Source organism: Gemmatimonadota bacterium, from assembly GCA_040388535.1.
In the GTDB taxonomy this organism is placed as follows: Bacteria; Gemmatimonadota; Gemmatimonadetes; order Gemmatimonadales; family GWC2-71-9; genus Palsa-1233.
The window spans coordinates 1-54,852 of record JAZKBR010000007.1; the positions used below are offsets into that span (position 1 = coordinate 1).

Genomic DNA, 54,852 nt, shown 5'->3' on the forward strand with positions numbered 1-54,852 from the left:
CCCGACGGCGGTTCGAGCTGGCGACAGTAGAGCTGGTGCGCGGCGCCTCCAAGGCTGCTTCGAGGCACCCACGACGCGAGGCCCGCGAAGATCAGCGCCCCACAATCACGAACCGACCCGTCTCCACCCACTCCGACGGTTTGTCGGCGTTCTCGAGGCGGAGCCGAATCTGATCGGATGAGGCGGGGCCGAAGCCGGTCACGAATCCGATCGGCACAGTCCAAAGCAACGAATCGAGGCCGGCCGGAGCGTTGGTGAGCAGGAAGCCCTTGTCCTTGCCACCCATCACGGCACCGAGGTTGATGCGTCGTGCCGGAACAGCGACCCAGCGAATGAGGTAGCTCCGCCCTTCGACGAGGGTATCGCCGGGTGCAGGGGTACGGAACGAGAAGGTGTCGCGAGGCAGTGTCGCAGCGAGGGAGTCGAGCGCGGCGTGCTGTTGCGGTGTTGCGCTGCACGCGAGAGTCAGGAGCAGGATCGGGATACCACAGCGAGAGCGCATCGAGGTTCACTCCTTGTACTGCAGCAGCTTTTCCGCTTCGACCTGTTCGAGTCGTTGATGCTGCTCGGCCTTGCGCGCAACCAGGAGGGTCGCAGCCGCCGAGAGTGCACTGAGCACGCCCGTGAAGAGCAGGACGCCGAGCGGCAGTCCGATCAACACCGCGAGCGCCCCGAAGATTGCGCCACCCAGTGCGCCCCATCCGGTGAATGTCGGCAGTGACAATTCATCGAAGCGCCGATGCCGCCCAGCGATCGAGAGCACGGTCGAGAAGAAGATCCCGGCGAAGAAACCGGGAATGGCGAGCGCGGGAAGCGGCGCGTCAAAGGTGCGGAAGAAGGCGTCCCACGGCAGGAAAGTCAGGATGTTGCTCGACGCGCCGATGAGCACGCCTGCGACGGCCCAGCCGATTGCCCAGGCGAGACCCATACCCATCGCGCCGCGAAGCCGCCTCAGTATGCTGCTCATTGCGGGGGAGTGCTCCTAGGGTTGTGAGAGATCACTCGCGGAACCGTGAATGTGCACCACCTCCCATCCGTGTCGGACCCGGTGGAACACCAGCGTCCGGCGGGCGAGCTGACCCTGTCGCTGCAGCTCGAAGGAGATGATGGCGATGTCGCGGTAGGTCTGCACCACAACGCCCTGCGGACGGAGCGCTGGCGGCAGCGGCGCAGCTGGCGCGCCGGCTTTCGGGAAGATGTTCTGGAACACCGCCTCGACCGCGGCGCGACCCTGTTGCACCTGCGCCGGGCCCGGCCGCTCGAAGATGGCCGTGATCCCGGGCGCAAAGGTGCCCCGGAACGCGTCCCAGTCGCGGCGGTTCAGTGCGGAGATGAACGAGTCGAAGAAGCCACATACATCCTTCGGGCCGGCGCAGGCCGCGGTAGACTGCGCGCGGAGTGGCAACGCGAGCAGAACGACGAGAGCCAGTGTCAACCGGGGCAACCGGCGATGCACGAAGTGAGGCCGGCGGTGAGCGTTCACGTCGACGGGAGCGCGCGAGGCGCAACCGGGGCGTCAAGTTTCGCGCGCTTGGCGGCCGAGAGCGTCAGGCCGGCGATCGATCCACTCGCGACGGCGGTGAGTACGCCAGTCAGCAGGATGCCCTGCAGGTTTGCGGCCGGAAGCGAAAAACCGAGCCCGTAGGCACCGAGCACGATGAGTGGCAGCATCCCGCCGAGGATGCCCCACGCGACGGCACGACTCGCCGACACGGCGCTGAGGTCACGCCCCCGTTCCGTCCACGAGAGCACGAGCCCTGCGCTCAACCCCGACATCACGCCAAGGGCGGTGATCTCGGGGACATACATCGAGAGATAGATCGACAGCGGCAGGGGCTGGATCGGCGGTTGCGGCGTTCCTCGACGCAGCCACGCCAGAATGCCGAGCACGGCCCCGGTCATCGCCCACGGGATGGCCCAGAGAAAGGCGAGGCGCAGGAGCGCCCGGAATTGCCGCGAGAAGGTCACCTGGTTCTCCTTCGAGACTGGTGCATGCCGCATTCAGAACGGTCGATCGATCGATACGGGTAGCTCGGAGAAGCCGTATGCCCGCTCAGGATAGGAGTGGCCATCGAAGGCATGCTCTCCTTCCAGGACCAGGTCACCACCCAGCCGCTCGTAGAACCGGCAGGCGGGATTCGCCGACAGTACTCGGACGATCATCGAGTGGTAGCCCACCTCGTGAAGCCTTGCAGTCAGCCGTTTCACCAACGCCCTACCAATACCCGACCGCTGGGCTGACTGCAACAGGTAGATCGCGTACAACTCCGCATCGAACTCCGATATCGGTGCGCGAATCGCTCCGCCGCTCACGAACCCGACAATTTCTTCATCCAGAAGAGCGACGAACGCCTCGGGGACGAACTGCGTCTCCCCGCGCAGGGCGCGCCCGAGAGCCGCTTCGCGATCGGCCACCGTGACGCGCTCGATGGACTCCTGCGCGATGATACCAGTGTATGTCGTGTGCCACGTCGCCACCTGGACCCGAGCGATTTTCGTCACGTCGCTCGACTCGGCGGCGCGGATGCGGAACTCTCGCATTACAAACCGTCACTCCTCGAACGGAAAGTAGAGTTCATTCCCATCCGGATCATCCACCTGGATCACGTCATACCCCCACCGCGTCGTCTTGTGCGGTACCACTCGTTCTGCCAGCTCTTGCCGGAACTGGGCGATTCCGTCTGACGTCAGCTCAACGAACAACCGCCCCTTGTCGCGCCGGGTCGAGTCCTGACAGAGGATGATCTCGCATTCACTGCGGTCGACTTCGCAGACAGTGCCGGCGCCTTCGCCCTCGTGCCAGGCAAGCTCGAAGCCGAGTTGCTCGATATAGAATCGCAGCGCACGATCGAGATCCGCGACAAAGAAGACCGGCCGAGCGTACCAACGGTGACTATGGAGCATATGGTCGCCTCACCCCTCACCCAGCAGCAACCGCGCCGTCGCCAGCCAGGGGCCCGTATCGCTCAGGAACAGTTCCGCGCAGTGGATCGCGAACATTGCACTGCCTGCCCAGAGATACGCCGGATGCACTTTGCGTGTCGTCCGCAGATCGTGACCAATGGCAACAAGCAGGGCCGCATCAGCAATGAGCGAGAAGGTCACGAACGGATTGCCGACCCACGGAAGGAAATGCCGAAACCGAAGCCAGGCGGGTCCGAGCACCGAAATCGTTGCGAGCAATATCAGCCGCTTGTGCCACCCCGGCTTCCGGCGGCAGAGCACCGCTGCAACGACGAGCCCGAGGAAGATGACCATCTCGATCAGGATGTTGAGGAACTGCCCTCGGGCGAGATCGCCCTGCCCAGCGGCGAGGTCCCGATGTGTCACCAGGATGTCGACGGCCACGCCCGAGGCCGCCATTGCAACGGCGAGCCCCGCGCCAACCCAGCCGAGCCGGCGATGCGTCGGCAGCCGGCGGGTGCGGACGAGCTGGGCCTGACAGACGAGCAACAGCAGCCACGAGAAGAAGAGCGCGCCGTGGATCTCGACGATCGGCGGGGCGTGGAAAGTGCCGCGCGCGAGTGGAATGAAGAGGGTGGTCGAGAAGCCGATGAGCCCGACGCAGAGGCCGGCAACAGCCATGCGAAAGTAGAACGCGCTGCGCACTGGCCGCTATTCCACTCGGCCGAGGTACTTGTCCAGCCATGCCAGCACCTCACGCACCAGAATACCGCGCTCTGATGTGACATCGTGGGCGGCCTCGAGCAGCACGTGTTTCTTGTCGGCGGCGGGCGTCCCGAGCATCGCAAACATTGGTGCCTGCGATGCGTCCAGGGAGAACGTCATGTCATAGCGCCCGTTCACCATCAGCACCGGCCGCTTCAGTCGCGGTACGAAGTCCGCCTGATCACCGCCCGGTGTCGGCGGATCGAGGAAATAGCCACCGTCGAGGAAGACAACCGTCTTGAGACGATCCTGAGCCAACGTCGCATAGATCGCGCCTTCTGCTGCTCCCATGCTGACGCCAAGGTAGGCGAGATTGTCACCCCGGATATCGGGCCGTGTCTGGAGATAGTCGAGGGTGCGGGCCACATCCTTTGATCGCTGCGCCGTCAGCGCGAGCTCCTGCGAGGCGCCGGGCAGGGCCCCCTTCAGGCGTCGCTCATAGGTGTCCTGGTAGACAGGATAGATGACGGCCCGGCCGCTCTGCACGATATAGTCGAAGAACTCGGTGTCGCCCAGGTCCCGCGAATCGCCGATGCCCAACACGCGCGCGCTCGGAAAGAAGACCACGGCCTGATACGGCGGCTTCACGTGAGTCGGCAGATAGAGATACGCGGACAGCCGCTGCTGGCCATAGGCCGCATCGTAGGAGACCTTGACCAGCCGGTAGTCGGCGGTCGTCGCGACGACGGCGTCCTGCCGCGCATTCAGGGGTGTGGGGTCATACCGGTAGAGCACCGAGTACGCCTTGAACACGGCATCGTTCGCCGGTGTGTAGTGGGCAAAATCCCGACGCAGGAAGGTGATCGGTTGCCGGGCGGCGGCGGGCACCTCGCCAAGAGTGCGCACGCCGCGTATTCCGTTTTTTGCCGAGCGATCGAAGGGCGGCAGCGCTTCGGCCTCAGCATACAGATACGACGCCGAGCTCCAGGCGCCGCCGAGAATCAGGCGCTGGCGGGAGGCGGTCGCATTCATCACCCATTCCCGCACGTTGCCCGCCATATCGTTTGTCCCGTACGGCCCCACCCCGGCGAACTTGCCAACTGGCGCGACCCCAGAGCCCGACATATTGCTGGTGCGTCCCACGAAGGCGGAGAGGTCTGACGGGCCCGCGAGGCTCCACTGCGCCATCACTGGAAGGGACTTGCCCTGGAACGCGAGATACGCTGCCGCTTCGTACCAGCTGATGCCGGAGACGGGCAAGGAATCCTGGCCAGCCGGAAAGTGCCCTCCAGCCCAACCGGCCGGTCCCGGTCGACCCGTCTGATCACGGAAGCGCGCGGAGGCCTCGTCCCAGCTTAGCGTGCGACCATTGTCCTCGAAGGGCTCGGTCCAGTACTTCCGGTCGCGATAACCGCCGCGGTCAACGAATTGCTGGAACTCCGCGTTGGTCACCTCATTCCGATCGATGTCGAATGGGGGAAGCCGATAGGGACCGACCCATCCGATGAAGGCGATGTAGTCGCCATACTCGCGGGCCCCGACACGGACCATTCCGGGCGAGGCCATCGCCATCGTGTCAAGCGCGAACCGCATCGAATCGTGGAGCGGCGGAGCCACGACGATCGCCTTCCCCGCGCTCGGCGTGAGGCGCCACCGGAAATAACCCTTGGGGACGACCACGCCTTGCATCGGTGTCCTGCCCAGCTTTCGCCACTCACTCTCCGGGGCGAGATAGTCCTGAATTGCGATATCGACACCGGAGGGCGTCGAACTGACGGCAATAGTTCGGCTCTGCTGCGCCGCCAGTTCCAGAAGTGTCGAATCCCGTGGCAGATACGAGAGTGCGCGTTGCAGCACGGAAGCCGCCGACAACGCCAGGTCGTTCTCCACCAGGCGAGTGACCATCGCCGGTGCCTCCTGGCGTGCCCACCGCCGATGCGCCGCCCGCCGCAGGACGCCGCCGGTCACCGCGGCCAGCGCGATCACCACTGCTGCACCGGCGAAGACAGCGCGCCGCGGGGTGGTGCGCGCGACCGCTTCGTCGCGGTGAGGAAGAGGGCTCCCTGAGATTTTCGCGAGAGACGCCTGCAATGCGTCACGCATCGCCAGCGCATTCGGAAATCGCAACGCGAGGTCCCGCGTCATCGCGCGTGCGATCAACGACTCGACATCCGCGGTCAGTTCTGGCCGTAACAGGCTGAGCGATGGGGGGGTCGATTGGCTCACGGCGCGCAATAGCGCCCAGTCAGTGGCGCCCTCGAACGGCACCCGGCCAGCGATCAGCTCATAGAGGACCACGCCGAGGCTCCAGAGGTCGGTGCGGCCGTCGACGACCTCACCGAATGCCTGCTCGGGAGACATATAGCTGGGCGTGCCGGCCGGGGCCCCGACTTCGGTGCGGGAGAGGGTGGCGCTTGCGCTGTCGGCCGGCGAAAGCAACTTCGCGAGGCCGAAGTCGAGCACCTTCACCTGCCCGCGTGGCGTAACCATCACATTCGCCGGCTTGAGGTCGCGATGCACCACGCCGTGCTCGTGCGCTTCGACCAGTGCATCCGCGATCTGGAGACCGTAGCCGAGGACTTCGCTTACTGGGAGGGTACCGCGTCGCAGCATGCTCGAGAGTGGCTCTCCTGGAACACACTCCATCACCAGAAAGGCAGTATCCCCTTCTTCACCAGCATCGAAGACCGCGGCAATGTTCGGATGACTGAGCTTGGCAAGCGCCAGCGCCTCTTTCCGGAAACGGCGGCGGGCCGATACGTCGAGCAGGATGCTCGGCGGTAACACCTTGAGGGCGACATCGCGCTGAAGCCGCTCGTCGTGGGCGCGGTAGACCACACCCATCCCGCCGGCCCCGAGCATCGAGACGATCTGGTACCTTCCGAGGCGGGAACCGGGGACCAAGGTCATGGCAGAAGCATTCGCCGGTACCGGCTACCCCGCAAGGGGCGGGATCACTGCCCGGTTCGCAATCGGTACAGCCCCAGGTGGTACGACTCATCCTCATCCTGCCACGTCCCGAGAACTGCGTCATCGCTGATGTATTTCGGTTCGACTCCCACCGGAATCGTGAGATCGCATCGCCAGACGCCATTGCGATCAAAGACGCTCCAGAGCGAGGGCTTCTTCCGGAGATATGGTCCGACATAGGCGCGAACCCAGAGTTCGCCGTTGCCGCGGGTGAGGATCAGGTCATATGGTGGCTGGACCTTCGGGAACCGCATCTCACGTAGCTCGCGGTAGAATTCTGTCCTGCCGGCTGGCTCCAGCGGAAAGGCTTCATCGCGCTCGCGAACGTACGTGCGATAATCATCCCCGCTCACAGGGACCGGTTGATGCTTCCACCTGAGCTGACGAACAACGCGACCATCCCGGGCGTAAAAGCTGATCTCATATCTGTCGCCCACTCCCACGGCGAGCAGGGTATCCCAGATGCTCTGGCGGGTTACGCGACCGTAGGGGGTACGGGCTGTGCGCACGACCTCGCCTGGATCGACAAACACGACACCATCCGGACCGGGGAAGGCCCCAACGGTCGATCGCAGCGTGCCATCCGCTCGCAGGGTCACCATGGGCATGGTGTCACGATGCGGCCCGGGTCGTGGTTGCCAGCCGGCCGGAAAGAAGGTCGTGGCGAGCAGAACGCCGTCGCGGAACGTGCCGTTGACGGCGAAAGGCGCACCTGGTCCAGCCTCGGGGAGTAGCGCCGTGCGCCGCACGGTACCGCCGGCATCCAGCACAGTGAGCCGATGCAGCGCGGGATCTGACACGATGATCGAGTCGCCCGGGAGTGTGCCGACGAAGTTGATCGCGCGAAATTCGCCCGGCCCGGTTCCCTCCCCGCCCACGACCCGAATCAGCCGACCTTCTCCGCCATAGAAGTAGATCTGCCTGCTGCTGAGATCTGCCGCAACGATCCAACCGATCTGCGACCGCGTGGCGAGGAGAGCTCCAGCAAATCCCTGACGACCACCTTCCTTACCGTCGAGATTCAGGAACGGCACCGAGTCAACGCGATAGGCCAGACTATCGGCGAGTTCGGGTGCATTGCTGGTAATGATCGCGACGCCGACGCTGTCGATGATGAAATGCCTGGACGGATTTGTCGCGGTCTCTGACGAGCAAGCCGCGGCGAGGCCAAGCACGAGGATGACCGGGAGTCCACCTACCGCGTAGCGACGCGCAAGGCGATCAGGGTTCACGGCACGGCCCGTCGCCGCTTTTCTTGGACGCGCAGCGGAACATCTTCAACAACGCGACATCGCGCTTGTAGCCGTCGGAAGAGCGGTCCGGATCGCCAGCAAAGTCATACCGCCAGTACAACTGTGGCGATCTGACCTCCACTATCTCGTTAAAGCCGTCAAATCGAACGCAGATGAAGTGCTCCTCCGGCTCGACCCGCGTCCCCTTCGGCGGCTTGCAGGGGGTTCCACCGACTCGCTTGAGCGGGACCTCCGCGAGGTGTGCTTTGTCCAATCGCTGAAGCAGCGCCCGCCAATCCTGCTCCTGCGCAAAGCGACCAATGCAGAGGCCGCCAGCCTTGTTCGACCAGCGTTCACCGCAGAGGGTGGTCGCAAACGGCCAGGTGATGGTCTCCCCGATCCATACCAGCAACAGTTGGGCGCTCACCGTGTCGCCGTGCTGCCGCAGCACCAGAACACGGTCGGGCATCATATTACCGCTCGTGTTCCAGTAGCGGATCTCGCGCTCGCCGGCGCCAAGTTTCACATCGCGAAGCTCAGGGATCCTTGCGGCGATGAGGGCGCACTGGAGGTAGTAGCCGGGGGTCGAGCAATCGGGTCCCGACGCTTCCTGTGCTTGGATGGAAGACACACAGGCAAGCATCATCACAGCGAACAGGAACGAACCTGCGAGGGTGCACTGCTTCATTCAGGGGGCGCCTCGCGATCCCACGTCCCGAAGCTTTCTCGCCAACCTCCCCCACGGTACTCGGTGCCGACCAGCTTGGCGCGTCCGGGGATATCGAGGTTTACCGTAACGATGGAATCCGTCACGCCAGAATAGCGCCCATCTGCGTTGAACACCTTCCATGCGGCGATCATCAGGATCACCTGTCTTACTCTGGCAGTATCGCTTCGCGCATACACGGGTTCAGAATCACGCCGAGCGGCCAAGCGCCGGAGCGCAGCCGTAACGAATCCGCAGATCTCGGCCTCGCTCACTGGGTTTTCCGAATCCTGAAAGACCCGGATCGGGGGAAGATCCCCACGCGGGCACCCACCCAACCGCGCCAGCGAATCGGCGAGGCCGAGCATCCCGGCAACCGGAGTCTGCGGTCCCTCGACATCAGCAACCGGGCGCCCGCAGCCGAGCAGGACAAATGTCATCGCGCAGGCGAGCAGGGCACGCCTCACCAGAAATTCTCATCCTTCCGTGCCCTTAACGCCTTCACCTGGAACTCGGCCAGCTTCCGCACCAGCTTCTCCGGCACCGGCTCATCATACGGCAGCTTCAGGAAGTTGTCGGTGGTCTGATACTTCTCCAGCTCCTTCGCGAACGCCTTCAGCGCCTTGGCCGATGGCGCCAGCGAGACGTGCGCCTTGTGCGCCGAAAAGGCGAAGAGGAAGCGCGGCTCGATGAAGAAGGGGTTGCCCCATTTGATCGCCTCCTCGGCGTCGGGGGCCACACTCTTGAGGATCTTGTAGATCTGCTTCAGGTGCGGCCGCCGCACCGTCGGCGCCGCGGCGATGTATTCCGCGATGGTCTTCGCGCGCTTGGTTGCCACGACCAACCCCTCCTCAGGAAGTACACCCCGCTTGGCAGATGAGTGTAGCGCCTTTCGGGCACTGCCGCACTCGTCCCTCGAGAATTCACCCGCACCAATGAGTCGCCAGGCTCATCCTCTGGGCGAATCACCCCCTCCGTCACGCTGCCACCCCCGCGCGTCACGCCGCCACCCTCGTCCGTCACGCGAACCGGCTCCTTCGTTCTGAACACAGGGCGTCCGTCACGCCGACCGACCGCTTCGTCACGGTGACCACCCCGTCCGTCACGCTGACCGACCGTTCCGTCACGGCGGCCACCCCGCGCGCTAACACGACCGGGCTCTCCGTTTTACAAACCAGCCCCTCCGTCACGCCGACCGACCGCTCCGTCACGTCGACCACCCCGCGCGCTAACATGACCTGGCTCTCCGTTTTACAAACCGGCCCCTCCGTCACGCCGACCGACCGTTCCGTCACGGCGACCACCCCGCGCGCTAAGAATTCCACCCCGCGCGTCACGCCGACTACCCTGTCCGTCACGGCGACCACCCCGCGCGCTAACATGACCGGGCCGTCCGTTTTACAAACCACTCCGTCCGTCACCCTTCCCTCTTCCCCCTTCCCTCTTCCCGCTTCCCCCTCCTTGACATTCCATAAGCCCAGACTTATCTATCTCCCATGCGCTCCGCCCCTGCCCTCGAAGGAAAAGTCTTCCTCGCCCTCGCTGACCCCTCTCGGCGGGCGATTTTCGAATCGCTCACCCGCGGCGAGGCGGCCGTGAAGGATCTCACTGCCCGCTTCGACATCTCGCAGCCTGCGGTCTCGCAACATCTCGCCGCCCTGAAGGACGCCGGTCTGGTGCACGGTCGCCGCGAGGGCCGCAACGTCTTCTATCGCGTCGAACCGAAAGGGATGAAGCCACTCATCGACTGGATCGCCCACTACCGCGCCTTCTGGACCGAACACGTCGACCGCCTCGAACAATTGCTGGAGACCATGGACCCATGAACTTCGCCGACACCACCGCCGCCGCGCAGACCGATGCCATCTCGTTCGAGTTCGATCTCGCACACCCGCCCGAGAAGGTCTGGCGTGCCCTGACCGACCCCGCCCTGCTCGAGCAATGGCTGCTGCCGGTGTTCGACATGCAGCTTGCACCGGGCACCGCGTTCTCGTTCAAGACGCAGCCCTATCCGGGATGGGACGGCACCGTGGCGTGCCGCATGCTGGAAGTCGATCCGCCCCGCAAGCTGAGCTACGCCTGGGTCGTCGGCGAAATGCTCGACACCGTGGTGACCTTCACGCTCACCTCCACACCGTCGGGCTCGCACCTCACCCTGGTCCAGTCCGGCTTCAAGCCCGACCAGAAGCAGAACTTCGGTGGCGCGCGCTATGGCTGGAAGATGATGGGTGGCAAACTCGTTGACCTGCTCGGGAGGATCTGATGCCGAAGAGTGCAGCCACACCAGCGGACTGGCGCGTCGACGCGCTCGACCGGATGCGCGCGCTCATCGTCGAGGCCGACGCCCAGATGATCGAGGAACGGAAATGGAAGAAGGCGTCGAACAAGATGGCGGGCGTGCCGGTCTGGTCGCACGACGGCATCGTCTGCACCGGCGAGACCTACAAGACGTACATCAAGCTGACCTTCGCGAAGGGCGCGGCACTCCCCGACCCCTCGGGGCTCTTCAACGCCTCGCTCGATGGCGGCACCCGCCGCGCCATCGACATCCACGAAGGCAACGAGGTCAACGCGCGCGCGTTCAAGGCGCTGATCAAGGCGGCGGTGGCGCTCAACCGCAAGCCCGCGAAGTAGCCCGCTAGACCGGCGTGAGGTGCCGCGGCTCGATCCGCGGCGGCGCATCTCGCTCCGACGCGAGTCGCCGCTCCGCGAAGTCGACCCGATCGTCGAGTTCGGCCAGATGTGCCCGCAGCTCAGCGAGTTCATCCTGCAGCCCCGTCTCGCGGGCGATCTGTGCCTCCTCGACTAGCGCGACCAGCTCCCTCTCCCGCGCCTCGAGTCGCTGCTCGCGCGCGCCAAGGGAGAGACGCCAGGCCCGCAGTGCGGTCCCCGCGACCAGCACGAAAACCGTCACGCCCTTCAGAAATGCGATCGTCTCCGGATCCATACTGCCCTCCTGGCTGCCTGGTCTCTAGCCTCTAGTCTTTCCTGCCATCTTGCTTCTTCCCCTCACCGGCCGTCTCGCCGGTTTCGTCGGGCGTACCACCAGCTCAACCTCGCGCCCGAGGAGATGCAGGAGCGCGAGCAACTGCCCGATCGATTTGCCTGAGTGACCCGGATCCAGCAACCGATAGAGCTGACTCGCGGAGGTCCCGAGACGGCGCACGACTTCGCGCTTGGCGAGGTCGCTCTCCTCCATCGCCTTGCCAGCTTCCACCGTCAGGCGGTGCAGCAGCACCTCGTTCAAATAATCCGGGTCCTGATGGTATTCCCGAACAGCATCAAGATGGACCGTGTCTTCCGCACCGGATTCCAGCCGATAGGTGAACGCCTCCCGGCCAGCCTCGGCATCGGGGAAGGCATCAACCACCCGATCGTCGCTCGTCGGCGGAGTGGCCAGCTTGGCATAGGGATAGACGAAGGTCTCCCGCAGGGTCCGAACCTCAAATGCCTTCTTCCTGTTGTTCGCCGCTACGGCCTGGATCTTCACAGCTCGCCCTCCCGCTCTAGTTCCGCAATAAGACGGAGAATCCGATCCGTGACCCGGCCCTTCATCGCCACCCGATTGTCGAGATCCCACTTCACGACAAGCGTCCCATCCCGGTATACGTGAACGTGCCGCGGCGGGTCATCGCCCTTCCACGTGACGAAGATGAAGCCGCCCCGTCGAAGCTTGCCCATTTATTAACGTTACCGTCACCGGTAACACCTAGCAAGATGGGCCGCTACGAGCTGGCCAAAGAAATGCACTCAAACCCGCGACTCCCTAAAGCCGTACCCGCATCCATCGTCGTCCGGCATAGACGATCCCCGCCGTCAGCAGTGCCTCCTCAGGCCAGCAGCCGCTTCTCCAGCAGAATGCTGCGATGACCCACCGGATGGTCCTCGAGGACCCCTTGGTTCGAATACCCCAGCCGCGCGTAGAATTCCGGGCCCTGAAAGGAGTGCGTGGCGAGGAAGATCACTCGGCATTCGCGTGTTCTCGCGTGCGACTCTGCCGCTGCGAGTAGCGCCGACCCGATACCCTGCCCTCGCATCGACTGGGCCACCCAGAGATGCGAGACATAGGCGCAACCGCCCCAGGTGTAGCCATAGACGCCCGCGAGCACAGCACCATGCGAGTCCTGATGCGCCGCAGAGAACGATTCCGCATCGTGGTAACCGGTCGCGGCCGCATTGAATTCATTGATGCGCTGGTCGAGTAATGCATGGAGTGCCGGCGCATCACCCCCGTGCACATGAATCGGCACGTTGCTCACGACGCCCTCCGGCCCAGTGAGGACTGCAACCGGCGAGCCGCCCGCCAGGCGTCGACCGAGGCGTTTCCAGGTCCAACCGAAGCAACCGCCAGCAAGGCCGCCAGATAGAGCAGGTCGAGTTCGTAACCGACCGGGCCGAACGTCGCACCCGAATCGCTGACCGACAGCAGTCGCACCGAGGAAAAGCCATACTGCAGATGCACCGTCAGCATCGCCGTCACCAGGACGATGGTGAGCGGGATGGCGAGCAGCGAGACGAAGGCCCCCGCCATCACCCCGATGCCACCCACCAACTCCACCACCGTCGTCAGCCACGCCATCAGGTGCGGTGCAGGCACGTGCAGCGACACGAGGATCTCCGCAAAGTGCTCCGGACCTCGGGCGAGCTTGGCATACCCGTGGGCCGCAAATCCGAAGCCGACCACGAGACGAAGCAGGATGAGCATCAAGTCGCGCCGTGCGTTGAACGTTGCCATCGTGCCTCAGGGTGTGATGGGGTAGTTGCGCCACCGCATCGCCACGCGACGCGCCGGATCCAATCCCGATTCAGCCTCACGCTGCAGCACACGCCCGAGCGCTGGCGATAGCTCCTTCGCCGTCAGCGTCTCGAAACCGATCGATGCGTAGAACGGCCCATTCCAGGGAACGTCGCGGAATGTCGTCAGCGTCACTGCGCGGCAGCCAGAGGTCGCGGCCCAGTCGCACACGGCGCGCACGAGTCGTCGCCCGATCCCGCGGCGACCGTGATCCGGGTGCACGTCAAGTTCGGCCAGATGCGCACTCCCCGCCTCAATGATCTCCACGTGCGCGAAGCCGCTCGGCACGTCGCTCCGTCGCGCGACCCAGAGATGCCCGCGCTGCTGCGCCGCGAGCAGGCTCTCCGGGGAGGTGGTCTCAGCAAGCACCGCCGCTGGTGCGTGCCCCGCAAGGAGCGCTGCGGCGGCCACTTCGATCTCTCCAAGGCGCGGGATCTCGTCGGGCCGCGCCATCCCGATCTGGTATGTCGACGCACGCACGAGATGGAGTATCGGAAAGGGCCGGCCGCCGTCGTCCGTTGCCGAGCGGCCCGCGACTTCGAAGCCCTGCTTCTGGTAGAAGCGCAACGCCGCCGGATTCTGTTCGTTGACATCGACCCGGAGCGGCGCATTCGCGAGCCCCTCGGCGATGGCCACCAACGCGGTGCCACCGCCCCTTCCCTGATATTCGGGATCGAGAAAGAGTGCTTCGATGGCGTTGTTGGCGAAGCCGAGGAAGCCGGCTCGCTCGCTATTGTCGCCGACCAGAACCCACCAGCCGATCGCGTTGCCGGCGAGTTCGACAGCCACGAGCGGGCGCAGTGACTCGATGTCGGCTTCGGTGAGAAAGTTGTGCGACGCGCGCGCCGACCGCTCCCAGAGGGAGAGCAGCGCGTCGCTGTCGTCAGCAGTGGCGGGGCGGACCTGCAGCGATTGATGGTCGTTCATGGGGGAGCGAACGCATTGCTCCCCGGTCAGGTTCCATCGGCGTGACAGCGAGCTGCAACTACTTCGCGATGAAGCTTGCCTGCATCCCCATCGCGATGTGTGGCGGCAGCGAATCGGCGTCCTTGAACTGGCAGATCATCACGTAGGTCCGGCCCGCCACGAGGGTGGCGGAAACGGTCCCGAGTGAGCGCTGCCCGGCCGGCGCGATCAGAATTCCGACCACGCCGTCGGCGAGATCTCCGGGATCGCCTCCCTTGCTCGCATAGGCCAGCATCGAATCCGCCGAAATGCCGACCTTCAGCTGACCAAGCGCCATCTCATGCGGCACCTTGCCGCGATTATCGAGGCGAAAGGTGGCGGGCCCCGCTGGCATCTCCTTCGGGGTCTGAAAGGCGTAGTCGGTCGCGGGGATGACAGTCTCTTGCGGGGGAGACGGTGTGCAGGCGGCAAGTGTAAATGGAAGCAGGAACCAGCAGCGTCGCGCGTTCGACATCGTTAGCCTCGTCGAGTGCCTAGTGATCCATCCGCGAAGTATCGCTTGCCGCGCATTCGGAGATCGGCGCGGGCTCCGCGACTCCCGTACGTGTCAGCCAGCACTCACCGTAGAGGGAGCAGTAGCAGATCCGGCTGGTGAGGCGATGATCCTGCGCCATGGCGTTGCCACTGAGACTCCCTGCGACAATTGTGAGCACGTGTACCGTGTGGCCCGGCAGGAGCACCGTCCCCGGCCCGACCGCCGAAAAGAAGTAGCCCTTCGGCTCCTGTCCCGACAGCAGCCCCTTCACGACCGGCGCCCACGATTGCTGCACCGTGTCGTCCCAGCGTGCCTCGTACGCTTTCACGAGCGCAGGACCGAGGCCGACGTTGGTGATGGTCCGGTCGTAACGTCCGGCCGAGTCTGACGATTCCTGGGCGAGCCGCGGCCAGACCGACATCCGGTCGTGCTCGCGCGTTGCCTTCGCCTCATAGAGCGTGATGCCGAGTGACGCGACGGCGATCACGATCGCCGACATTTCGGCAAGCGTGGCGAGCCAGCGCTTGCGGTGGGGGCGCGGTGGTTCAGGCAGTGTCACGGTTCATCGCCAGGGAAAGGATGCGGCGCGGACGAGGGACGCATCGCGTCACCGATCAAGAATGGCGTCGAACGAAGGGCGGTGCAACCGGGTCAGCTCGTGCCGAGCTGCCAGGCGTCAGGTGGGACCTTCACGCTGGCGCACACGGGAGTACCATCCCGGCCCCGCCCCGCGATCGATACCTTGAGAACGCTTCCCGGCTCCGCCAGCGCTCGCCGGACCAGTTCGGCGCTGATGCCCGTGAGCGGAATCTTTGCACGCCGGTTCCAGCCGCCTCCATCCTGGCCCGCATAGCTCCCGACGTTGATATAGACGAACCGCTTGGCCGGCGGCCCCTGGGTGACCGGACCATAGAACCCGACCGGCCCGTCACTCTCCGGAAGACTGACCCGCACATTGAAATCGAAGACCACGGCCGTTGGGGAGGCCGAGGTCGGCTCGATCAGATTGAATTGCCCCGACTGCATCCGGAGTGCAACGCCAGGGACCGGGTCGCGCACGATGATGCGGAGGGCGAGCACGTCCGTCGCGTGCGCGGCCACTAGTAGATGTGCAGCTTGTCGAGGAGCGCCATCGGACTGTCAACGCACTCGAACAGATCCTTGTTGTGCTTGATCATCTTGCTGCGCATGTAGACGCGCAGCCACTGCTTGTAAGTATAGAGCTCGTGGCGCGCGAGGAGTTCCGGCAAAGGGAGGTCGCGCTGGTCCAGCAGCCCTGCGAGGTACATCGCGCATTCGAAGCCGAGCGAGATCGACTGGAAGTAGGGCGAGCCGATCGCCGAGTCGCCCACCACGAACACCGGCGAGCGGGTGAAGGGATGCTCGCCCGGCCCATTTGCAAGCCACTGTCGGTTCGTCGCGTTGCGCGCTCGATACAGATTGAGCGGGATCCGCACGATCTCCAGCTCCCCGATGATCTCGCCGTGCGTCTCCTCCTTGATCTTCTCGATGAACCGGTCCATCGAATTGGCGACATCGCGGAAGTTTGCGCGGAGCCATTCGCCATCGAACCGGGGCGGCATCGCGGCATAGTCCTCCGCCGTGATGTTCACGATCCCCGTGACATGACTCACCGCGCCATCGTAGCAGGTCCGGCCCACGGCCGGGATGAACTTGTACTGCGGGTTGTCGGCATTCTTGTAGTACTTGCAGTACTCGTTGCACTCGTACGGCTGGCCATAGAGAAAGGTGATCACGATGGCGTATTCGAGCCGGATGTCGACGGTATTCGACCCTGCGCTGGTCGCATCTCCCCCCGGGACGAGTTGATCGCGCAGCAATGACCTCGCCCCGGTGCAATCGATCAGGATGTCATCGGGTTCCAGCATCGCGATCGCGTCGGCAGCCGAGACCAGGCCGGAGAATCGCTGTACCGGAGTCGACACCCGAGCGGAAATCAGGTCACTCAGTGAGCGCTCGATGACGTTGAGCGGGACAAAGCCGCGCGACCACTCGTGCAGAAGCGCCGAGAGGTCGGCTGGGATCGACCGCCGGAAGGTCAGCCCTTCCTCGAGTTCCTGCGGATCGAACACGGCCTCGACGTTCTCGCCGTCGATATGGTCGGCGCGATAGCTCTCGGCCGAATCGGCCACCAGGTAGGAAGCAAGCTGCACCATACGCGTCCGGGTGTAGTCGCTCCGCTTCTCATGCAGATGGACCGTGAACCCCGTTCTCGGCTGGAGCAATGCCGTCATGAGGAGACCCACGGGCCCCGCACCGATGATGTGTACCCGGCGGTGCCGGTTCTGGAACGATGGCTTCATCGGGGGTCCTCGGGGGCGCAAACGGGGCTGGGCCGAGCCCAGGGCGAATCACTCCGGCGACAAAGGTAGCGATTCAGCTCGCGACTCGCGCCGCCACCATGGCAATGATCATCCCACCGAGTGCGCCAATCGCCAGGATCGGCCGCCATGCCTTGGTGACGATCGCCGACGGTGCGCTGAGGAGGAGGCCGAGGGAGAGCCCTGTGACCCAGGGCGGCCAGGGGAGCACCACCACGCAGATGACGAAGCCGATGGCGAAGCGGTCGATGAACGCCGCGAGCAGTGCGGCGCGCTTGTCGGGGAAATTCATCGGCAGCATCATCGCGACGGCAAGCACCCCGAACAGGGTGCCGCAGATGAGACCCAGCGTCACGCTCGTCACGATTCTCCTTCCTTCAGCAGGTAGTACACCTCGGTTTTGAGCTCCGCCGGATCATTGCTCCAGTGCCCGTACACTTCCCACGACGGGCCGGCAATAGAGCGGTTGTTGGCGCGGCACCACTCGTGAATCGCCGCATTCGCCTCGCCGAGCCGACTGTAGTCGCCAACGTGCGTGGTCATCGCCGCCGGGCCGCTCGGCGTCTGCAGCGGCTGCACCTCTCCCACTGCGGTGAATGGCGCCGTGACACCGACGCAGAAATCAACCGAAAGCGTCGTCGGCGTCGCCGAGCGATAGATGAAGATGTTCTGGCCATCGAGCTGCACGGCGCCCGCCTTCGCCGCCGCATAGATCTGATCGAGGCGAAGGCCGAATTCCTGCCCCACTTTCCCACGGGCGACCTGTGCCCGTACGCCCGCAACGAGTCGGGGTGCGGCCTGTACTTCGAGCACCTGGTGCGGAGTATCCGGCATCAACCACTCTCCTGAGGCGGGATCATTTCGACGACCACTGCGGACGGCGACATACCGAGAATTCCCCGCTCACCCGGGAGCTCGGGCGCGCGACGCGCCACCGCGAAGAGCGCCCGCGCGCTGACCGCGCCAAGCGCTGCACTCATCACGGTCAACACTGCAAAGAGCGGAACGGCCTGCACCGCACCACTCACGAGGACGAGCGGCGTGTAGAGCAGGAGCGGAAAGCTGACGCCACCAAGTGCGCCCCACCAGGTGACGCGCCGCACAGAAAGTTGGTGCAATTGCGAGTGACGGCCGAGGCCCCAGATGGCCAGGCCAAATGCCAGCCCGCATGCGGCTCCCCACAGCGCCCCCGCTCCGAGAAACGCGCCCAGCAGCCGCAAGGCGCGACCCCATACCGTACCGGCCTGCCAGGGCTGATATCGGATGAGGTAGAACGAGGCCCCGAGGAGGCCACCCACGATCGCCCAGGTAATCGCCGTTCCGATGAGTCCCCGGATCCGTCGCAATATCTGCATGCTCAGCTCCTGCTACTGGGGCGCCCGACCAGTGCCGCGCGCGCGATGGCCCTGAAACAGAGACTACTCGTCCCGTGGCGGAACCGCCATCGAGCGACCGGTGTTCCAGTCTCGCCCGTCCCCTGAACCGCGACTATCATTGCCACCCGCAGCTCACCCCGACCCGAGAATCTCATGACCGACACCGCTTCCCCGCTCAACGCAACCGTGCTCGGTTGCTCGATCACCTGCAAGGATATCAACGCCTCCATCGCCTTCTACCGTGACGCCATCGGCTTCAACGTCGGGATGACCTTCGAGCAGGAAGGGAAGATCGCCGGCGCCATCATCAGCTCGGGCCAGATCCAGATCGTCCTCAACCAGGACGATGGCAAGCTCGGCTGGGACCGGATCAAGGGCCAGGGGATCTACCTCCAGATCAACGTGCCGAGCTATGCCGACGTCGATGGCGCGGCAGTGCGAATCAAGGCGGCTGGTGGGACGCTGCTGAGCGAGCCCGCCGATCGCCCCTGGGGCGCCCGGATGTTCCAGTTCAAGGATCTCGACGGCTTCAAGCTTGGCGTGTCGACGCCGCTGAAGGGGTAGGCTCCGACCGCTGCTGCTAGCGCCGTTCTCCGGCCTTGTCCGCTACGAGGGTGAGCACCTTCACCAGCGTCTCCTCATCTCGGGGACCATCGTAGCGGATGCCGTCGATGAACAGTGTCGGCGTGCCATTGACCCCACTTCGAATGCCTGCCATGAACGATTCGCGAATAATGCCCTGATAGCGCCCTCCCCGCAGGTCATCTAGCAGCATCTCACCATCGACTCCAGCCTTTACCGCGTACCGGGCCAGATCCCCGTCGGCCAGTGCGTTCTGGTGCACAAACAGCAGATCGTGCATCGTCCAGAACGCCTCCGCGCCACCGCGAGCGGCCACCGCCTCGGCGGCCTCCGCCGCGTGCTCGGCGTGCCGATGCATATCGGAGAGCGGAAAGCTGCGAAACACAAAGCGCAGCCGATGACCGAGGCGCTCACGCACCCGCTTGAGGACTGGATGGGCGGCACCACAATAGGGACACTCGAAATCGCCGTATTCGACGAGGGTCACCTCGGCGCGCTCATCCCCATCCACGTGATCCGTGGGGCCGACTGGCGGCTTCAATTCCGGTGCGCTCATGGTTTGCTCCTTGATGTGGTGGGATCACGCTGAGCCAATACTTTCCAATGCCTCGAGAATGCCATCTGCACCCGGGTTCACGCCCGCGGGTGAGAGATACGACCATCGAATGATCCCCTCCGCGTCGATCACGAAGAGCGCCCGCTCGCTGGTGCCTTCCTGCTCGTTGTAGACACCATAGGCGCGAGCGACCTGGCCCTTCGGCTCGAAGTCCGACAACAACGGCAGCGCGAGGCTGTGGCCCTCCTTGAAGGCTGCGTGACACCAGGAGCCATCGACGGAGATGCCGACCACCGCCACATCGAGGCGATCCCACTCCGATCGCAGCGCGCTATACAGCGCCATCTGGTCGCCACACACTGGACTCCAATCGGCTGGGTAAAAGGCGAGCACCAGCGGTCGCCCGCGAAAACTTTCCAGGGTGCGCAGTTGCCCTGGCGCATCCGGCAGCGCGAATGAAGGAGCCGTGGTTCCGGCTGGAAGGAGCGACAACGACATCAGAACCTCCAGATCACAGGATGTCGCACAGTCGACGCCTGCACTGACGCCGCTGCAGCAATGATACGGTTTGAAAACGGGCGCGACTATCGGACTTTGGTATCGGCAAGGCCCCGGCACCAAAGTACAATATCGAGCAGACGGAGCGGTGAGTAACTAGAACCGAGAGTGCGTATGGCGCCACCACGAATGGAGCGATACCAATGTCGAACCCACACCACCGCGATCGCCGCGAATTTGTCGGCGCCGCGATCCTGGCCCTCGCGGGCACGAGGTTGGGAATCATGCAAGGAACGAATCCAGCGGCGCGCACCAGCAGCAGCAGCTTGTCGGCCCCTCCGCTGGGGCCGATCAGGCAGATCGATGCGGGGGTACTCAACGTCGGGTATGCCGAGGCGGGTCCGGCCACCGGCCCAGTCGTGGTGCTGCTGCACGGGTGGCCCTACGACATCTGGAGCTTTGCGGAGGTCACTCCACTTCTCGCCGCCGCAGGCTACCGAGTGATCGTCCCGTACCTGCGCGGCTTTGGCTCCACATCATTCCGGTCGAGGAGCGCAATGAGGAACGGTCAGCCGGCCGCCCTCGCGCTCGATGCGGTCGCCCTGATGGATGCACTGCGCATCGAGCGCGCGACGATCGCCGGGTTTGACTGGGGCGCCCGCACCGCTGCCATCGTGGCGGCGCTCTGGCCCGATCGATGCCGGGGGCTGGTGTCGGTGAGCGGCTACCTGATCGGCGCCCAGGCAGCAGGCGGGACGCCATTGCCACCCGCCGCAGAGTTGCAGTGGTGGTACCAGTACTACTTCGCGACGGAGCGGGGTCGCGCCGGGTACGAGAAGTATCGCAAGGAATTTGCGAGGCTCATCTGGAAGCTCGCTTCGCCGCAATGGGCGTTTGACGACGAGACGCTTGATCGCTCCGCCGCAGCGTTCGACAATCCCGACCACGTCGATGTCGTGATTCACAACTACCGCTGGCGGCTCGGGCTGGCCGACGGCGAGGCGCAGTACGCCGCCGTGGAACAGCGTCTCGCCACGGCGCCGGTCGTTACCGTCCCCACGATCACCCTGGAGGGCGATGCCAATGGCGCGCCGCACCCTGAGGCCACGGCATATGCCGGAAAGTTCACGGGCCGCTACGCGCACCGGTTGATCAAGGGCGGTGTCGGTCACAACCTGCCCCAGGAAGCTCCGCGCGCCTTCGCCGATGCCGTACTCGAGGTCGCCAAGGTCTAGTGTAACGGAGGGAATGGCGGGAGGCCGGACGCCGTCACATAATTGGGTGAGGTGGATCCCTCGCTGAGCCGCGAACCCGATCGGGAGCACTCCCTCTTCTGATCCTGCCCTGCCTTACCCTGCTCCTGCTCGGGGTGTCGCCCGTCGACACCCTGCCGGCGCGCGCCATCCACCAACTCGTTCACACGAGCTGGACTGCCAAGGATGGCGCCCCGGCCGATATTCGCGCTCTCGCCCAGACTCGCGAAGGGTACTTGTGGCTTGGGACCGACAACGGCCTCTTCCGCTTCGACGGCGTTCGATTTGTCCGCATCGCACCTCCTGCGGGCGACTCGCTCGCTGGCACCGCAATCTCGAGCTTGCTGACGACAAAGGATGGCAGCCTCTGGATCGTCTGGGCCAATGGCAAAGTCAGCCGCCAGAGTGGGGGCAAAGTCGTCACCTTTGGCCCACGGGATGGCCTGCCACCCGCCTTTCATCTCGCAGAGTCGAGCCGCGGCGTACTCCTCGCCGGAACGGCGGGCGGCATCTCACGATTCAGCAACGGGAGATGGCAGGACGCCGGAACGGCGTGGGGGCTCGCACCCGGGCTCGAGGGAAGGAGTATCTGGTTCGACCGTGATGACGTGATGTGGGTCGAAACGGTTGAATCGGTACTTTACCTGCCGGCTGGTGCATCGCACCTGGTCGAGACGCGGATGGTGCTCCGCGACCGACCCACTCCCGCCAAGTTCGCCCAGCAGCGGGACGGCACCGTCTGGATGAACGAATCGAGCCGCTCCGCGCACACCCTCCGCCTTGCGACCGACACGACGTATCCGAGCGAAGTCCGCGTGCGGGCAACGAGCGTGCTCATCGATCGACACGGGAGCCTGTGGATCGGTTCCGCTGGCGACGGCCTCCGGCGGCTGATCGACCCGGCGCGTTTCAAGGGAAAAGTGATTCTCCGCACGAGCGCAGACGCCGAGCAATTCACCACGAAGGATGGGCTGCTCTCAGACGAGGTGACGGACCTCTTCGAAGACCGCGAGGGTGATCTCTGGGTTGCCTCGCCGGTCGGGCTCGAACGCTTCCGGCAAGGGGCCTTCACGCCAGTCGCCTTGCCACATCCCACGCACTCGAGATTCGTATTTGCCGGCCGTGACAGTTCGCTGTGGATTGCCGCCGAAGATGTCGCCGGGCTCGTGCGACTCACGCACCAGGGCTCGTCGATGGTCTCGGCCGGCTTTGCTGTGACCAATCTCGCACAGGACTCCAGCGGTGCCATCTACTCGGTCCGCACGCACCGCATCCTGAAGTTGCAGGGAGCGGGGTTTGTCGCCCTGCCCCTCCGGAAGATCATTGCGATCGACCTCATCGGCATGACGATCGATCCTCAGGGAACGATCTGGCTCCTCGACGAAGTGGCCGGGTTGCTCCGACTCGACCACGACCGGCTCATCCCGGTTGCCACGCTCTACGAGCCGGTGGCCCGTCGCGGCACCTTAAGCAGTGACTCGAAAGGCAGACTCTGGATCGGTCAGTTGAATCGTGTGGCGTTGTATGACCACGGCAAGCTCAACCTGTACGGCGAAGCCGCTGGTGTGCCGGCGGGGCTGGTGTTGCAAGTCTTCGAAGATCACGCCGGAAAGATCTGGGCCGTCGGCGAGGGCGGCGTGAGCAGGTTCGAAAACGGCCGATTCCGCAGCATTGCGGTGCGCCAGGGCGTGCCAGGGAAGACCGTGTTCGGCGTCGCTGAGGACAAGAGTGGAGCGTGGTGGATGGTGACCCGGACCGGAGTCTTGCGGCTCCCGCCCGGCGAAGCTGACCGTGCTCTCACCGATTCCACATACAACATTCGCTATCGGACCTTCGATCGGGAGGACGGGTTGCCGGGCACGGTGACCGTCAGCGATTGGGGTTCGCCGGTGACACGCGCCCAGGACGGCACGATCTGGGTTGCCACCGACAGCGGAGTCGCAAGCGTTGATCCCCGAGGCATCTCCCCGGACCGATCACTTCCGGTGCTGATCGAATCTGTTCGGGTCGACGGCCGCGATCTGTCGCCAACCAACCCGGTGCCGATCCCCGCCGGGGGGCGCGACCTCGAAATCGACTATACGGCGACCAGTCTGGCGAATCCGGACCGGGTCCAGTTCCGCTATCGGCTCGAAGGCGAGGATTCCACCTGGCACGACGTCGGTACCCAGCGACGTGTCACCTACAACGACCTCGGGCCGGGTGACTATCGCTTTCGAATCGCCGCAAGAAATCGCGATGGCGTCTGGGACGAGACCGGATCGGCCTGGACCTTTCGCGTCCTGCCACCCTGGTACCAGACTCGCTGGTTCCAGCTCGGCACCGTGCTGGTGATTGTCGGGTTTGCCACCGGTACCATCGCGCTGGTCCAGCGACAGCGGCATCTCCGAGCGCAAGAACTCCTGCGACGTGGCTACGAGGCCACCCTGGCCGAGCGCGCCCGCATCGCGCAGGATCTGCACGACACCCTCCTTCAGGGCATTGCCGGCGTGAGTATGCAACTCAAAGCCGCAGAGCGGGCCCTTCCAGACGAACCTGATTTGGCCGCCGAGATGCTGGCGCACGTTCAACGCCTCACCCGACAGGCACTTCGCGAAGCGCGTGAGCGCGTGATGGACCTGCACGAAACCGACCTCGGCCAGGATGATCTCGCCGGCGCCCTCGCTGCTGCTGCAGCGGAACTCGTGGCCTCGACCGGTATTCACCTCGCTATCAGTTCGCGCGGCGAACGACGCCGAGTGTCGCGGGAGGTCGAGATCGCCGCGATCCGGATCGGGCGTGAAGCGATCGCCAATGCGGTCCGTCACGCCGAGGCGCAGCGGATCGATATCGTGGTCGACTTTGCACCCACCGTGTTGCGCCTCGAGGTATGCGACGACGGCAAGGGATTCACCTTCGAGGACGGCGAGCAAGCTCAGCTCTCCGGCCACTTAGGGCTGAGCGGGATGCGCAGCCGGGCCGATCGCCTTGGCGGCCACTGCGAAGTGCGACCGAGAGCCGGGGGCGGCACCGTCGTCGCGGTAGAGCTTCCCTTGCCCACCGGCCCCACCTGATGACCACGTGCGGCCGCGTTGCCAGGCTGCCATCAGGCTTCGCAATAGGCCAAATGGTGTATTGCCGGTTCTGATCGGTTGATCCACACTTCATCATGGCACACACTCCGCGCGCAGTTGGTCCACCTCATGAACCCACGCTCCCGATCCGGGTCATGACCGTGGATGACCATCCAATCTTTCGCGGCGGACTGGCAACCCTGATCGGGACCTATGTCGAGTTCGATCTGGTTGCGGAGGCTGCCAACGGCCGCCAGGCGATCGAGCAGTTCCGCGCCCATCGCCCGCACGTCACGCTGATGGATCTCAGCATGCCAGTGATGGGAGGGGTCGATGCCATCGCCGCAATTACAGGGGAGTTTCCCGACGCACGGATCATCGCGTTGACCTCCTGGGAGGGCGACGGCGACATTCATCGCGCCCTCGAGGCTGGCGCACGCGGCTACCTGCTGAAGGACATCGCGAGCGAAATGGTCGCCGATGCGATCCGGCAGGTGCATCGAGGCATGCGAGTCATCCCTGCCGACGTGGCACGGCGGCTTGCCGAGTTTACCCCGCGTGTCGACCTGACCGAGCGTGAACTCGAAGTGCTCACGCACCTCGCGCGTGGCCGCACCAACAAGGAAATCGCCGCAGAGCTTGGTCGGGCCGAGGCCACCATCAAGGTCCACGTCTTCCACATCCTCGAGAAACTGGAAGCGGCCGATCGCACCGAAGCGGTAACCATCGCTCTCCAGCGCGGCCTCATCCACCTGCCGTAGTCTCCGCCGGGAGCGCCGTCCCTAGCCCAAATGGCCTAGTCCGTGTTGCGCCAATCGGGCGATTCGAGGAATCGCACCGCACGATATCGTGGTATCGCCGCCCCCGCCGGGGGCGCCAGCGCAACCACGATCGTGAGGATTCCCCCATGCCGGCCCTCCCCCCAACCGTCTTCATCGTCGACGACGACCCTCCCGTCCGTGCATTTCTGGCGACGATCCTGCGCGCCGCCGGTTGGCGGCCGGCGTGCTTTGCCTCGACGGAAGAATTCCTCAATCAGCCACCCGTCCCCGGACCGAGCTGCCTCCTCCTCTCCAGCACTCTCCCCGATCGCGACACGCTGGGAGTCGTTGCAGGTCTCGTCACCGATCGCGCGGATATGCCGGTCATCGTCACGTCCCGGCACGGTGATGTGCCGACCGCAGTCCAGGCGATCAAGGCCGGCGCCGTCGAGTTTCTGGTGAAGCCGCTGATTGCCGAGGCGGTGGTGCACGCCGTCGATGACGCGATGGCGCGGAGCAGCGAGACGCTCCGCCGCGACGGCGAGTTACAGGGGCTGCGTACGCGATACCGGTCGCTGAGCGCACGGGAACGGGAGGTCATGCTCCTCGTCGTGGGAGGATTTCTCAACAAGCAGGTCGGCGCTCGACTCGGCATCAGCGAGATCACTGTCAAGGCACATCGCGGCAAGGTGATGCGCAAGATGGTTGCGGACTCCCTCGCCGAGCTGGTCGAGATGGCGATCCGACTGCAGCTCTCGCCCGGGAATCATCGTCCCCCGCGGCTGGCCCCACGCCTCCGTGCGGCCGCAGCGGCTGGCAATACCAAGGTCCAATCGCTCTGGCGATAACCGGATCGTACACTTACCAACACTCGACCACTGGGATCGTCAGGGAGGCAGACAGATGCGAGGACCATCCGATCTCGACCGCCGTGGTTTTGTCCAGCTCGCCGCGGCCACGGCCATATCACTCACTACGCAGGGGGACATCGTGACGCATACGCTCACTCAGGCAGCTTCGCCGACAGGCGAGAGTCACGGCAGCGACATCCGCCCGTTCCATTTCACGATCTCCGACGCCGAGGTGGCTGACCTTCGTCGGCGCATCAAGGCCACGAGGTGGCCGGAAGCAGAGACCGTGAAGGATGAATCACAGGGCGTCCAGCTGGCGACGACGCAGAAGCTCGCCGCGCACTGGAGCGGTGACTACGACTGGCGCAAGGCGGAGGCGCGGATCAAGGCCCTGCCCCATTTCGTCACGACGATCGACGGCGTGGACATTCATTTCGTCCACGTCAAGTCGAAGGCGCCGCACGCGTTGCCGCTGATCATCACGCACGGATGGCCGGGCTCGTTCATCGAGCAGATGAAGGTGATCGGCCCGCTCACCGATCCGGTCGCGCACGGAGGGAAGGCTGAGGACGCCTTTGACGTCGTCATCCCGTCCCTCCCGGGTCACGGCTTCTCTGGCAAGCCGACGGTGCCAGGGTGGGATCCGCCACGGATCGCGCGCGCCTGGGTCACCCTGATGAAGCGGCTTGGCTACGCGAAGTTTGTGGCGCAGGGTGGCGACTGGGGCAACGCGGTCTCGGAACAGATGGCGCTTCTCGCCCCACCCGAACTCCTCGGCATCTCGACCAACATGGCCGCGACCGTTCCGGCTGAGATCAGCAAGGCGCTCGCCAGTGGGAGTCCGGCGCCGTCAACCCTCTCTGCCGAGGAGCTGAACGCCTGGACGCAGCTCGACACCTTCTACAAGAAGGGTCTGGGGTACGCCAACGAGATGGCGCTGCGGCCACAGACCCTCTACGGCATCGCGGACTCCCCGGTGGGACTGGCAGCGTGGATACTCGACCACGATGCCCGCAGCTACTCGCTCATCGCGCGGGTCTTCGATGGTCACCCCGAGGGCCTCACGCGCGATGACATCCTCGACAACATCTCGCTCTACTGGTTCACGAATACCGCGGTCTCCTCGGCGCGACTCTACTGGGACAACCGCGAGAGTGCGACGTCGGGGTTCTTCGACCCCAAGAACGTGCAGATCCCGGTCGCTGTTACGGTCTTCCCCGACGAGATCTACGCCGCGCCCGAGAGCTGGGCGCGGCGCGCATATCCCAAGCTGATCTACTTCAACCGGCTGCCCAAGGGCGGGCACTTCGCAGCCTGGGAACAGCCTGCGCTGTTTGCGCGAGAAATGCGCGAGGGGTTTCGATCGCTCCGCTCCTGACGCAGGCGCGGCTCACACCAGGTGAAGACCAGAGGAGATCACCATGTTGAAGCTCATCACGACCATTGTTCTCGTGCACGGCGCCTTTGCGGACGGATCAAGCTGGGCGAAGGTCATCAGAATCCTGCAGGAGAAGGGATTCAACGTGACCGCCGTACAACTTCCGCTGACGTCACTCGCTGACGACATCGCCGCGACGCGGAGGGCATTGGCGGCACAACAGGGGCCCGTCATCCTCGTTGGTCACTCCTGGGGTGGCGCGGTCATCACCGAGGTGGGAGTCGACCCGAAGGTGGCCGGACTGGTGTATGTCGCTGCGTTCGCGCCGGACAAGGGGGAAGTGATCGGCGCACTCGGTGCGCCCTACCCGCCGCCGCCGGCGCTCGCGGCACCGCTGGTCGATGCCCAGGGATTCATCCGGATCCCCACCGACGCGGTGGTGAAGCATTTCGCCTCGGACCTCCCCGAGAGCGACGCCCGCGTCGTGGCCGCTACCCAGGGGCCGATCGCTGGATCGGCGTTCAACGCCCAGGTTTCGAGCGTTGCCTGGAAGACCAAGCCGTCGTGGTACATCGTCTCCCGGCTCGACGGCGCGATTGCACCGGACCTCGAGCGCTTCTTTGCCAAGCGGATGCACGCGACGACGACAGAGTTGAATACCAGCCATCTCGCGATGATTTCGGACCCGGCCGCGGTTGCTGGGGTCATCCTGGACGCGGCGGCCAATGCGCTCAGTGCCAAGGCGCCGTAAGCTGGTCGATGCCCCCGCGGCATACTGATCCCGTCGTGAGGATGTGCCGGCAATGGTTTCGTGTCTAGAAGGTCCGGCGCATCAGCAGGCCGGGCCCGAATCGGGTGTTCTCGGTGCCGGCCAACTCGAAACCGCACCTCAGATAGAAACCTTCCGCGTGCGGATTGCCGATGACATGCAGACGGCGCGCTCCCTGCGCGCGGGCAACCTCGGCGCAGTGGTCGACCAGCAGCCGACCAAGACCGTGACCCCAGGCATCCGGCTCAACGAAGAGCGCATCGAGCTCGACATCGCCATCGTCGCGTGGCAGGATCGCCGCGAAGCCCTGAACGGTACCCGCGAGTTCCGCCACAAAGACCCCGCCTGCCGACAGCTGCTCGAGCGAAAGCTCGATCGCGTCAGGATGCGCGAGAATCGCCTCCCGGTCGCCGGGATTGTTCAGGGAGGCACGTCGCTGAAGCTCCTCGAGCAGCCGCTGCTCCGATGGAAGAGCCGGGCGAATGGTGGTCACGGTGACGTGTTCCCCCAAGAGCGCTGGAGCCTCATTCCCGCCGCCCAAAGCGGAGCCACGGGCGCTTCAGAGCGTAGTGCGGAATGGCCGTGGCGCTCTCGCGCGTCACCGTGATCAGCCTGCGCTGCGTGAGGAGCCCGAGGGCGGATTGCACCGAGCGCTTCGAGAGTCCTGTCCCCAGCACCAGATCGGTGAGGCTCACCTGGACACCGGCCTCGGGAGCGCGATAACAGCGCCGGAACAGATGCAGGTACAGCAACGCGGCCGAGGGCATGCGATCGTGCCCCACGAGATCGGGCAGGAGGGTATCGAGGATGTAGGCATCGATGGGGATCGTCGTCATGCATTTCTCTGGCTATGGAAACAGTTGCCATAGTAGCAATTGCGACCCTTGCTGCGCAACGGGTGCGGGATAGTATTGCGGAGGAGTCAGCGCTGCCGCAACCCGAGAGGAGCAATCATGATTCGTGGAGTCAAGTTCGTCGCAATCCCCTGCCGGGATCAGGATGTCTCGCTCGCCTTCTACACCGAGAAGCTCGGCTTCCGGATCGTCACCGATCAGCCCTTCGACGGCGTCCAGCGCTGGATCGAGCTCGGCATCGGCCGCAGCGAGACGCGAGTCGTCCTCTTCACAGCCGACGCCCACCGCGCCCTCATCGGCCAGCAATCCACAGTGACCTTTGTTGCCGATGACGTCGAGAAGACGTACCAGGAACTGCTCGGGCGCGGTGTGGAGTTCGACCAGCCAGCCGAGAAGGCCGACTGGGGGACGGCGGCAATCTTCCGCGATCCGGATGGCAATCAGTTCGTGCTGTCATCGAAATAGCACCTGTCAGAACTGCCACCCCAGGGTGATCGGTGCGTACCATCGTGGCGTGAGCCCAGTGCGAAAGAGCCGGATGACATCCGCCGACACGAGGAAGCCATGGTCGTGATGGCCAAGTCGCGCGCTCATGCCGGCGCGAGCGCCAAGCGCGAACGCATCTGACCCCGGCTCGCGGTCCATCCGCCACGACAGCGTCGGCCCAATCCGAAACTGCCACGCCACGCCGGCTCCGGGAGACTGGCGCTTGGTTCCTTGCAAAGCGGGGGCGAACGTGACGGAAGTCGTCGGGCCCGAGAATGCTTCGGGACCACACGAGGCCGGGTACGGCGGGCAAGGAATGGTCTCGTAAGCGGCGGTCAGCGGTACGAACTGGACCGATCCTTCCAGTAGCAGCGGCGAGCCCTTCCAGCCGAGTCGTACGAAGCCAGCCGCACCAAGGGTACGAAGCGAACTGCCGTCCTCACCGTTATCCGAAATGAGCATTCCCGCGCCCATCGCGACGCGGGCTGGCTTCGACTGCGCTAGCAGGATGTTGGCCTGCGGAAGAGCCACGAGCACCAGCGACAGAATCCGGAACCAACGCATGTGCACTCCTGCTCAGGGGGGACCAGCAGCTACGCCTTGGGCCACAACCAGACGAAGATCCCCGCGGTGGCCAGGGCATAGAGCACGGAGTCCACCGCGTTCTTGAAGGTCGTGGACCACTTGCGGTTGTACCAGATCGACAGCGGCGCCCCGCCCATCGCATACACCAGGAAGGTGATGGTGGCGACGTGATGAAACACCGCGCGGCTCTCGCCGCCAGGCGGCACGATCGTTCCGACGATGCAGGCGACGCTCGCGGCGATCGCGAGCGTGAAGAGGAACGAAAAGCCCATCATCTGACCCATCTGCCACGGGCCCGACGGCACCACCGTGAGCCAGAGCACCGGCCCCGCCGCGCGCTTCGCATCGTACTCCGGCGACTGCATGTATTCGGTCGACCCGGGATGCGGCGTGGTGTAGTCGCCCGGCGGAATCGCGAACGGGCGCAGCGCGGCCATCACCCCGTCTTCATCCGGAAGGCGGAGGTAGTCCTGCTTGTGCCACGGCGTCATGTGAATGATCAGCGTGAGCACGAAGACGGCGACAGCAGCGACGCCGATCGGCACCAGCAACGACATGAATGGAGTCATTCGCAGCCTCGCGGTGGAGCGTTGGGCTCAGCCGGCCTTGTTCTTGTCGTCCCAGAGCATCGGTTCCCAGAGTTCGACCTTGTTGCCCTCCGGGTCCATGATCCACGCGAACTTCCCGTTCTCGTGCGATTCAGGGCCCTTGAGCAGCTCCACGCCGCCGGCGCGCAGCTGCGCGACCATCTCGTCCATATTGTCGATGCGGTAGTTGATCATGAACGACGACTCGCTCGGCGCGAACCACTTGCTGTCCTTCCCTGCGAGGGTCCAGACGGTGAGCCCCTTGTCCTCGGCCGTGTCAGCCGGCCACCGAAGCACCGTACCGCCCCAGGCCTCTGCCGGCATCCCGAGATGCTTCTGGTACCACGCCGCCAGCGCGTCCTTGTCCCCCGTGCTCTTGAAGAAGACGCCGCCGATTCCGGTGATTCTTGCCATCACTGTTCTCCGTGGTAAGTCGTCGCGTGGTAGTTCATGAAGATGAAGTTCTCCTCCCGAACGGGCTACGCCGCAGGAAGGATGACCACCTCAGGCGCCGGCAACGCCGCCGGATCGAGGAAGAGCAACTCCACCAGCGAGCCGAGCTCCGGAATACTGAAGTAACCGAACTCGAAGGCTTCGCCGCCGCGCGCTTCCTGCACCAGTTCTCGCCCCTGCCGCAGCAGCTCCGCCTTCGCCGCTCGCACCGCGGCGATACTCGGATAGACGAGACAGGTGTGGTGGAACCCTTCGCCGTGCTGCTCCAGGTGCTCGTCGTAAATCGTCCGGCCAGTGTGCGGCGTGATCAGCTCGAAGGTGCCACCGCCGACCGTTGCCAGCGCAACCCGGAACGAGAAGGGATTGTCCTTGCCGCGGACCTTTCCCTGCGCCACGTCAATCGTCCAGATGTTCCACGGACCGATGCCGAAGGTATTCGCGAGTCGCTGAGCCGTTCCCTCGAGGTCGCGGACCAGGAACGCGGTATGGTGCAGGGCGGCAGGCATGGCGTCGTTCATTGGCTCTCCAGGGTGGTTGCCGACGTGGCCCTGAGACTACCTGCTGCCCGCCGATCCGCCAACCCGGGAAGGGTCACTCGGAACGTCGAGCCGAGACCCTCCTGACTCTCCACGGTGACGCTGCCGCCGTGAGCCTCCGTGAACGCCTTCACGATCGCGAGGCCGAGTCCGGTGCCGCCAGCAAGTTCCGGATCGGTCTCCCCTTTCTCGAAGATCGCCTCGATCAGCGAGTCGGGGATCCCCGCACCATTGTCGGTCACCCAGCACTCGACCGCGCCATCGGTACCGGTCTGCAGTGCACCGATCAGGACCTCGCCGCGAGGCGTGTACTTGATCGCATTGCTGATCAGGTTCTGGAACACCCGCTGCAACAGACTGGCATCGGCATACACGACCAGATCATCGGGCACGGCATTGACGAGTCGGGTACTGTCGGTCCCCGCGACCGGATGAAGATCATGAATGAGTGCCTCGACCAGAGGCCACAGCTCGAACTCCCGGCGCTCCACCTTGACCCCGCTCTCGGTCTCGAGGTTGGTGTTCTCCTCGAGCACCTTGGTGACGAGCCGTTCGAGGTGGTGGACGTTCCGGCGCAAGGTGGCCAGCAGCTTGACCGAGTCGGCGCCTTGCCCGGAGACGCGTGCCTCCAGAATCCGCCCCGTCAGGGAGATGGCATTCAGCGGCGTACGCAAATCGTGCGCGACGAAGGCGAGATATTCCTCGCGGCGTCGCTGGACGTCGAGCGCGCGTTGCGTCGCATACGTTTCGAGGGCGAGGCCGATCGCGTGATCGAATACCCGATTCAGCACATGGAATGGTTTGCCCTGCAGGCTCAGGCCGCTCGCGTCGGCGAGATCGTGAATGCAACCGCGCAGAATGTTGTACTCTGCCACGACCTCCTCGATGTCGAACGCATCGTGCAGGCGCTGCAGACCATGCACCGGAGGACTCCCCTCGTTCAAGACCTCGGCGATCGTCTCCCCCGAGTCCGCTCGCAAGGCGACCGCGAGTTCCTCGAGCAGGCCGGGGATATGATCATTGAGCGTCGGCACATCGAGATGCCGCGCCGAGGGGAGGTGCCGCACCTGCTCCCGCCAGCGCACGAGCATGGGCTCGCGTTCCTGCCGGACGAGTACGGCCAGTTGATCCAGCACCTGCTCGGACATCACGCCTCCGGGGTCACCGTTGAGGCGACTCTCGCCGGCCGGGTGGATGATTAGGAAGTTGCCGGAACTACGCCCCGGCGACCCGGGAGCGCAAATGATCGGTGAGTTTCCTTCCGGGGGAGGTGCCTGGATCGCGAGGATGGTGGATGGATCGCTCAGTGCGCGGCGCGGCTGTTCGTCTCCCGCCCGAGCGGCCTGAGCGCCAACAGCCGCATCAACTCGGGGTAGTCAACCGGCTTCACCAGATGGTGATCGAACCCGGCCTCGCGCGACTTCTGCCGGTCCGCCTCCTGCCCCCAGCCCGTCAGCGCCACCACGATCATCCTGTGACCCCACGGTTGCTCCCGGATGCGCCGACAGGCAGCATATCCGTTCAACCGCGGCATCCCGATATCGAGCAACACCACGTCGGGGCGAATGCGCTCCGCCACTTCGACCGCCTCCAGTCCATCACATGCAGTGTGCGTCTGGTTCCCCGAGATCGCCAGCAACATCGCGAGCGACGCGGCGCTGTCCGCGTTGTCATCAGCAATCAGGATCCGGCGGGCGGTGGCCGGAGGTTCAGGAACGGCGCTCGGCGCAATGGGCAACACCGCAGGCGTCCCCGGGAGAACAGGGAGGCGGACCACGAACTCGCTCCCCCGCTCCGAGCCCTCGCTGAACGCCGCCACACTACCGCCGTGCATCTCGACCAGCCGCTTCACCAGCGTCAGGCCGATCCCAAGCCCGCCTTGCGACCGTTCCAGCGACCGATCCACCTGCGCAAAGAGATCGAAGACGCTCCCGAGCTTCTCGGGCGGGATGCCAACGCCGGTATCTCGCACTCGTACCACCACCTCACTGCCGCGCCGCGCTGCGGTGACCCAGACCCTGCCGCCAGGTTCGGTGTATTTGCAGTCGTTGTTCAGCAGGTTGCCGAAGACCTGGGCAAGTCGCGCCGGATCGGCACTGAGGTAGATCGGTTCCGGCGGCAACGTGACCTCGATGGTGGGCGCGGCCCCTTCCGGCTGGGGGCACGCCTCGACGGCCTGATGCAGCACCGTGGAAAGTTCCACCAGCTCGCGCTTGAGATCGATTCGGCCGTGGCTAATCCGGCTCACCTCGAGCAGGTCGTCCACGAGCCGCACCATCTGTACGAGCTGCCGCTCCATCGTCTCCCGCGCGTGATGCATGACCGCGTGGTTGCCCTCGGAGCGCTTCATGATCTCCAGCATGTTGCGGAGCGGAGCCAGTGGACCACGCAACTCATGGGCGAGTGTGGCCAGAAACTCGTCCTTGCGGCGGTCGGCCTCCTGCAACCCTTCCTCGGCGTGCTTCCGGTCGGTGAAGTCGACGCATGAACCGATGTACCCCGCGAACTCTCCGTCGGCGTCGAAGCGAGGGACGCCATTGTCCAGCACCCAGCGGTACTCGCTGTCGTGTCGCCTCAGACGATACTCCATCGAGAACGGCAGCCGCGCATCGAAATGGGTGAAATAGGTATTCAGGCACCGCTCGAGGTCGGCTTCGTGCACATCAGACGCCCACCCATCACCCCGGAGTTCTTCGATCCGACGACCGCTGAAATCGAGCCACGACTGGTTGAACCAGGTGCACGCCTTGGTGGTGTCGCTGACCCAGATCAGTACCGGCACGGCGTTCGCCATGAGCCGGAAGCGCTCCTCACTTTCGCGGAGGGCATGGTGCGCAGCACTCAGCTGTTCGTGATGCCGTTGGGAGGTCAGATCGGTCACCAGCACGCCGGTGATGGCGCCACAATCAGCAGGCAGCACGTTGAAGGTCATGTAGACCGGGACGAGGCTGCCATCAGATCGCCGCAGGCGCGCCTCGCCACGGCCGATTCGTGTCAGCCCCTGCCAGAGCAGATTCTCGTATTGCTGGCGATCGTCCGGAGCGAAGTAATCGTGCAGTGCGGCGCCGAGCAGCTTCTCGTGCGGCACCTTCAGCAGGTCGGCGAGACTCTGATTGCAGTAGACGATGGTGCCATCGGCCTGAAGCGTCGCCGCCCCCTGCTGCATCTGCTCGACCAGCAGACGATAGGGGCGGTCCGCGCCTTGCAGGGTATACACCCGCTGGCCCGTTGGCTCCTCGACCACGAAGGCATCAACGGTCCCCTGCTGGATCGCGCGGATCGTCTCTTCGGCTTCCTCCAGCCGACGCTGGAGCGCCTCGACTTCTGCGTCACGCGACATATCGGCGTCTCAGTGCTTGCGGCGCAAGTCCAGACCGAGCAGCACTCGATCCTTGTCGGACAGATTTCCGATGAAGCGGCGCAACGGCGCGGGGAGGAGCTTGACCAGTGTCGGCACCGCGATGATCTGCTCGTCTCTCGCGAGCTGGGGGTGCTGATAGATGTCAATGACCTCCAGATCGTAGCGCCCCTCGAGATGTTCCTTGCAGATCGACTTGATCATCGCGATCGCCTCGGTCGACCGCGGCGTCATCCCGGTGACATAGAGCCGAAGGAGGTAACGCTCGCCGGCGGTCTCCGTCAGCAACTGCTCATAGGATGCCGTGGAGTCGGGCTCCTTCTTCATTGTGGACTCCGATGCCGGCATCAGTCGGGCGAGAGGGCAGGTCGCAACTGCAACCCGATCAGTGTGCGCTCGGTATTCGACAGGTCGCCGACGATCCGTCGCAGCGGCTCTGGCAGTTTCCGGACCAGTGTCGGGATCGCCACGATCTGATCTCCCGCCGCAAGTTGGGGATGTTCGATGAGGTCGATGACCTCGATGGTATAACGATCGGCCAGATGTTCTTCGCACAACTTCGTGAGATTGGCGAACGCCGCCAGGGACTTGGGTGACTTCCCGGCAACATAGAGGCGCAGTTGCCACTTTTCGGCTTCAGGTTCGCTCACTTGCGACTCCGTTCGGACCTGCTGGAACTGACAGGCGATGCGGCGCGCTTGGCCACCGGCGCAACCGCCTCGGCTTCCTGCTGGAGCGCGGCGAGACGGGCCGACCCGATCAGCACTCCTTCCGGACCGCGATAGACATCGAGCAGGTCGATGCCTCGGCTGGTGAGGACGAACTCGCGAATCTGGTTGGAATGGGCCATCCCGCGCGACTTCAAGACGTAGATCGCACGATTCCGCTCGCCGGCCAGTTCCATCTCGCGCAGCAGCAGCCAGGTATCGACAACCGACGAGATGTCGACATCGGTGGTCTCGAGTTCCTGGCCGCCCGAGACGAGATTGGTGAAGAACGCCGTGATCTCTTCCGACTTCAGGAAATCGGTGAGTCGGGTGAGCATCGCGTTGGTATCCCGGCGGCTCCCCACCTGGAGCAGACTGCCGACCGGATCGACGACGACCACGCTGGGCCGGAATTTCTGAATCAACTTGTGCATCGAGGCCAAGTGCATTTCCAGCCCGTGCATCGTGGAACGCATCGCGTGGAAGTGGAGCAGTCCTTTCTTCACCCAGGGCTCAAGGTCCACGCCAATCGACCGCATGTTGCGCACGATCTGCCCCGGTGATTCCTCGAAGGCGAAGTAGAGACACTTTTCGCCACGACGACAGGCCGCCTCGACAAAGTGCGCGGCGAGACTCGTCTTCCCGCTTCCCGCCGTCCCCGACACCAGCACTGTGCTCCCGCGGAAGTACCCCTTCCCTCCGAGCATCGCATCGAGCCCCGCGACCCCGGTCGGAATCCGTTCATTTGTCACCGAGTGCTGCAATCCGAGCGAAGTGATCGGCAAGACGCTGATGCCATCCTCATCGATAAGGAACGGGTACTCGTTGGTACCGTGCACCGTGCCGCGATACTTGACGATCCGGATACGTCGAGTGGACACCTGGTCAATCACCCGGTGGTCCAGCGAGATCACGCAATCGGAGACGTACTCCTCGAGTCCGTGCCGGGTGAGTTCGCCGTCGCCGCGCTCACCGGTAATGACCGCTGTGACGCCTTTCTCCTTGAGCCAGCGAAAGAGCCGTCGAAGTTCGGCGCGCAGGATCCCCTGATTCGACAGGCCACCAAAGAGGGCCTCGATGGTATCGAGCACGACCCGCTTCGCCTTGATGCTGTCGATGGCGTATTCGAGCCGGACGAAGAGTCCCTCGAGATCGTAGTCGCCGGTCTCCTCGATCTCGTTGCGTTCGATGCGCACGAAGTCGACAACGATCTTCTTCTGCTTGACAAGTTCGTCGAGATCGAAGCCGAGCGAGCGGACGTTCTGCGCCAGCTCCTCGGCGGTCTCCTCGAAGGCCATGAAGACGCCGGGCTCGCCGAATTCGACGGCCCCGCGGATCAGGAACTCCATCGCCATGAGCGTCTTGCCGCAACCGGCGCTGCCACAGATGAGGGTGGGCCTGCCACGAGGAAGGCCGCCGCCGGTGATCTCGTCGAGTCCCTGGATCCCGGAGGGAGCCTTCGGAAGTCCTGGGGCGTTCGTACCACTCTGGCTCATGGCTTTCACCATTCGTCATTTCCCATGCGAAAAATTTCCGTCCATCCGGCGCGGCACCCTGAGGTCACGGGACCGTCGGACGGGACTGCAGTATGGCCATCGGGAAGCACGGCGGGCAGGAGTTCCCATTCTAGCTCCGCCTCACCGAAAGGCAATACGGCCGTCCCTCGATCGCCATGAGACGCTCAGCGTGTCTCAATCTGCACTCGCTCACCTGGAGCGACCCTGATCGGGGCTCCCTCCCAGTGGGATCCTGGGGCGGTCATCCCGTTGGCATCGCCGGACGGGGGTAGGGCACACTATCGAAGTAGATACCGAACGCGGCGATCTTGCCGTCAACGACCTCGAACAGCTCGGCCACATGGCTCTCGAATGGAGCACCACCAGGCGGCTGCAGCTGGTAGTGCGTCAGCGCGCATGCCCGATGTCCGTCGACGAGGATGTTCCCGACCTCTATCGTCGTTACCATGGCGTAGAAACGCCGAAGTCCAGCGACGCTTGCTTCCTTCCCCATCACCCGCTTCACGGGCTCGGTGAAGTTCGTGAACTGCAACTCCTCGGAGAGGAAGGCCTCCCACGCTTTCCCTGCCCTCACCGCTTCGAGAAAGCCGAACACCACGTCGCGTGTCGTCACCGCTCAACCTCCGCTTCACCGTTTGTTTGAAAAACCGTTGATCCCTGTACGACGAACGCGCGTTCACGAGAGGGACAACCGGGACAGGTGCCCCCGGCAGACGTCATCAGCACCCTTGACAAGAAAAACTGTCAAGGGTATCGTCTCCCCATGCTAGACGTCCAGGTTATCGATGATCCCGCGGCCGCCACGGTGGCTCTCGAGCCGACCAGAAGTCGGCTCCTCTCCGAGCTGGCCAGCCCCAGGTCGGCGGCCACGCTGGCCACCCGGGTCGGCCTGACTCGGCAGAAGGTCAATTACCATCTCAACGCCCTCGAGGCGCACGGGCTGGTGCGCCTGGCCGAGGAGCGGAAGTGGGGCGGACTCACCGAGCGGCTCCTCGTGGCGACAGCAGCCTCCTATGTGGTAAACCCCAGCGCCCTGGGCCCGGCAGCCATCGATCCGGACCGGCACGTCGATCGCCTCTCGGCGAGCTATCTCATTGCCCTCGGTGCCCGCATGGTCCGCGAGGTAGGCGCGCTTGTCCGTCGCGCGGGCGAAACGGGAAAGCGCCTTGCGACCCTCAGCATCGACACTGAGGTTCGCTTCAAGTCAGCGGCTGACCGCGCCGCGTTCACGGCGGAACTCACCACAGCCATCGCCTCCCTCGTTTCGAAGTATCACGATGCCCACACCCCTGGCGGCCGCGCCCATCGACTTGTGCTGGTGGCGCATCCCCTTCCCGAGAAACCCGCACTCCAGGAGCAGCTGCAATGAACGTGAAGACAGACCCGTCCGGTCGCCGGTATGTGGAGACCGAATTCGAGGTGCTCGGCACGCCGGAAGAAGTCTGGCAGGCCATCGCAACCGCGAAGGGATTCTCGTCGTGGTTCGCACCTACCGAAGTCGAGCAGCGCGACGGCAAGAGTGTCGCGATTGTAGTGGACCTGGGTCCGGGGATGGTGATTCGCACTGACATCACCAAATGGGATCCGCCGCGGATGTATGCCACGGAAGCCCCCGGCTGGATCCCGGGTTCGCCGGCGATGGCGAGTGAGTGGACCGTCGAGGCGCGCGCGGGTGGCAGCTGCGTGATTCGCATCGTGCAGAGCCTGTTTGCGAGCACCGACGAATGGGACAACCAGCTCGAATCGGCGAAGGGCGGATTCGCCTCCTTCCTCGTGATCCTGCGGCTCTATCTCGCCCATTTCCGCGGCCAGCACTCGGCGGTGACGCAGTTGAGGGCGCCTGGCGGTGGCACCGACGCCGAGAATTGGGAAGACCTTACCTCATCGCTGGGCTTGAGCGGGATGAAGGTCGGACAGCGCTTCACGGCACCTGCCGGTTCTCCCCCGCTGAGCGGGGTGATTGAATACGTGACAGACGAACCCTTCGATGCGCTGCTTCGGCTCGATCAGCCAGCACCCGGTGTCGCGGCTCTCGGAATTGCCGGCTACCCCGGTGGTCCGAGCATGGTGGCGATGAACCTCTATCTCTATGGCGACAAGGCCGACACAACGCTCGCCGAGGTAACGCCTCGTTGGGAAGCGTGGTTGCAGGAACGCTTCCCGATGCCGGCGCAGAGCTAGCGATTAGACGTTTCGTGGACGAAACGTCCAATCAGATGGCATCGGGCCCGGGTCGTTTTGCAACGATTCGGGCCCACGGAGCATCAACCCCACGAAGCTCCAAAGCGTAACCCCCGCGAGTACACGCCTTGTCACCTGTCCCAGGAGTCGACGTGAAGTTCCGCCCGCTGCTGCTCTCAACCCTGCTCGCCGGACTCCCGGCCCTGGCGTCTGCCCAGTCAGGGACTGTCCGCTACGACGAGACGATCCCGCTCGATTTCAAGCTGCCGCCCAACAGCCCGATGGCCGGCCGTCTGCCAAAGTCCTCGACCAAGCCGATGCAGCTGACCTTTTCTCCTGAGGCCGCACTCTTCGCCCTGGCGCCGCGGATCGACGGCCCTCCAGGCGCGGCAGGCGAGACCAGAGTCATGACGGCTGGCCCGGGTAACGCCGTGTTCATGGGTGGCGGTGGCCCTCCGGGCCAGGCGATGGAAATTCGCCGGGACGGCGAGATGGCGATGGGCGCGCCCGGCATGTTCACGTTCGGAGGCCCTGGTGGCCCCGGTGCCGGCACGGTGGCTGGCGCCTATACCAACCTCGCCGATGGTAGCTACATCGAAGTTCGGGAGTTCCTCGGCCGCAGCTTCCGGATCCCGGAAGCGCGCCCGACCTTCAACTGGAAGCTCACCGGCGAGCAGGCCACCTTCCTCGGTCACCCGGTCCTGCAGGCCAAGGCCAAGGTCGACAGCACCACGCTCGAGGCCTGGTTCGCCCCCGATATCCCGGTCTCCGCCGGGCCGGCCCAGTACGGCGGCCTGCCGGGACTGATCCTGACCCTCACGGTCGATTCGAACAAGGTCGTCTACACGGCCACTGCGATCGACATCAAGACCGCGATTGCACCGATCAAGGCGCCATCGGAGGGCAGCAAGGTGACCCGCGCCGAGTTCGACAAGATCGTCAAGGAGAAGATGGACGAGATGTCGAAGGGCCGTCGTGGGCGGGGGAACTGATTAATGAAGCGTTTCCTTGTTCGCACCGCGCTGGTAGCCACGCTTGCGGCGCCTGCCACCCTCGCCGCGCAGCAGTACAGCGTCAAGGGCGTCGTCGTCGATTCGAACCGGGCCCTGAAGGCCGGGGCGATGGTCGTCGCACTGACGCGCACCGACTCCACGATCGCGACTTTCTCCACCACTGGTTCGACCGGTCGCTTCGAGCTCGCGCGGCTCAAGCCGGGGAATTACATCCTCCAGGTGACCGCGATCGGCTTCCGGCCGGTGAAGCGTGACTTCACCATCACCAATACCGGCATCACGGCCGACACCGTGGTGATGCAGGCGGCGCCGGTCAAGCTGAATGAGCTGGTCGCCACGGCCGAGCACGTGCCGATCGTCAACAAGCCGGACACGCTCGAGTACAACGCCGAGGCGTTCAAGACTCGCGTCAACGCTCCCGTCGAGGAGCTGCTCAAGCGCTTGCCCGGAATGACGGTCGAGAGCGACGGCACCATCAAGGCGCAGGGCCAGACGGTACAGAAGGTCCTGGTCGACGGCAAGGAGTTCTTCGGCAACGACCCGAAGATGGCGACGAAGAACATTGCCGCCGCGGCCATCGACAAGGTGCAGGTCCTCGACAAGAAGTCGGATGCCGCTGAATTCTCGGGCATCGACGACGGCAACCAGCAGAAGACGATCAACCTGGTGCTCAAGCCGAACGCCCGCGTGGGCTACTTCGGTCGCTCGGTCGCCGGGGTCGGTCCCGCGCCTGAAGGCAGCGACGGAGCGTTTGCCGGCTCCAAGGGAGATAATGCTCGCTACACCGGCCTGCTCAACCTCAATCGCTTCTCGCCGACGACGCAGCTCTCGCTGATCGCGAACCGCAACAATACCGGCAACTCCGGCTTCACGTTCGGACCGGTATCCGATGTCGGTCGCGGCAGCAGCGGCGGCGGCAGTGGCGGTGGATTCAGCGAGACCATGGCGATCGGCCTCAATGGCTCACAGCAGTTCGGCAAGGACAGCTGGCTCCGTGGCAGCTACTTCCTGAGCACCAGCGACAACCGGCGGCAGAGCGTCACCGACGAACAGCTGCTGCAGGGTGCCAGCGTTTCGGCGAACCGGAGCGAGACCGCGAACAGCAGTTCGAACAGCCAGTCTCACCGCGTCAACCTGAACGCCCAGAAGTCGTTCAGCACCTGGAGCCAACTCCGCTTCCGCGGCAACTTCTTCGGCGGCCCGAGCAATTCGGACAACCTCTCGCAGCAGACGACGCTGCTGCCGAATGGCGCCTTCCAGAACAGCGCCACGTCAGCCGTGTCGACCGATGCCGACAACCTTGGCGGCGATGGCCGGGTGACGTACTCGCGTCGTTTCAACCAGGCTGGGCGGACGCTGGTGGCGGAGGCATGGGGTGACCTCAGCAAGCCCAAGCAGCTCTCCAATCTGAACTCGAACACCGACCTCACGGATGGTGCTGGCGGGATCACCGAGCGCGACGTGTTGCAGTCGCAGCGGCGAAACAGCCGGACCTTCACGACCGGACAGCGCCTCGGGCTCACGAACCCGCTGGACAAGCGCGGCACGGTGCTCGAGCTGTTCGGGCAGCATCGCGCGATCTCCGAGACCCAGAACTACGTCGTGAACGACATCGTCGGCGGCACGCAGGTACTGAATACCGACCTGAGCCAGGCGTTCGACCGGACCTATTCGTATCTCAACGGCGGAACGCGCCTCAGCCGCAACACCAAGTCGCTGCGGTGGGTGCTCGGCCTTGAGGCCCAGAAGTCCGATCTCGAAGGGAAGATCATCAATCGGAACGAGTCGATCTCCAACGGCTTCACGAACCTGCTGCCGTCGGCGAACTTCCGTTACCAGGTCAATACGGGAAGCAATTTCTCGGTCAACTACCGGACCTCGACGCGCGACCCGTCGCTCAGTGAACTGCAGCCGTTCGTCGACAACACCAACCCGCTCCGGACCTACGCGGGTAACCCGGACCTGACCCCGCAGTACCAGCATTCGCTGCGGACCGAGTTCCGTCGCTTCGACCAGTTCTCGTTCCGGAGCATCTACCTCTTCGCGAACATGGGTTACAACCGGAACCAGATCGTCAACTCGCGCGACATCGACGCCCAGGGTCGTCAGACCGTGAAGCCGATCAACCTCGGCGACGGCTGGAACAGCAACCTCGGCGGCAGCTATGGCTCGCCGATCCGTGCCCTCGGGCTGCAGGCCGACCTCGACTACAGCTACAACCGGACGAGCGGCTCGGAACTGGTGAATCAGGTCGAGAATGTCAGCCACACCGGCAATCACAGCATCGGGTTCCGCCTGCAGAATCGCTCGAAGCAGATCTTCGACATCAGCGCGGGCGCCAACCTGGATTTCAACTCGGTGAAGTACTCCATCAACACCGCGCTGAACCAGAAGTACGTCAACAAGAACTTCTCTGGCAACGCTACCTGGTATGTGAGCGAGGCGATCTCGGCCAACGCGAGCGCGAACTACACAGTCTATGACCAGAAGATCTTCGGCCCGCGCGACAACATCTTCCTGCTCGGGGCGTCGTTCGGCTACCAGTTCATGGATAACCGGGCCGAACTCCGGATCTCGGGGAGCGACCTGCTGAACCAGAACAACGGTTTCTCGATCACGAGCAGCACCAGCTCGATCCGTGAGTCGCGTACGGCAACGCTTGGGCGCCAGGTGATGCTGCAGGCCAGCTATCAGCTCGGCTCCAACCTTTCGCCGGCGCGCACTGAACGCCGACGGTAGTTCTTCGGAGTTGGGGTAACACTCAGGCCGCGCTGGCCATTGCCAGCGCGGCCTGTGTGTTTTCCAGCCCGAATGGGGGCCGGATGCCCGCCGCGGGAGGCTATTGACACGAATCGTCCCATTAGTCATACTATGACTATGGCATTCAGGCATCCCAGCACCCTCTCGCCGCTCGCCCTCGTCGTCCTTGCGCTCCTCGACGAGGCCCCGATGTACCCCTACCGGATGCAGCAGCTGATCCGGGAGCGCGGTAATGACCAGCTCGTCAACATCCGCAACCGCGCGAGCCTCTACCAGACCATTACTCGCCTCGACCGCGATGGCCTGATCGAGGTTCAGGGCGTCGCGAAGACGGAGCACCGGCCAGAGCGGACCACCTATCAGCTCACCGAACTCGGGCGAACGACGCTGCACTCCTGGTTGCGGGAAATGCTGGGCACCAGGGCCGCCGAGTTTCCGGAGTTCCCGGTGGCGCTCTCCTTCGTGTACCTGCTAGAGCCGGAGGTGGCGCTGGAGGAACTCACGCGGCGGCGCGCTGCCCTGGAAGCCGCACAGCTCCGGTTGGCCGGCATGCTCGCCGAGCATTCCGGCGCGGTGCCGCGACTTTTTCTGCTCGAATCGGAATACCTGAACGCGATCGCGGAGGCCGAACTCGCCTGGTTGCGCGGGATTGCCGCCGATCTCGGGACGGGTCGTCTCGGCTGGAATACCGCGGCGATTCGCGCCCAGTATGCAGACACGGGAGAATCAGGGTCATGACGATTCGTCGCATCGGGCCGGCACTGGCCCTGCTCATCATCTCGCCCCTCATTGCAGAGTTCCTGCTCGGCGATTTCAATATCCGGCAGATTGCCTTCGCGCTGGTCTTCGTCCCGCAGTATGGCGGCGGTGCGTTGCTGGCGCGCGAAGTCACGCGACGCACCAATCGCGGCTGGCCGACGATGCTGTTGCTGGCGCTGGTTTTCGCCCTGATCACCGAGGGGTTTACCAACCAGACTCTCTTCAACCCGAACTACGCCGGTCAGCATCTTCTCGCGTACGGCTTCATCCCTGCGCTCGGCACTTCGCTCCATTTCACGACCTATCTGCTCACGCTTCATGTGGTTTGGAGCCTGGGCAGCTCGATCGCCATCGCCGAGGGGCTCGCCGGGGCGCGCTGGCGCGAACCCTGGCTTCGTCTCCCTGGCCTGCTCGTCTGCAGCTTCCTCTTCCTGATCGGCTGCGCAATGACCACCAGCTTCACCCTGCGCACTTTTCACTTCGTGGCTTCGGTGGGTCAGTTCGCCGCGGTTGGTGTGTGCATCCTGCTGGCCACGGCGGTCGCCTTCCTCGGCTTCCGTTCCAGTGACGATCCCTCAGCGACCTCGACGAGTCGGTTACCATCCGCCGGTGTGGTCCTGGTCGCATCACTGCTGCTCTGTTCGGCGTTCCAGTTCTGGTTCGGCTACGCACCGCGCCACGGTGTGAACGCCGCTTTCGCGCTGCTGAGCCTCATCGGTATCGTGGCATGCTCGCTGGCTCTTTTCGGGAAGTGGTCGCGTCGAGCCGGATGGGGGCCGACCTCTGTGCTCGCAGCGTCGATGGGCGCCGTTCTCACCTACGGCTGGCTCAGCCTGCGACGATTCATCGTCTCCGGCGGCACCTCGCTGGGTGTACCGACAACTCCGATCGATGTCGTCGGTCAGGTTTGTCTGCTGTTCCTGATGCTCGGCCTGGGCTACATCGGCTGGCGGCGGTTGCCGGCGGCTAGATCATCCGGGCGCGAACATTTCGCGAACGAAACCACCTAGCTCGGACCCCGAGCACGCCCGCGAGCGGAAACCCCCGTTACCGTATCAGGACGACCAGGAGCGCTCCGAGGGCGGCGCCCGCACCGATCGACAAGACGTACCCTTTGGTCGTGCAGCCAACGAACCGGTTGCTGACATCCTTGATATCGTTGGCGATCCAGGTGCAGATGCCAGCGCCTGCGGCACCGCCAATGAGCGCGCCGAGGAGCAGGCGACCGGCCGACACGGGAGCAGCGGCGCGGGCATGGCTCGCCCTGTTGGCGAACCCGGGCGCAACAGGGGTTGCACTTCCTTCGGTGGTTCCCCGAATGCGCTCTGCCGCGGGGAGTCCCACGGGAAGTGCGAGACGGAGTGGCGTCAGGCCGACCTGGTGGCCGAGCGCCGTTGGCGGTGCCTGAGCGATGACTCGCGGCGTCGCGACAAGCGATGCCATGGCGACGAGAAGGGCCATTCGCCCGATGAGCAATTTCATACAACCTCCCTCAGCGAGCCGAAAGCCGGCTAACGGCGCCGGTCCGGCTGAATTCGTGGGCATCGGCGATCAGGTCAGTGTAGCCCCTTACGCCGTAGACCAGCGCCAGGTGTCCAGCGGGATCGGCAAAGAGGTATCCCACAGTCGCGCTGTCGGTTGACCGGAGCACGCGCGAGCGACGGGTTGCGGTGCGCAGCCAGAGCGTATCTCCACCGCGATACTGCACTGTGAACCCCGCAGCGATGAGGGAGTCCATCGCCGTGCCGATATGGTACGAGAGGTCATCGAGGGCAGTGGCGAGGCCCGCGTCGGCCGTGAGCGAGTCGTTGGAGACCACGGGGTAGAAGGCAATGAGCGTCGGGCCGTCGACCGCCACCCACGCCGAGTCCGGGACATTCCGGAAGCTTGAGTCGACGGACGTGCTGGCCACTAGCGTATCCTGGCTGCGGACCGCGCGGCTGGTGCCCTCGCACCCGGCCACGCACACCAGCGCGACCAGGACAACGGTGTGCTTCAGGAAGTACCTCTGTCGTTCCGGCCGCCGGGGGATCATGTCTATCGTCGCGTCAGGGTGACTCGCGCGAACGGCTTGAGCACCCCGACACTGTCATTGTCCATATGCCACTCCCAGGCATCCTTCGCGCGCCGATAGACGAAGGTGGTGTGGAAGCTCGGCTTCCCGGCATCGAGAAAGAGGAACGGGAGCGAGTCCCCTGCAACCGCGCCCCGGCCGGTGCCCTCGGGAGGAAATGCTGCGGCAGCGGTGTTGTCCATCCAGAGGCAGGCGTATTCGCCGGACTTGGGATCCCGGCCGAAGATCACCACGGCCTCATATGCTGGCGTGCCGTTGGCGGTGCGCTCACGGGACACCTCGTGCATCTGCACGTATTCGCGACCGAGCATCCACGCGAAGGTCACGTCGTGGACCGTAGCCTGACGCGCGATGGTGCCCCTGAGAACCCACCGCCCGATGAGTCGCGGGAAAAGCGAGTCGGGATGGAGCGCCTGTGCGGAGAGGCCAGCCGGCGTACCGAGGATTGCAAGAACACACATCAGATGCTTGAGCACGTGCCACCTCATAGCGGACTCGTCGACATTACCGGGATTGTCTAGGTGACACCAGCCCGCCAGTACCTGGCTTGGGCCAGCCACGCAGCGCCGATCACTCCGCAGAGAATGCAAGCGAGATGGAGCGCCGGCAAGGCGACGGCACCGTAGAGTGGATTTGCCTGGGTCAGTGGCCTGAAGGGGCGGATGTCCGCGTGCATGATGCCGTCGAGCAGCGAGTGCAGCAGCCCGCCCATGAGTCCACCCCAGAGCGATGGCCGGAGGTGGAACTCATACTGCAGCACGCTGCCGGCGCGCGCGACCGTGCTGCCAAAGCAGCGGCGCCCGACGATGCTGTTCCCCGCTCCAACCACTACGCCGACAACGCCGCCCACCAGAAAGGTGTGCAGGGTCCGATGCACCGGCACCTGCCCCGAGAACAGGTAGTACCCCGATTCGAGGTCGATGACGACTTGCGTCGCAGCATACGCCGCAAATGAAAAGCGACTCGGCGCGACAGCCTTGATCAGCAGGCCCGGACCGAAGTGGTATGGGGTGAATGGCAGTGTCAGTTCTCTCCCGGCCCTGACTCGGCCAGCGCAAACGAAATCTCCTGCGCCCCCTCCCAGAGCAACCTGCGGCCCACCCCGGCGAGGCCTTCTCCCGAATCAACGATCGTCAGAAAATGGTTCCCGGCGAGTTGGCCAACTTTGCTCGAGAACGAAGTCTGTCCGTACGGCACCAGCAGCTCCGCCTCGCTCACTCCCGGCGGGTGCCAGAGGACCTGGCCCGCGGTCGGGTGACTCGTGGCGTTTTCGCTGGGGACGCCGAGATCGTAGTCGCCGAGCGGAATCCAGCCGGCTTCCCCGCTCCACCGCGCCTGAACCAGTTGGCCTGCGAAGGGAAGGCGAGCGAGGAACGCGGCGGCCGTCCGTGGCGCGCGTTCGGATTCGAGCACGGCTGCGAATGAGTGGGAGCCGATGCGAACCGTAAGGAATGTCATCGCGGGTTCCTGTCAAAGTGGCGATGCGCCAGGTTCATCCCGGCGTGCGCTCGCCATCCACACAGCAACGATACCACGTTTCGAGCGCGATCAACCGGAAGAGCTGATCTCGTTCGGAACCATCGGCCTCGAACCGGCTCAGGCACTTGGCGACCGCACCCTCATCGGTCACACCCCGCGCAGTCGTGCGGGGCGAGGTCAGCACCTCACGAATCGCCGGCAGGTGCAACTGCAGCCACCGGCCCACGGGAGTACCGAACCCCACCTTGTCGCGGCGTGCCAGGATTGCCGGCGGCAGGTCGTGTGCAAATGCTCGCCGCATCACGTACTTCGTTCGCGCACCGCGCATTTTCTGGTCGAACGGCAAACCGAACGCGAATTCGACCAGCCGGTGATCGAGAAAAGGCAAGCGTGACTCGACCGAATGCGCCATGCTGATCACATCGCCGTAGTACAGGAGACCTGGGAGAATCCTCAGCGTGGTGTCACGGTACAGCGCCTGAGTGAGCGGGTCTCCGAACGCATCGGGAACCGGCCAGCTCCCCTTGTCGGTGGACGACGCGAAGGCGGGCGACAGAAGCGAGAGTTCGGGCGGCGCCTGAGGCCGTTTCCTGAGATGCAGTGACTCGAGAAGGGGGCGGCCCTCGAGCCGGTTGAGCAGCCGCCATGCGGAAACCATCCGTGCTCCCCTCACGGGAAAGTTCCACGGCCGAAGCGCTTCGAATTCGGCGTGCAGGTAGGGTCGGGCGTAGAGGTCCGGGTAACCAGCGAGCACCTCGTCGGCACCCTGCCCTTCCAGAACCACCGATGCATGGCCCGCGACTGCCTTCAGGAGCGCCCATCGCGCCAGTTCCTGCGAGCGGTGTGGTGGTGCATCCAGGTGGTGCGCGAGGTGGCCGAGGTCGTCGAAAAAGTTGGCCGGCTGGTACTCGACGCAGTGCAGCGGCATCCCTGTTTCTGCGGCGACCAGTGTCGCGTGCTGGCTCTCGTCCTGTTCGAACCCGGGGAATGTCGCCGTGAACGCATGCATCGCTCCGCCCACACCCTGTGATCGGGCCTGCACGGCAATTGAGGAGGAGTCGAGTCCACCGCTGAGCAACAGCGCGATGGGAACATCGGAGCGCAGCCTGACGCGGACTGCGTCACGGAACAGATCGCGGAAGGTGGCCGCGGGATCCCGATAGTCGTACGCTTCCGACTGGTCGGCGCACGACCAGTAACGACTCTCCCGCACACCGTCGCGCGTGATCACCAGATTGTGAGCGGCGGGCACCTGCGCAATCCCGGCAAACGCGCTGCCCCGACCGTCAGGTGACCACGCGAAGGTGAGGTACCGCCTCACGAATGCGGGATCCGGCGTCGGTGGGACCTCACCGCCAGCGAGGATCGCCTTCACTTCGGAGGCGAAGTAGAAGGTGTCGCCGTGCCACGCGATGAAGAGAGGCTTGATGCCGAACCGGTCGCGCGAGCAGAGCAGTTCACCGCGGCGGCTGTCCCAGAGCACGAACGCCCACATCCCGTTGAAGCGCCGGGTACACGCTTCGCCCCACTCCTCATAAGCGTGGACGATCACTTCAGTATCGGTGGCCGAGCGGAAGGTGTGGCCGAGCGACTCGAGTTCGGTGCGCAGCTCGACAAAATTGTGGATGGCGCCGTTGAACACCACGAAGATGTCGCCGCGTTCATTGGCGATCGGCTGCTGCCCCGACGGACCGAGGTCGATGATCGAGAGGCGACGACTGGCCAGCAGCAGGTCGGGAAGGAACGATGCCGCTACCGATCGCCCGGCGGAGGAGCGGCCCGAGGTGGTATCGGCGAGAAGGAAGCCGTGATCGTCGGGACCACGGTGATAGAGCGTCGCGGCCATCCGCTCGACACGGCTGCCGTCGGCAGGATCAGAGCCACGCCGGCGCCACAGTCCCGCAATGCCGCACATGGGATCACCCTCGACTGGCGTTGGCGGTGGCTGACCGGAACCGGTGGCCTATGATAAAGATAGGCCTCGGGCAAACTCCACCCTCCCTTCCACAAATTTCAGTGGCGCCACGTGTAGCCGACAATGGAATAGTGCCCACCCTAAGTCTGCGCGGCGCAACCAAGTCAGGAGGCAAGCTGCTTCCCCGACAGCCACGCCGCCGCCGTCAGGCAGATCGCAATCAGGGCCGAGAACGCGATGGGGATGATAAAGAGATACCGGCAGCTCACTGCGGCGATGGCAGCGAACGAAATGGCGAAGGCCCAGGTCGTGCCGCGCAGCTGCGCCAGGGTCGCGACGGAGAGGCCGCTCAGCTGCCAGGCCAGTATTGCCGCGAAAACGTAATAGACCCCGACCGTGAATCCGGCCGCGAGAAAGAAGTCCCAGTAGCTGCGGTTGAATCCCTGGACCTCGAAGTGAATCGACCGCATCGAGGCGAGCAGCGCGTCGACTCCCCAGGCGGGATCAATCTGATTGAAACTGAGCATGTGGCCGATCGCAAACAGAACCAACAGCACGGCAGCGATACGATAGAGCGAGGATGCCTTCATTCCTGCCTCCGAAGAAACGGGTATCAGAGCGCCGCTACTGAAACCGCACCGGAACGCGGAGTTCCGCCGCATGTTCCGGCAGCCCCGATGGATTGTCCTTGGACAGGATCAGCGTTCCGGTCTTTGAGGCGGGCAGACTGAAGGAGAGTGTCGCCTTGAACGGCACGAATTCCGTGGTCATCCATTCGCCGATTGCATGGGCCGGGGTTGCGGCAATGGTGTCACCCTTGGCATCGAGGAGATAGACGGGAAACGACGCCTCGAAGAACCAGGGGCCCCGCGCCTTCCCTTCCACCGTGAGCGGGCTCGAGAGCAACGCCTCCGGCAGCGGCGTCCGGAGCTCGATGCGGTCCACAATCGCGGCGGGTGCGTGAACAACTTCGCGGTGGCAGCCCATCAGGAGGAGCGCCAGCAGCGGCACCATGATGCTCGCGTGACAGTGACGCACGATACGCACTTCCATTGCCTACACGTGTACCAGCGCGCAGCCAGCATTCTGCGCGCGGGCGAGACCGAAGATTCCCGATGGCACCGCATACGCACCGCGGACGAGATGCGCCCGCAATGTGGTATGGAGCTCGTCGGCCGTCACACCTGCCTTGGCCGCGAGCCGCTTCGCGAGATTGGTCAGCGCGAAATCGCAGACCAGAATGATCGCTCCGCCAGCCTGCAACCCGCCGAGACTGGGCAGCGTCACTCCCGGCGCTGGGTCGGGCGCACGATACCAGAACGGGTTCCGCTCCGCGGGCTGCCCTGTCGCTGGATCCTGGGTCTTGTACTCGACGCCCAGCCCCAGCTTCTGCCACATTGCATCGTCGAGCGCCGCAGGCACCGCCTGGGTGCGGATGTTGATCACGATCCGCGCGTCATAGCGCTGGGCGCCATACGCGGTGGCGCAGTTCGCCAGGTAACGCTCGGCAAGCTCCAGCATGATCGGATCGGCGGGATTCCCCAGCGAGGGCCAGTCGAAGACGGCGCGATCAGTGGCGGGCTTGAGCCGCGCGAGCCAGCTGAGATCCCAGCCTGTCGCCGGAGCGGCGGCAGGCTCGGCCGCAGTCGCAAGCGCCGGAGCAAGCGTGCTACCGAGCGCGGCCGCCGACGCAGCGCGGCCGGCCTGTTTCACGAAATCCCGACGGGACCCCGGCGCATCGTGCATGGTCAGCTCCGTGTGCCATTCCAGTGAGCCCGTCACTTCACCCCGATCCAGTAGCTCACTTTCAGCGCCAGAAAGTTATCCCCGCCCCCGCTCAGCGCATCGATCAGACGGCCGGCATTTACCAGAGTCCCGTAAGGCGTCGCGGTCTGGCGGTTGTTCTGCCAGATCAGATACCCCGTACTTCCCGGGAGCCACTCCCACCGCAGCACCAGGTTCGACCGGAAAGAGAGCCGGTTGAAATCAAGATTGGGCAGCGAGAAGCTCTGGGCCCCATCGGTCACGGTATAGGAGCTGTCGGAGTTGCGGACAATCGCAGTGCCGGTTCCCGCCTCCCCGTATCCGCGCAGCTGGCGACTCCGCGGCGCCGAGAGCTCGCCGAACTTCGAGTACTTGCCGCTCGCGGCAAACGGTTCCGCGTATGCCTCCACCGTGAAGTTGGGTGTGACGGCATAGTTGAGCCGGAATCGCGCCGAGAGCTGACTCCGGTCGACAAAGGCAAAGGTGTAGCGGCTGCCGAAGGTCGCCGCCGAGCCGCCGCTCTTGGTGGTGACGTACTGCCTGGCGTCGGCCGATCGCGTATACGTCGGATCCACTGACGCCTGCCAGCGCGCACCGGGGCGCACACTGAACGTTGATCGCGCAGTCCACGACCAGCCGCCGAGTTCGTCGTCGGTGTGGGCGAGGTTGACGCTCCAGGTCACCGGAATGTTCGGCCGGCTGTTGAAGCCGCTGGAGAGACTATACGAGTTCGGGGTTCCCATCAGCGGGCCGCCGCGAGTGAGGACATCGCTCAGGGAGCGAATGTTGTAGGCAAAGTTGAGCGACGCCCGCGTGAAGTTGTTGAAGGTGAGGCTGGTGTTGAGGCCGAGGTTGGAGTACTGGCGGATGCCGCCGAAGTTCCATCCCGCGCGCGTGGCCCAGTTGAGACTGTAGAAGCGGTAGGACTTCTTCGGCCTCGCATTGCGCACGCCGAAGTCGGCGTTGAAGTCGATGTCGTCGGCGGTCTGCATCCGGCCAAGATCGTTGATCTCGAAGCCGGGAGAACGGGCGATGAGCTGGATGCCCCAGAACGAATAGCCGGCGTTCTTGTCGTGGCGCAGCGACGCGGTGTAACCGCTGAGCGAGGTCCGGCCCGGGTTGAACCGGATGTGATCCTGATCGGGTCGCTGGAAATAGTGGGCGCTGCCGCGCTGCAATCGCGCGATGGCCGTCGAGTCTCCTTCGACATAACTCGCCCCGACAAAGCCGGTGAACTCGTACTTCCCCTGCTGTGATCGGAGCTTGAAGTCCATGCCCCCGGCGAAGGCATCGCGGGAGAGGATGTCCTGCAGACCGCCACGCTCGTCGACAAAATGGTGCGCGTGGGTAAGGTTGATCCCCGCGTTCGACTGCTGCTTGCCGAAGTCCTGCTGCAGCCGCACCACGGCGAAGGAGCTTGCCGGCTCGACGGCGACCGCATCAATCCGGTCGGCGAGCGAATCGTAGGAGCGCGCGTGCTCCATCGGCGTCACGGCCGCGAGCACGCCGACGGAGAGCCCGGACTTGAGCCGCCCCGTCACCTTGGCGGCCGAGAGAATGTCGGTGTTGACCGGCTGATCGATGAAGTCGCCGCTGGTGCTGCCTCGCGGTGGTGCCCCGATGCGCCGACTGTAGAAGTAGACTGGCCGGTTGATGAAATTCTGCGCCAGGCCGGCAAGGGCTTCGGCCCCCTCGGTGAAGAACGGCCGCCGTTCGGTGAACACGGTCTCGAACGCCGTCAAGTTGACGTCCGCCGGATCGGCTTCGACCTGGCCGAAGTCCGGCATCACGGTCGCGTTGAGAGTCAGGTTGGGGCCCAGCCCCATCTTGAGATCACCGCCGACACGACCAGTAGCCTTCTGCTCGAACGGGTTGGCCGGATTGGCGTTGGCACGGTAGGTCAGCCCGCCCGTGACGTAGGGGAGCAATTCCAGCCGTCGCGACGTGGGGATCCCGCTGATGCCATCGAGCTGCCCGAACTGCGAGAAGAAACCCGCCACGTCGCGCGGGATCAGGACCCAGGTGTTCCGTTCGTTCTTGTCGGGGAGATTGCGCGTGAGCTGCAGTCCCCAGACCTGGCCCTCGCCAGCGTTGAAGCGCAACTGCGAGAACGGAATCCGCATTTCGGCAGACCACCCCTGATCATCGACGCGGGAGTGCGCGCTCCAGACCGGATCGTACTGCGCTTCCCGCCCGCCTTCCTGATCCTGCGGATGATAGAAGTCGCCGCGTACGCCGCCGGAGTTGATCGAGAAGGAGTATCCGGTCTGCCTGTCATGGTACGGGTCGAGCGACACCGTGAAGACTTCGGCATCGCTATCGGAGTCGCGCCGGCTGATCGATCGGCGAATCGCCCTGGCGTCCGGCCGGAGCATCCGCGCTGCGATGTAGAGCGCGTCGTTGTCGTAGAGCAACCGGACCTGCGTCACCACCGTGGGCGCCTTCCCCTCATCGGGATCTTTCTGCACAAAATCCGAGATGACGGGCGCCGCGGCCCAGGCCGCGTCATTGAGGACGCCATCGATCTGTGGCGGCGCCCCCGTGAGCCGCGAGGCTCGAGTGGACTTGCGCGGCGATTGCGCGACGAGAGCGTGCGCTGCGGCCACCAGAAGGAAGGCGGTCAGGGCGCAGCGCGTGATGAAAGACGAAATGGTCAGGGTGGTCTGCCTTGAGTTTTTCAGGGTGAGAATCAGCGCGTCAGGGGGCAAAAGTGGCTCGAAACCGGGAGTCCGGAAAGGGGCCCCTTGATACTTAGGCCTTTACAGAAGTATTCCCGGCTGATAGACTCCCCTGAGGACGATCGGACCACCCCAGCCACTGGACGGTGTCGGACATGGTTCAAGCCGCAGTCACTGACGACGTGTTTCACGCCCTCTCCAACCCGACTCGGCGCAAAGTCCTCGAACGACTCTCGGCGGGGCCGGCCACCGTGAGCGACCTGGCGGCGCCGTTCGATATGCAGTTGCCGTCGTTCGTGCAGCACCTCTCGGTCCTCGAAGCGAGCCGCCTGGTGAAGTCACACAAGCGCGGCCGGGTGCGGACCTATGAGCTCGCGCCCGAACGCTTCAAGGTCGCCGAAGAGTGGCTCGTCGCGCGTCGCAAGGAATGGGAAGCCCGGCTCGACCGGTTCGACCAGCACGTCAAACACCTCAAGGAAAAGGAATCCAGGTCATGAGCAACCAGTTCGCCTTCAATCCCGCACGCGATTTCGCCATCGAACGCTTCATCGACGCGCCCCCGCGGCTCGTCTGGGAGGCGCTGACGCAACCGGAGCATATCAAGGAGTGGTATATGCCCAAGGCCTGGGGGCGCGTGGCACGGGCCGAAATGGAGTTGCGACCGGGCGGCATCTTCGCCATCGACATTGCTGTCGGTGACGGCCCCGATATCCCCAACCTCGGCTGCGTCCTCGACGTCGTGCCGATGGAACGCCTGGTCTGGACCTCGATGCTCTTCCCCGGCTATCGCCCGGCCGTCTTCGACGATGTGCCGATCACCGGAATCATGACGATGAACGCTGAGGGCACCGGGACCCGCTACGTCTTCACGGCATTGCATCGGAACGAAGCAGACTTCGAGACCAACAAGACGTCGGGCTTCTATGAGGGGACCGAGATCGCCGTGGATCAGTTCGTGGGGCATGTGATGGCGA

Annotated in this window: 69 protein-coding genes (1 of these 69 only partly in view); 19 read left to right on the plus strand and 50 right to left on the minus strand. The window is 64.5% G+C overall.

Annotation, left to right across the window (positions count from 1 at the left end; translation table 11 throughout):
• Window positions 1-91: 91 nt before the first annotated feature.
• The 13 genes from V4558_13290 to V4558_13350 form a co-directional block, all read right to left on the minus strand.
• Window positions 92-502, minus strand: coding sequence for a hypothetical protein (locus V4558_13290; protein MES2306476.1), 411 nt, complete (start codon window positions 500-502; stop codon window positions 92-94).
• 6 nt (window positions 503-508) lie between these two features.
• A complete protein-coding gene (locus V4558_13295) occupies window positions 509-967 on the minus strand; it encodes a hypothetical protein (protein ID MES2306477.1) in 459 nt (152 codons plus the stop codon).
• 15 nt (window positions 968-982) lie between these two features.
• Window positions 983-1,483 carry a nuclear transport factor 2 family protein gene (locus V4558_13300; GenBank protein MES2306478.1) on the minus strand — a complete coding sequence of 167 codons (501 nt, stop codon included), beginning with the start codon at window positions 1,481-1,483 and terminating at the stop codon, window positions 983-985.
• Window positions 1,480-2,001, minus strand: coding sequence for a hypothetical protein (locus tag V4558_13305; protein MES2306479.1), 522 nt, complete (start codon window positions 1,999-2,001; stop codon window positions 1,480-1,482). The genes V4558_13300 and V4558_13305 overlap by 4 nt, the downstream gene beginning before the upstream one ends.
• A complete protein-coding gene (locus V4558_13310; protein MES2306480.1) occupies window positions 2,002-2,541 on the minus strand; it encodes a GNAT family N-acetyltransferase in 540 nt (179 codons plus the stop codon).
• Window positions 2,542-2,550: 9 nt separating this feature from the next.
• The gene (locus V4558_13315; protein ID MES2306481.1) at window positions 2,551-2,904 is read right to left on the minus strand and encodes a glyoxalase superfamily protein; all 354 of its coding nucleotides are present in this window, start codon (window positions 2,902-2,904) and stop codon (window positions 2,551-2,553) included.
• 9 nt (window positions 2,905-2,913) lie between these two features.
• Window positions 2,914-3,585, minus strand: coding sequence for a hypothetical protein (locus V4558_13320; GenBank protein MES2306482.1), 672 nt, complete (start codon window positions 3,583-3,585; stop codon window positions 2,914-2,916).
• A 30-nt stretch (window positions 3,586-3,615) separates the two neighbouring features.
• Window positions 3,616-6,519: a protein kinase gene (locus V4558_13325; GenBank protein ID MES2306483.1), complete on the minus strand. Its 2,904-nt coding sequence runs from the start codon at window positions 6,517-6,519 to the stop codon at window positions 3,616-3,618.
• Window positions 6,520-6,563: 44 nt separating this feature from the next.
• The gene (locus V4558_13330; protein ID MES2306484.1) at window positions 6,564-7,811 is read right to left on the minus strand and encodes a hypothetical protein; all 1,248 of its coding nucleotides are present in this window, start codon (window positions 7,809-7,811) and stop codon (window positions 6,564-6,566) included.
• Window positions 7,801-8,499, minus strand: coding sequence for a hypothetical protein (locus tag V4558_13335; protein ID MES2306485.1), 699 nt, complete (start codon window positions 8,497-8,499; stop codon window positions 7,801-7,803). Before V4558_13335 ends, V4558_13330 begins: the two co-directional genes overlap by 11 nt.
• Window positions 8,496-8,984, minus strand: coding sequence for a hypothetical protein (locus tag V4558_13340; protein ID MES2306486.1), 489 nt, complete (start codon window positions 8,982-8,984; stop codon window positions 8,496-8,498). Before V4558_13340 ends, V4558_13335 begins: the two co-directional genes overlap by 4 nt.
• Window positions 8,981-9,355, minus strand: a complete 375-nt coding sequence (locus V4558_13345; protein MES2306487.1) for a DUF1801 domain-containing protein — start codon at window positions 9,353-9,355, stop codon at window positions 8,981-8,983. The genes V4558_13340 and V4558_13345 overlap by 4 nt, the downstream gene beginning before the upstream one ends.
• A 181-nt stretch (window positions 9,356-9,536) precedes the next feature.
• Entirely contained in the window at window positions 9,537-9,938 is a 402-nt protein-coding gene (locus V4558_13350; GenBank protein ID MES2306488.1) for a hypothetical protein, read from the minus strand.
• Between the two features lie 75 nt (window positions 9,939-10,013).
• On the opposite strand from V4558_13350, the gene V4558_13355 reads away from it, so the two are divergent.
• From V4558_13355 to V4558_13365, 3 genes are read left to right on the plus strand one after another with little or no spacing between them, the layout of a single operon-like run.
• The gene (locus tag V4558_13355) at window positions 10,014-10,343 is read left to right on the plus strand and encodes a metalloregulator ArsR/SmtB family transcription factor (GenBank protein ID MES2306489.1); all 330 of its coding nucleotides are present in this window, start codon (window positions 10,014-10,016) and stop codon (window positions 10,341-10,343) included.
• Complete coding sequence (locus V4558_13360) at window positions 10,340-10,780, plus strand: SRPBCC domain-containing protein (protein ID MES2306490.1); 441 nt, start codon at window positions 10,340-10,342, stop codon at window positions 10,778-10,780. The genes V4558_13355 and V4558_13360 overlap by 4 nt, the downstream gene beginning before the upstream one ends.
• Entirely contained in the window at window positions 10,780-11,151 is a 372-nt protein-coding gene (locus V4558_13365) for a DUF1801 domain-containing protein (protein ID MES2306491.1), read from the plus strand. Before V4558_13360 ends, V4558_13365 begins: the two co-directional genes overlap by 1 nt.
• Window positions 11,152-11,155: 4 nt before the next feature.
• Here the strand turns inward: V4558_13365 and V4558_13370 are convergent, their stop codons facing one another.
• The 13 genes from V4558_13370 to V4558_13430 all read right to left on the minus strand — a co-directional run bounded on the left by V4558_13370 (window position 11,156) and on the right by V4558_13430 (window position 18,450).
• Window positions 11,156-11,464: a hypothetical protein gene (locus V4558_13370; GenBank protein ID MES2306492.1), complete on the minus strand. Its 309-nt coding sequence runs from the start codon at window positions 11,462-11,464 to the stop codon at window positions 11,156-11,158.
• Between the two features lie 24 nt (window positions 11,465-11,488).
• Window positions 11,489-12,007: a hypothetical protein gene (locus V4558_13375; protein MES2306493.1), complete on the minus strand. Its 519-nt coding sequence runs from the start codon at window positions 12,005-12,007 to the stop codon at window positions 11,489-11,491.
• Complete coding sequence (locus V4558_13380) at window positions 12,004-12,198, minus strand: DUF4160 domain-containing protein (protein ID MES2306494.1); 195 nt, start codon at window positions 12,196-12,198, stop codon at window positions 12,004-12,006. The genes V4558_13375 and V4558_13380 overlap by 4 nt, the downstream gene beginning before the upstream one ends.
• 149 nt (window positions 12,199-12,347) lie before the next feature.
• Window positions 12,348-12,776, minus strand: coding sequence for a GNAT family N-acetyltransferase (locus V4558_13385; GenBank protein MES2306495.1), 429 nt, complete (start codon window positions 12,774-12,776; stop codon window positions 12,348-12,350).
• The gene (locus tag V4558_13390; GenBank protein MES2306496.1) at window positions 12,773-13,252 is read right to left on the minus strand and encodes a DoxX family protein; all 480 of its coding nucleotides are present in this window, start codon (window positions 13,250-13,252) and stop codon (window positions 12,773-12,775) included. Before V4558_13390 ends, V4558_13385 begins: the two co-directional genes overlap by 4 nt.
• Before the next feature lie 6 nt (window positions 13,253-13,258).
• Window positions 13,259-14,239 (minus strand): GNAT family N-acetyltransferase, encoded by a 981-nt coding sequence (locus V4558_13395; protein MES2306497.1) that lies wholly within the window; start codon window positions 14,237-14,239, stop codon window positions 13,259-13,261.
• A 58-nt stretch (window positions 14,240-14,297) separates the two neighbouring features.
• The gene (locus tag V4558_13400) at window positions 14,298-14,732 is read right to left on the minus strand and encodes a hypothetical protein (GenBank protein ID MES2306498.1); all 435 of its coding nucleotides are present in this window, start codon (window positions 14,730-14,732) and stop codon (window positions 14,298-14,300) included.
• Window positions 14,733-14,751: 19 nt separating this feature from the next.
• The gene (locus tag V4558_13405; GenBank protein ID MES2306499.1) at window positions 14,752-15,312 is read right to left on the minus strand and encodes a hypothetical protein; all 561 of its coding nucleotides are present in this window, start codon (window positions 15,310-15,312) and stop codon (window positions 14,752-14,754) included.
• Window positions 15,313-15,404: 92 nt separating this feature from the next.
• Window positions 15,405-15,854: a DUF5990 family protein gene (locus V4558_13410; protein ID MES2306500.1), complete on the minus strand. Its 450-nt coding sequence runs from the start codon at window positions 15,852-15,854 to the stop codon at window positions 15,405-15,407.
• Window positions 15,854-17,077: a hypothetical protein gene (locus V4558_13415; GenBank protein ID MES2306501.1), complete on the minus strand. Its 1,224-nt coding sequence runs from the start codon at window positions 17,075-17,077 to the stop codon at window positions 15,854-15,856. Before V4558_13415 ends, V4558_13410 begins: the two co-directional genes overlap by 1 nt.
• Window positions 17,078-17,150: 73 nt before the next feature.
• Window positions 17,151-17,450 carry a hypothetical protein gene (locus V4558_13420; protein ID MES2306502.1) on the minus strand — a complete coding sequence of 100 codons (300 nt, stop codon included), beginning with the start codon at window positions 17,448-17,450 and terminating at the stop codon, window positions 17,151-17,153.
• A 5-nt stretch (window positions 17,451-17,455) separates the two neighbouring features.
• On the minus strand, window positions 17,456-17,929 hold the full coding sequence (locus tag V4558_13425; protein MES2306503.1) for a GyrI-like domain-containing protein: 474 nt from the start codon (window positions 17,927-17,929) through the stop codon (window positions 17,456-17,458).
• Window positions 17,929-18,450 (minus strand): hypothetical protein, encoded by a 522-nt coding sequence (locus V4558_13430; GenBank protein ID MES2306504.1) that lies wholly within the window; start codon window positions 18,448-18,450, stop codon window positions 17,929-17,931. Before V4558_13430 ends, V4558_13425 begins: the two co-directional genes overlap by 1 nt.
• A gap of 174 nt (window positions 18,451-18,624) precedes the next feature.
• Between V4558_13430 and V4558_13435 the strand changes: the two genes are divergently transcribed.
• Complete coding sequence (locus V4558_13435) at window positions 18,625-19,035, plus strand: VOC family protein (GenBank protein MES2306505.1); 411 nt, start codon at window positions 18,625-18,627, stop codon at window positions 19,033-19,035.
• A gap of 16 nt (window positions 19,036-19,051) precedes the next feature.
• Here V4558_13435 and V4558_13440 read toward each other — a convergent pair whose 3' ends face one another.
• Together V4558_13440 and V4558_13445 are read right to left on the minus strand one after the other, a co-directional pair.
• Window positions 19,052-19,609, minus strand: coding sequence for a thioredoxin domain-containing protein (locus V4558_13440; protein ID MES2306506.1), 558 nt, complete (start codon window positions 19,607-19,609; stop codon window positions 19,052-19,054).
• A 24-nt stretch (window positions 19,610-19,633) separates the two neighbouring features.
• Window positions 19,634-20,107 (minus strand): redoxin domain-containing protein, encoded by a 474-nt coding sequence (locus V4558_13445; protein ID MES2306507.1) that lies wholly within the window; start codon window positions 20,105-20,107, stop codon window positions 19,634-19,636.
• 203 nt (window positions 20,108-20,310) lie between these two features.
• Here V4558_13445 and V4558_13450 point away from each other — a divergent pair, with 203 nt between their 5' ends.
• The 6 genes from V4558_13450 to V4558_13475 all read left to right on the plus strand — a co-directional run bounded on the left by V4558_13450 (window position 20,311) and on the right by V4558_13475 (window position 28,154).
• Entirely contained in the window at window positions 20,311-21,342 is a 1,032-nt protein-coding gene (locus V4558_13450; protein MES2306508.1) for an alpha/beta hydrolase, read from the plus strand.
• A 134-nt stretch (window positions 21,343-21,476) separates the two neighbouring features.
• Window positions 21,477-24,413, plus strand: coding sequence for a two-component regulator propeller domain-containing protein (locus V4558_13455; protein ID MES2306509.1), 2,937 nt, complete (start codon window positions 21,477-21,479; stop codon window positions 24,411-24,413).
• A 155-nt stretch (window positions 24,414-24,568) separates the two neighbouring features.
• Window positions 24,569-25,174, plus strand: a complete 606-nt coding sequence (locus V4558_13460) for a response regulator transcription factor (protein ID MES2306510.1) — start codon at window positions 24,569-24,571, stop codon at window positions 25,172-25,174.
• Between the two features lie 146 nt (window positions 25,175-25,320).
• Window positions 25,321-26,022, plus strand: a complete 702-nt coding sequence (locus tag V4558_13465) for a LuxR C-terminal-related transcriptional regulator (GenBank protein MES2306511.1) — start codon at window positions 25,321-25,323, stop codon at window positions 26,020-26,022.
• Between the two features lie 55 nt (window positions 26,023-26,077).
• Window positions 26,078-27,403: an epoxide hydrolase family protein gene (locus V4558_13470; GenBank protein MES2306512.1), complete on the plus strand. Its 1,326-nt coding sequence runs from the start codon at window positions 26,078-26,080 to the stop codon at window positions 27,401-27,403.
• Window positions 27,404-27,446: 43 nt separating this feature from the next.
• Window positions 27,447-28,154 carry an alpha/beta hydrolase gene (locus tag V4558_13475; protein ID MES2306513.1) on the plus strand — a complete coding sequence of 236 codons (708 nt, stop codon included), beginning with the start codon at window positions 27,447-27,449 and terminating at the stop codon, window positions 28,152-28,154.
• A 64-nt stretch (window positions 28,155-28,218) separates the two neighbouring features.
• Here the strand turns inward: V4558_13475 and V4558_13480 are convergent, their stop codons facing one another.
• Window positions 28,219-28,665, minus strand: a complete 447-nt coding sequence (locus tag V4558_13480) for a GNAT family N-acetyltransferase (GenBank protein MES2306514.1) — start codon at window positions 28,663-28,665, stop codon at window positions 28,219-28,221.
• 31 nt (window positions 28,666-28,696) lie between these two features.
• Window positions 28,697-29,008 (minus strand): helix-turn-helix domain-containing protein, encoded by a 312-nt coding sequence (locus V4558_13485; protein MES2306515.1) that lies wholly within the window; start codon window positions 29,006-29,008, stop codon window positions 28,697-28,699.
• Window positions 29,009-29,125: 117 nt separating this feature from the next.
• On the opposite strand from V4558_13485, the gene V4558_13490 reads away from it, so the two are divergent.
• Window positions 29,126-29,491, plus strand: coding sequence for a VOC family protein (locus tag V4558_13490; GenBank protein ID MES2306516.1), 366 nt, complete (start codon window positions 29,126-29,128; stop codon window positions 29,489-29,491).
• Window positions 29,492-29,497: 6 nt separating this feature from the next.
• Here V4558_13490 and V4558_13495 read toward each other — a convergent pair whose 3' ends face one another.
• The 10 genes from V4558_13495 to V4558_13540 form a co-directional block, all read right to left on the minus strand.
• Window positions 29,498-30,076: a hypothetical protein gene (locus V4558_13495; GenBank protein MES2306517.1), complete on the minus strand. Its 579-nt coding sequence runs from the start codon at window positions 30,074-30,076 to the stop codon at window positions 29,498-29,500.
• Window positions 30,077-30,105: 29 nt separating this feature from the next.
• Window positions 30,106-30,666: a hypothetical protein gene (locus V4558_13500; protein ID MES2306518.1), complete on the minus strand. Its 561-nt coding sequence runs from the start codon at window positions 30,664-30,666 to the stop codon at window positions 30,106-30,108.
• Between the two features lie 27 nt (window positions 30,667-30,693).
• On the minus strand, window positions 30,694-31,098 hold the full coding sequence (locus tag V4558_13505) for a VOC family protein (protein ID MES2306519.1): 405 nt from the start codon (window positions 31,096-31,098) through the stop codon (window positions 30,694-30,696).
• Window positions 31,099-31,163: 65 nt separating this feature from the next.
• Window positions 31,164-31,655 carry a VOC family protein gene (locus V4558_13510; protein MES2306520.1) on the minus strand — a complete coding sequence of 164 codons (492 nt, stop codon included), beginning with the start codon at window positions 31,653-31,655 and terminating at the stop codon, window positions 31,164-31,166.
• Window positions 31,652-32,821 carry a HAMP domain-containing sensor histidine kinase gene (locus tag V4558_13515; protein ID MES2306521.1) on the minus strand — a complete coding sequence of 390 codons (1,170 nt, stop codon included), beginning with the start codon at window positions 32,819-32,821 and terminating at the stop codon, window positions 31,652-31,654. Before V4558_13515 ends, V4558_13510 begins: the two co-directional genes overlap by 4 nt.
• A 155-nt stretch (window positions 32,822-32,976) precedes the next feature.
• Complete coding sequence (locus V4558_13520) at window positions 32,977-35,013, minus strand: PAS domain S-box protein (GenBank protein ID MES2306522.1); 2,037 nt, start codon at window positions 35,011-35,013, stop codon at window positions 32,977-32,979.
• Between the two features lie 9 nt (window positions 35,014-35,022).
• Window positions 35,023-35,358, minus strand: coding sequence for a circadian clock KaiB family protein (locus V4558_13525; protein MES2306523.1), 336 nt, complete (start codon window positions 35,356-35,358; stop codon window positions 35,023-35,025).
• A gap of 20 nt (window positions 35,359-35,378) precedes the next feature.
• A complete protein-coding gene (locus V4558_13530) occupies window positions 35,379-35,681 on the minus strand; it encodes a circadian clock KaiB family protein (GenBank protein ID MES2306524.1) in 303 nt (100 codons plus the stop codon).
• Entirely contained in the window at window positions 35,678-37,234 is a 1,557-nt protein-coding gene (gene kaiC, locus V4558_13535; protein MES2306525.1) for a circadian clock protein KaiC, read from the minus strand. Before kaiC ends, V4558_13530 begins: the two co-directional genes overlap by 4 nt.
• A 262-nt stretch (window positions 37,235-37,496) precedes the next feature.
• Window positions 37,497-37,868, minus strand: a complete 372-nt coding sequence (locus V4558_13540; protein MES2306526.1) for a nuclear transport factor 2 family protein — start codon at window positions 37,866-37,868, stop codon at window positions 37,497-37,499.
• Between the two features lie 150 nt (window positions 37,869-38,018).
• Here V4558_13540 and V4558_13545 point away from each other — a divergent pair, with 150 nt between their 5' ends.
• From V4558_13545 to V4558_13570, 6 genes are all read left to right on the plus strand, one after another.
• Window positions 38,019-38,624, plus strand: a complete 606-nt coding sequence (locus V4558_13545) for a helix-turn-helix domain-containing protein (protein ID MES2306527.1) — start codon at window positions 38,019-38,021, stop codon at window positions 38,622-38,624.
• Window positions 38,621-39,436: an SRPBCC domain-containing protein gene (locus V4558_13550; GenBank protein ID MES2306528.1), complete on the plus strand. Its 816-nt coding sequence runs from the start codon at window positions 38,621-38,623 to the stop codon at window positions 39,434-39,436. Before V4558_13545 ends, V4558_13550 begins: the two co-directional genes overlap by 4 nt.
• Before the next feature lie 152 nt (window positions 39,437-39,588).
• Window positions 39,589-40,428, plus strand: a complete 840-nt coding sequence (locus V4558_13555) for a GLPGLI family protein (GenBank protein MES2306529.1) — start codon at window positions 39,589-39,591, stop codon at window positions 40,426-40,428.
• A gap of 3 nt (window positions 40,429-40,431) precedes the next feature.
• On the plus strand, window positions 40,432-43,188 hold the full coding sequence (locus tag V4558_13560; GenBank protein ID MES2306530.1) for a TonB-dependent receptor: 2,757 nt from the start codon (window positions 40,432-40,434) through the stop codon (window positions 43,186-43,188).
• Between the two features lie 138 nt (window positions 43,189-43,326).
• A complete protein-coding gene (locus V4558_13565; protein ID MES2306531.1) occupies window positions 43,327-43,947 on the plus strand; it encodes a PadR family transcriptional regulator in 621 nt (206 codons plus the stop codon).
• A complete protein-coding gene (locus V4558_13570; GenBank protein MES2306532.1) occupies window positions 43,944-44,978 on the plus strand; it encodes a hypothetical protein in 1,035 nt (344 codons plus the stop codon). The genes V4558_13565 and V4558_13570 overlap by 4 nt, the downstream gene beginning before the upstream one ends.
• 37 nt (window positions 44,979-45,015) lie before the next feature.
• On the opposite strand, the gene V4558_13575 is transcribed toward V4558_13570, so the two are convergent.
• The 10 genes from V4558_13575 to V4558_13620 form a co-directional block, all read right to left on the minus strand.
• Entirely contained in the window at window positions 45,016-45,450 is a 435-nt protein-coding gene (locus tag V4558_13575) for a hypothetical protein (GenBank protein MES2306533.1), read from the minus strand.
• A 10-nt stretch (window positions 45,451-45,460) separates the two neighbouring features.
• On the minus strand, window positions 45,461-45,880 hold the full coding sequence (locus V4558_13580) for a hypothetical protein (protein MES2306534.1): 420 nt from the start codon (window positions 45,878-45,880) through the stop codon (window positions 45,461-45,463).
• A gap of 125 nt (window positions 45,881-46,005) precedes the next feature.
• Window positions 46,006-46,503 (minus strand): hypothetical protein, encoded by a 498-nt coding sequence (locus V4558_13585; GenBank protein ID MES2306535.1) that lies wholly within the window; start codon window positions 46,501-46,503, stop codon window positions 46,006-46,008.
• Between the two features lie 56 nt (window positions 46,504-46,559).
• Window positions 46,560-46,919 carry a hypothetical protein gene (locus V4558_13590; protein ID MES2306536.1) on the minus strand — a complete coding sequence of 120 codons (360 nt, stop codon included), beginning with the start codon at window positions 46,917-46,919 and terminating at the stop codon, window positions 46,560-46,562.
• A 146-nt stretch (window positions 46,920-47,065) separates the two neighbouring features.
• On the minus strand, window positions 47,066-47,500 hold the full coding sequence (locus V4558_13595) for a DUF3830 family protein (protein ID MES2306537.1): 435 nt from the start codon (window positions 47,498-47,500) through the stop codon (window positions 47,066-47,068).
• Window positions 47,501-47,534: 34 nt separating this feature from the next.
• Complete coding sequence (gene asnB, locus V4558_13600; protein ID MES2306538.1) at window positions 47,535-49,436, minus strand: asparagine synthase (glutamine-hydrolyzing); 1,902 nt, start codon at window positions 49,434-49,436, stop codon at window positions 47,535-47,537.
• A gap of 164 nt (window positions 49,437-49,600) precedes the next feature.
• Window positions 49,601-50,026 carry a hypothetical protein gene (locus V4558_13605; protein ID MES2306539.1) on the minus strand — a complete coding sequence of 142 codons (426 nt, stop codon included), beginning with the start codon at window positions 50,024-50,026 and terminating at the stop codon, window positions 49,601-49,603.
• Window positions 50,027-50,060: 34 nt separating this feature from the next.
• A complete protein-coding gene (locus V4558_13610; protein MES2306540.1) occupies window positions 50,061-50,489 on the minus strand; it encodes a Gmad2 immunoglobulin-like domain-containing protein in 429 nt (142 codons plus the stop codon).
• Window positions 50,490-50,492: 3 nt separating this feature from the next.
• Entirely contained in the window at window positions 50,493-51,218 is a 726-nt protein-coding gene (locus tag V4558_13615) for a hypothetical protein (GenBank protein MES2306541.1), read from the minus strand.
• Window positions 51,215-53,908 (minus strand): DUF5916 domain-containing protein, encoded by a 2,694-nt coding sequence (locus V4558_13620; protein ID MES2306542.1) that lies wholly within the window; start codon window positions 53,906-53,908, stop codon window positions 51,215-51,217. The genes V4558_13615 and V4558_13620 overlap by 4 nt, the downstream gene beginning before the upstream one ends.
• Window positions 53,909-54,033: 125 nt before the next feature.
• On the opposite strand from V4558_13620, the gene V4558_13625 reads away from it, so the two are divergent.
• Window positions 54,034-54,375 carry a metalloregulator ArsR/SmtB family transcription factor gene (locus tag V4558_13625; GenBank protein MES2306543.1) on the plus strand — a complete coding sequence of 114 codons (342 nt, stop codon included), beginning with the start codon at window positions 54,034-54,036 and terminating at the stop codon, window positions 54,373-54,375.
• A protein-coding gene (locus V4558_13630) for an SRPBCC domain-containing protein (GenBank protein MES2306544.1) crosses the window boundary here: on the plus strand, window positions 54,372-54,852 show its 5' portion. The gene runs 8 nt beyond the window's last position; only the first 481 of its 489 coding nucleotides appear in the window; it begins with the start codon at window positions 54,372-54,374; the stop codon falls past the right edge of the window. The genes V4558_13625 and V4558_13630 overlap by 4 nt, the downstream gene beginning before the upstream one ends.

Excerpts from the sequence above, each read along its gene's own strand:
- V4558_13515 (MES2306521.1), bottom strand. The coding sequence starts at position 32,821 with ATGTCCGAGCAGGTGCTGGATCAACTGGCCGTACTCGTCCGGCAGGAA.
- V4558_13460 (MES2306510.1), top strand. The coding sequence starts at position 24,569 with ATGACCGTGGATGACCATCCAATCTTTCGCGGCGGACTGGCAACCCTG.
- V4558_13585 (MES2306535.1), bottom strand. The coding sequence starts at position 46,503 with ATGTGTGTTCTTGCAATCCTCGGTACGCCGGCTGGCCTCTCCGCACAG.
- V4558_13290 (MES2306476.1), bottom strand. The coding sequence starts at position 502 with ATGCGCTCTCGCTGTGGTATCCCGATCCTGCTCCTGACTCTCGCGTGC.
- V4558_13370 (MES2306492.1), bottom strand. The coding sequence starts at position 11,464 with ATGGATCCGGAGACGATCGCATTTCTGAAGGGCGTGACGGTTTTCGTG.
- V4558_13445 (MES2306507.1), bottom strand. The coding sequence starts at position 20,107 with ATGTCGTTGTCGCTCCTTCCAGCCGGAACCACGGCTCCTTCATTCGCG.
- V4558_13390 (MES2306496.1), bottom strand. The coding sequence starts at position 13,252 with ATGGCAACGTTCAACGCACGGCGCGACTTGATGCTCATCCTGCTTCGT.
- V4558_13605 (MES2306539.1), bottom strand. The coding sequence starts at position 50,026 with ATGAAGGCATCCTCGCTCTATCGTATCGCTGCCGTGCTGTTGGTTCTG.
- V4558_13575 (MES2306533.1), bottom strand. The coding sequence starts at position 45,450 with ATGAAATTGCTCATCGGGCGAATGGCCCTTCTCGTCGCCATGGCATCG.
- V4558_13495 (MES2306517.1), bottom strand. The coding sequence starts at position 30,076 with ATGCGTTGGTTCCGGATTCTGTCGCTGGTGCTCGTGGCTCTTCCGCAG.
- V4558_13295 (MES2306477.1), bottom strand. The coding sequence starts at position 967 with ATGAGCAGCATACTGAGGCGGCTTCGCGGCGCGATGGGTATGGGTCTC.
- V4558_13365 (MES2306491.1), top strand. The coding sequence starts at position 10,780 with ATGCCGAAGAGTGCAGCCACACCAGCGGACTGGCGCGTCGACGCGCTC.
- kaiC (MES2306525.1), bottom strand. The coding sequence starts at position 37,234 with ATGAGCCAGAGTGGTACGAACGCCCCAGGACTTCCGAAGGCTCCCTCC.
- V4558_13625 (MES2306543.1), top strand. The coding sequence starts at position 54,034 with ATGGTTCAAGCCGCAGTCACTGACGACGTGTTTCACGCCCTCTCCAAC.
- V4558_13595 (MES2306537.1), bottom strand. The coding sequence starts at position 47,500 with ATGACATTCCTTACGGTTCGCATCGGCTCCCACTCATTCGCAGCCGTG.
- V4558_13550 (MES2306528.1), top strand. The coding sequence starts at position 38,621 with ATGAACGTGAAGACAGACCCGTCCGGTCGCCGGTATGTGGAGACCGAA.
- V4558_13570 (MES2306532.1), top strand. The coding sequence starts at position 43,944 with ATGACGATTCGTCGCATCGGGCCGGCACTGGCCCTGCTCATCATCTCG.
- V4558_13355 (MES2306489.1), top strand. The coding sequence starts at position 10,014 with ATGCGCTCCGCCCCTGCCCTCGAAGGAAAAGTCTTCCTCGCCCTCGCT.
- V4558_13435 (MES2306505.1), top strand. The coding sequence starts at position 18,625 with ATGACCGACACCGCTTCCCCGCTCAACGCAACCGTGCTCGGTTGCTCG.
- V4558_13425 (MES2306503.1), bottom strand. The coding sequence starts at position 17,929 with ATGCCGGATACTCCGCACCAGGTGCTCGAAGTACAGGCCGCACCCCGA.
- V4558_13500 (MES2306518.1), bottom strand. The coding sequence starts at position 30,666 with ATGACTCCATTCATGTCGTTGCTGGTGCCGATCGGCGTCGCTGCTGTC.
- V4558_13380 (MES2306494.1), bottom strand. The coding sequence starts at position 12,198 with ATGGGCAAGCTTCGACGGGGCGGCTTCATCTTCGTCACGTGGAAGGGC.
- V4558_13430 (MES2306504.1), bottom strand. The coding sequence starts at position 18,450 with ATGCAGATATTGCGACGGATCCGGGGACTCATCGGAACGGCGATTACC.
- V4558_13560 (MES2306530.1), top strand. The coding sequence starts at position 40,432 with ATGAAGCGTTTCCTTGTTCGCACCGCGCTGGTAGCCACGCTTGCGGCG.
- V4558_13490 (MES2306516.1), top strand. The coding sequence starts at position 29,126 with ATGATTCGTGGAGTCAAGTTCGTCGCAATCCCCTGCCGGGATCAGGAT.
- V4558_13470 (MES2306512.1), top strand. The coding sequence starts at position 26,078 with ATGCGAGGACCATCCGATCTCGACCGCCGTGGTTTTGTCCAGCTCGCC.
- V4558_13395 (MES2306497.1), bottom strand. The coding sequence starts at position 14,239 with ATGAACGACCATCAATCGCTGCAGGTCCGCCCCGCCACTGCTGACGAC.
- V4558_13450 (MES2306508.1), top strand. The coding sequence starts at position 20,311 with ATGTCGAACCCACACCACCGCGATCGCCGCGAATTTGTCGGCGCCGCG.
- V4558_13475 (MES2306513.1), top strand. The coding sequence starts at position 27,447 with ATGTTGAAGCTCATCACGACCATTGTTCTCGTGCACGGCGCCTTTGCG.
- V4558_13440 (MES2306506.1), bottom strand. The coding sequence starts at position 19,609 with ATGAGCGCACCGGAATTGAAGCCGCCAGTCGGCCCCACGGATCACGTG.
- V4558_13485 (MES2306515.1), bottom strand. The coding sequence starts at position 29,008 with ATGACGACGATCCCCATCGATGCCTACATCCTCGATACCCTCCTGCCC.
- V4558_13610 (MES2306540.1), bottom strand. The coding sequence starts at position 50,489 with ATGGAAGTGCGTATCGTGCGTCACTGTCACGCGAGCATCATGGTGCCG.
- V4558_13335 (MES2306485.1), bottom strand. The coding sequence starts at position 8,499 with ATGAAGCAGTGCACCCTCGCAGGTTCGTTCCTGTTCGCTGTGATGATG.
- V4558_13565 (MES2306531.1), top strand. The coding sequence starts at position 43,327 with ATGGCATTCAGGCATCCCAGCACCCTCTCGCCGCTCGCCCTCGTCGTC.
- V4558_13360 (MES2306490.1), top strand. The coding sequence starts at position 10,340 with ATGAACTTCGCCGACACCACCGCCGCCGCGCAGACCGATGCCATCTCG.
- V4558_13505 (MES2306519.1), bottom strand. The coding sequence starts at position 31,098 with ATGGCAAGAATCACCGGAATCGGCGGCGTCTTCTTCAAGAGCACGGGG.
- V4558_13510 (MES2306520.1), bottom strand. The coding sequence starts at position 31,655 with ATGAACGACGCCATGCCTGCCGCCCTGCACCATACCGCGTTCCTGGTC.
- V4558_13400 (MES2306498.1), bottom strand. The coding sequence starts at position 14,732 with ATGTCGAACGCGCGACGCTGCTGGTTCCTGCTTCCATTTACACTTGCC.
- asnB (MES2306538.1), bottom strand. The coding sequence starts at position 49,436 with ATGTGCGGCATTGCGGGACTGTGGCGCCGGCGTGGCTCTGATCCTGCC.
- V4558_13545 (MES2306527.1), top strand. The coding sequence starts at position 38,019 with ATGCTAGACGTCCAGGTTATCGATGATCCCGCGGCCGCCACGGTGGCT.
- V4558_13325 (MES2306483.1), bottom strand. The coding sequence starts at position 6,519 with ATGACCTTGGTCCCCGGTTCCCGCCTCGGAAGGTACCAGATCGTCTCG.
- V4558_13310 (MES2306480.1), bottom strand. The coding sequence starts at position 2,541 with ATGCGAGAGTTCCGCATCCGCGCCGCCGAGTCGAGCGACGTGACGAAA.
- V4558_13525 (MES2306523.1), bottom strand. The coding sequence starts at position 35,358 with ATGAAGAAGGAGCCCGACTCCACGGCATCCTATGAGCAGTTGCTGACG.
- V4558_13465 (MES2306511.1), top strand. The coding sequence starts at position 25,321 with ATGCCGGCCCTCCCCCCAACCGTCTTCATCGTCGACGACGACCCTCCC.
- V4558_13320 (MES2306482.1), bottom strand. The coding sequence starts at position 3,585 with ATGGCTGTTGCCGGCCTCTGCGTCGGGCTCATCGGCTTCTCGACCACC.
- V4558_13520 (MES2306522.1), bottom strand. The coding sequence starts at position 35,013 with ATGTCGCGTGACGCAGAAGTCGAGGCGCTCCAGCGTCGGCTGGAGGAA.
- V4558_13315 (MES2306481.1), bottom strand. The coding sequence starts at position 2,904 with ATGCTCCATAGTCACCGTTGGTACGCTCGGCCGGTCTTCTTTGTCGCG.
- V4558_13305 (MES2306479.1), bottom strand. The coding sequence starts at position 2,001 with ATGCGGCATGCACCAGTCTCGAAGGAGAACCAGGTGACCTTCTCGCGG.
- V4558_13415 (MES2306501.1), bottom strand. The coding sequence starts at position 17,077 with ATGAAGCCATCGTTCCAGAACCGGCACCGCCGGGTACACATCATCGGT.